This window comes from Pseudomonas sp. B20(2017) (assembly GCF_002113125.1).
Taxonomy (GTDB): domain Bacteria; phylum Pseudomonadota; class Gammaproteobacteria; order Pseudomonadales; family Pseudomonadaceae; genus Aquipseudomonas.
Genome location: NZ_NEJP01000010.1, coordinates 1 through 57,671, shown reverse-complemented (window position 1 = coordinate 57,671; position 57,671 = coordinate 1). Strand labels below are relative to the sequence as shown.

The following is a 57,671-nucleotide window of genomic DNA, read 5'->3' as shown; positions in this document are numbered from 1 at the left end:
TGCTGTCGTACAACGCAGGATCGCCCCACACCAGAAAACCGCCGCACTGCCCGTCAGCCAATTCGTCATTGATCAGGCGTTCGAAGGTTTGCTGCTTGGCGCGGTTCAGATCATCGACGCTGGCGCTGTAGTCCACATCGCCGCGCTCGCGTTCCGGGCTGTGGGCTTCGGCGAAACGGTACGCACGATCGATGATGTAGCGCTCGCAGATTTCGCGACGCAGGTCGATCAGCTTGTCCTTGCTCTGGCCCTTGTCCATCAGGAAAAACACGTCCACCCGGTTCAGCGCCTTCACCGCCTGCATCGTGATGTAGTCCGGGTTGCCGGCACCGATGCCGATCACCAGCAATCGCTTCATTGCTCCGCTCCTTCGAGGTTGATGCCTGACAAGCGTAGCCGCCAGCGCCCGGTAAACCGCAGGTCGATCATCGCCAGCGGCTCGACATCGAGGCTGTGAAACGCTTCGCCCTGCACGACCTGCATCAATGCAGCACGAATCACGAACGGATGGGTGACTGCCACCACGTGTCCCGGTGTGGCTTGCAGTGAAACCAGCCACGCCGCCACGCGCTCGCGCAACTGCGCCACCGACTCGCCGCCATGGGGTGCGGCGTGCGGTTCTTCGAGCCAGGCTTGCAATGCCTCGGGTTCGTTTCGTTGCAAGTCCTTGATCGAGTGTCCTTGCCAGCGCCCCCAGTCGCAATCACGCAGGGCCTCGTCGATGCGAGCCTCAGGGCCAAACCACGCCGCCGTCTGGCGGGTACGCAGCTCCGGGCCGCAAATCAACCGTGAAGCAGAGTCGAAACGCGAAGCCAGCGAGCAGTACGCCAGCGCCGTTTCTTCAACAGGTTCGTTCGTAGGAAAACACGCCAATTTCTGTGCGACGGTTCTGGCATGGCAGATCAATGTCAAACGGGTGGTCTGCACAGGGAAGTCACTCGGTTGGAATATGTGAGGGTCATCGGTGAAAGCGCTGATGTAGCGGCAATTGTGCCGTAAACCGGGAGGCTACGGACAAGTGGATTGAGCGATCCGAGCATGCGAAAGCGGCAATATCTGACACCACTATGGGCAATGGACTACAAGACCGATCGACATCCGTGTAACCCTTGCGTTACGGGCATCCCGCCCCATTTTGGAGCCTGATTTAAACGCCGAAAAATTCGCTAGACATGTAGCGTCAGTTACATAAATACTGTTTTAACGGATTGTGAAGCGAATTCAACACCCCCATCCAGCAGGAGCCCGGATGCCCCCTTTAAGAGACCTGATCACCGACCCCGGCCTTGACCTGACGCCGTCGGAGCGCAAAGTCGTTCGCGCCTTGCTCGATCAGTATCCACGCAACGGGCTTGGCCCGATGGCGCGCCTGGCCGAACATGCCGGCGTCAGCGATCCGACCATCGTGCGGCTGGTAAAAAAGCTCGGCTTCGGCGGTTATGCCGAATTCCAGGACGCCCTGCTCAGCGACATGGACCATCGCCTGCGCTCGCCGCGTACTCTGTTGCAGCCGCGCTCGCATCAGAACAAGGATGATGCCTGGAGCCACTATCTGGCTCACAGCCATAACCTGCTGGCGGAAACCCAGGCCCTGACTCAACCGGAGGACGTGCGAATTCTGGCCGACTGGCTGCTCGACACCCGGCATCAGGTCTACTGCTTCGGCGGGCGCTTCAGCAGCCTGATGGCGACTTACCTGCTCAATCATTTGCGTCTGCTGCGCCCCGGATGCTTTGCGCTGGAGGACAACGCGCAACTGCCGGATCGCCTGTTCGACCTGCAACGCCAGGACGTGGTGCTGGTGTTCGACTATCGCCGTTACCAGACCCAGGCCCTGCGCGTGGCGAGCGCGGCAAAGAACAGCAACGCTCGCGTCGTGCTGTTCACCGACATCTATGCTTCGCCGCTGCGCGAGCTGGCCGACATGATCATCAGCGCCCCGGTGGAGTCGGCCTCGCCGTTCGACACCATGGTCCCGGCGCTGGCTCAGGTCGAGGCATTGATTGCCTGCCTGACCCTGCGTTGCCCGGGTCTGGCCGATCGCCTGGAAGGCATCGATGCCCTGCGCAATGACTTCGACACCCATTTGCTGGAGGATAAATAAGGATGTTCAGCCTTCCCCATCGCTCGCCACGGGACCTGCCGTTTGTCACCGACCACACCGCCCTGTTGCTGGTGGACATGCAGCGCGCCTGGCTCGAACCACAATTCGACCCGCACCTCGAAGGCCCGGACGCCGCGTACTTCCTCAACCGCACGCGCTCGCAAGTGGTGCCCAATCAAGTCCGACTGCTCAACGCCTTCCGCGCCGCACGGCAGAACGTGCTGCATACCCTGATCGAAAGCCTGACCGCCGACGGCCGTGACCGCTCGCTGGATCACAAACTCTCGGACATGCACCTGCCCAAGGGCAGCCCGCAGGCACAGGTCATCGCCGAGCTGACCCCGGCGGAAAACGAAATCGTGCTGCCGAAGACGTCCTCCGGAGTCTTCAACTCGACCAACATCGACTACGTGCTGCGCAATCTGGAAACCCGCCACCTGATCATCGCCGGCATCGTCACCGACCAGTGCGTGGACATGGCCGTGCGCGATGCCGCCGACCGTGGCTACCTCGTCACTCTGGTGGCGGACGCCTGCGCGACCTACACCGAAGCACGCCACGACGCCTGCCTGAACGCGATCAAGGGCTACTGCTGGATCACCGACACCGACACCGTGCTCTGCCGGTTGCAGGAGATGCAGCCATGAGCGGACGCCTGTCGCCGTTGCCGATGACCACCATCGTCACCACCGACCTGATCGGCGTCACTCGTGGCCGTTCGTTTCCCACCGATGAGCTGGAGCACTATCAGGCCGCCGGTTGCGGCTGGGTGCCAGCCAACAGCGCGCTGACGCCGCAGGACATCATCGCCTCGACCAGTCCGTGGGGCGCTTATGGCGATCTGCGGCTGATTCCCGATCTGGCCAGCCGCGTCACCGTCGGCAACGGCCCGGACGCCGCAGCGCCAGCGCTGGATTTCATTCACGGCGATATCCGCGAGACCGATGGCCGGCCATGGGCCGCCTGCCCGCGCACGCTGTTGCGCAACGAGGTCGAGCGCTATCGCGATGAGCTCGGCTTGCAGGTCAACGCCGCGTTCGAACACGAATTCAATCTGCACGCAGGGTTTGCCGAACATCTGGCGTTCTCGCTGGAGGCCCAGCGCCAGGGCGCCGAATTCGGCGGCTGGCTGCTCAGCGCATTGCGTGCCGGGGGTGTCGAGCCGGAAATGTTCCTGCCCGAATACGGCAAGCACCAATACGAAATCACCTGTCGCCCGACCCTTGGCGTGGCGGCGGCGGATCGCGCAGTAAACGTGCGCGAGATCACCCGCGAAATCGCCCGGCAGATGGGCCTCGATCTTAGCTTCGCGCCGAAGACCGCCGCCGACGCGGTGTGCAACGGCGTTCACCTGCACGTCAGCCTGCTCGACCTTGCCGGTCAGCCAATGCTTTACGACGCCGGCACCAGCAATGGTCTGTCGACCCTCGGCCAGCACTGGGCGGCGGGCGTGCTGCATTACTTGCCGGCACTGTGTGCGTTCACCGCACCGACGCCGGTGTCGTATGAGCGTTTGCAGCCGCACCACTGGAGCGCGTCCTACGCCTGCCTCGGCCAACAAAACCGGGAAGCAGCGCTGCGTATCTGCCCGACCGTAAGCCTGGGCAACAAACCCGTGGCGAAGCAATACAACCTGGAATTCCGCGCCATGGACGCCACCGCCTCACCGCATCTGGCAATGGCCGCGCTGCTGATCGCCGGACGCCTGGGCATCGAGCAGCGTCTGGCGCTGAACGCGATCACCGATGAAATCCCCGATTCACTCAACGACGAACAACGCAAGGCCCGGGGCATCGTTGCCCTGCCCGCCTCCCTGGCCCAGGCACTGGATTGCCTGCATCGCAGTGAAGCGCTGGTCGAAGCGCTGCCAAGCGCGTTGCTCGAAACCTTTTTCGCCCTTAAAACCGAGGAACTGGCGCTGACGGAACAGCTCTCGCCCGCTGACCTTTGTGAGCACTATGCACGCCTGTACTGAATCCGCCGAGCTTGGGTTGTACACCCGACCGGTCTACAACCTGAGCCGTGAAGATTCGACGCACCCGCTGATTCTGGTGTGCGAACACGCCAGCCGCTACATCCCCGAGGCCCTGAACAATCTGGGCCTGGATGAAACGGCGGCGCGCGAACACATCGCCTGGGACATCGGTGCCCTGGCGCTGGCCGAGCAACTGTCGGAGCAACTGGGTGCGACGCTGTTGAGCGCCAACTATTCGCGCCTGCTGATCGACCTCAACCGCCCCCGGCATGCGCCCGACAGCATCCCGGCGCAGAGCGAGATCTATCAGGTGCCGGGCAATCGCGAGCTCGACGAGGCCACCCGCGAATACCGTCGCCAGTGCCTGTTCAAGCCGTTTCACACGCGGCTGCAACAACTGATCGACGCACGTCTGGCCGAAGGTCGGCCGGCGCGGGTGGTAGGGATTCACAGTTTCACCCCGGTGTACTACGGCCAGCCGCGCGAGCTGGAAGTCGGCGTGCTGTTTGGTCAGGCCAGGGCCTATGCCCAACGGATGCTCGACGGTCTTGAACGACATCCGCTGAAAGTTGCCGGTAACCAGCCGTACAGGATCGACCCGCTGGGTGACATGACCGTACCGGTACACGGCGATGCGCGGGGCCTTGATTCGGTGTTGATCGAAGTGCGCAACGACCTGCTGCGCAGCCCGGAAGCGGTGACCCGCTGGGCGAATTATCTGGCTCCATTGCTGTAAGGATTGTTGTAACCACTGCTGACGCTGTAAACGACGGACCGATATAACAACTAAAACGACCGACTGGCTGACAAGGAGTTGCGCTTCATGGAAATAGAAGAGTTCGGCTACAAACAGGAGTTGAAACGTAGCCTGACACTGACCGACCTGGTGGTGTACGGGATGATCTTCATGATCCCCATCGCCCCGTTCGGCGTGTATGGCTACGTCAACGCGGAGGCTCCGGGGATGGTGCCTCTGGCGTACATCATCGGCATGGTGGCGATGGTCTTCACCGCGCTGAGTTACGGCAGCATGGCCCGGGCCTTTCCGATTGCCGGCTCGGTATATTCCTACGCGCAACGGGGCCTGAATCAACACGTCGGTTTCATCGCCGGCTGGCTGATGCTGCTCGACTACCTGCTGATTCCACCGCTGCTTTACGTTTATGCAGCGATGGCGCTCAACCATTTGTATCCGGACATCCCGAAAGTCGGATTCATTCTGGCGTTCCTGGTCAGCGCGACCTTCGTCAACCTGCGCGGCATCACCTTCACCGCGCGCATGAACATCCTGTTCCTGCTGGCGCAACTCGTGGTGCTGGGGATTTTCCTGTTCTATGCCTGGAATGCCCTGCACAACGGTGGCGGCAACGGCCAGTTGACCCTCGCGCCGCTGTATCACCCGGAAACCTTCAACTTCGCCCTGCTGATGCAAGCGGTGTCGATTGCAGTGCTGTCGTTCCTCGGCTTCGATGCGATCTCGACCCTCGCCGAAGAGATCAAGGGCGATCCGGGCCGCAGCGTCGGCAAAGCGGCACTGATTACTCTGGTAGTGATGGGTGTGATTTTCGTCGCGCAAACCTGGATCGCCACTGATCTGGCAGCCGGCATGGGCTTCAAGTCCGCCGACACCGCGTTCTATGAAATCGCCGAAATCGCTGCCGGCAGCTGGCTGGCGACCCTGACCGGTGTCGCTACCGCTTTGGCCTGGGGCGTGGCGGTAGCGATCACTTCGCAAGCGGCGGTCTCACGCCTGCTGTTCGGCATGGCCCGCGACGGCAAGCTGCCGAAAGTGCTGGCCAAGGTCCACCCGAAACACAACACACCGTACCTGAGCATTTATCTGGTGGCCGTGCTGTCGCTGGTGATCTGCTACCTGTTCATCAATTCGGTGGACACCCTGACTTCGCTGGTCAACTTCGGCGCCCTGAGCGGCTTCATGCTGCTGCACCTGACCGTGATCAACTACTACTGGCGCCGGCAGAAATCCGGACAAGTGATCCGTCACCTGATCTGCCCGGTGATCGGCTTCATCATCGTCGCGGCCATCATGTACAACATGGGCGTCGATGCACAGAAACTCGGCCTGATCTGGATCGCACTGGGTCTGGTGTATCTGTTCTTCCTGAACAAGCTCGGCGCCAGTACCGCGCTGCCCGACCCGAGCAACGGCTGACAAGAAAAAGAGCGGCGTCTGACAACAAATCAGGCGACCGCCGATTTAACGCGTGGAAACCGACAGTGATAGTCAGGTTCGGCGAATGGGCCGAACCTTTTGATACAGGAGTGCATCCATGCTGGTCTTACGCCCAGTCGAGCCAAACGACCTGCCGCAATTGCAACAGCTGGCGCGCGACAGCCTGGTGGGCGTCACATCCCTGCCGGACGACAGCGAACGCTTGGGCGAAAAAATCGCCGCGTCCTGCGCCTCGTTCGACAGCGATGCGGCGGCTCAAGGCCCGGAGAATTACTTCTTCGTGCTGGAAGATCTGGACAACCGCCGACTGGTCGGCTGCTCGGAAATTCTCGCCACCGCCGGACACGACGAGCCGTTCTACAGTCTGCGTAACCGCCATTTCACCAGTGCCTCGCGGGAGCTGAACATCGAACATGGCGTGCCGGCATTGTCGCTGTGTCACGATCTGAGCGGGCATACGCTGCTGCGCGGTTTTCACATCGACTCGGCGCTGGTGCGCACGCCGTTTTCCGAATTGCTGTCGCGGGCACGCCTGTTGTTCATCGCCGCCCATGCGCCACGCTTTGCCGAAGCGGTGATCACCGAAATCGTCGGGTACAGCGACGAACAAGGGAACTCACCGTTCTGGGATGCGCTGGGCAAACACTTCTTCGACCTGCCCTACATCGAGGCCGAACGCCTGTGCGGCTTGCAGAGCCGTACGTTTCTCGCCGAACTGATGCCGCAATATCCGATCTACGTGCCGATGCTGCCGCAAGCGGCGCAGGACTGCATCGGGCGCATCCACCCGGACGGTCAGGAAGCCTTCGACATCCTCGAGCGCGAGGGTTTTGAAACCAACAGCTACATCGATCTGTTCGACGCCGGCCCGACCTTGTATGCACGCATCGCCAACATCCGCTCGATCACTCAGAGCCAGACAGCCACGGTTCAGGAGGAACCCCTGATCGATGCTCGTGGTCGCTATCTGGTGAGCAATGATGCTCTGCATGGCTTTCGGGCGGTGGTCGCCGAGCTGGATTACCAGCCCGGTCAGCCCCTGGCGCTTGACCCGGCCCTGTGCGCGGCGCTCAACGTCCGCGCCGGCGGCACGATCCGGGTGATCGCCCTGTGAACCGCGCCCCTACCCAACGACAGTGCCCGAGCAAGCGCGCAAAAGGAGTTGCAGCATGATTGTCCGTCCGGTCCAAGTCAGCGACCTGCCAGCGTTGATGACGCTGGTGCAACAGGCCGGTCCCGGGTTCACCACCCTGCCCGCCAACGAAGATCGACTGTCCCACCGGGTACGCTGGGCCCAACGGGCGTTCGCCGAGCAGGTCGAGCGGGCCGATGCAGATTATCTGTTTGTGCTTGAGGACGACGAGCAGCGAGTGGTCGGCGTCAGCGCCCTGGCCGGGGCCGTCGGCCTGCGTGAGCCCTGGTACAACTATCGCGTCGGGCTGACCGTCAGTTCGGCGCCGGACCTGGGTATTCAGCGGCAGATTCCGACGCTGTTCCTCAACAACGAACTGACCGGCCAATCGGAACTGTGCTCGCTGTTCCTGCGCCACGACCAGCGCCACGGCAGCAATGGACGCTTGCTGTCATTAGGGCGTCTGCTGTTTGTCGCCGAGTTTCCGCACCTGTTCGGCGAGAAAATGATCGCCGAACTGCGCGGCAGTGCCGACGAACAAGGCTGTTCGCCCTTCTGGGACAGCCTCGGCCGGCACTTCTTCCAGATGGATTTCAGCCACGCCGACCACCTGTCCGGGCTGGGCAACAAAGCGTTTATCGCCGAACTGATGCCGCGTCAGCCGCTGTACACCTGCCTGCTCACCGAACAGGCTCAGGCCGTTATCGGTCAGGCCCACCCCAATACCGAACCGGCACTGAAAATCCTCCAGTCCGAAGGTTTCGCTCACAAAGGCTACATCGACATTTTTGACGGCGGCCCGGTGATCGAAGCACCGATCCGCAGCATCCGCACCGTGCGCGACAGCCTGGAACTGACCCTGAGCATCGGCACGCCGGACGATCAGGCGCCGCTGTGGTTGATCCACAACCGCCGCCTGGAAAACTGCCGCATCACCGTCGCACCGGGACGTCGGGTCGGCAGCAGTCTGGTGATCGATCGCCTCACTGCCAAACGCCTGCAATTGCAGCCGGGCAACTCGGTACGGGCGGTGCCGCTGCCCAATCAACAGCAGCAGGCGGTGGCGGCCTGAGCGCCTCTGCCTGCTGCAAGAAAGCCTGAACAGGATTTTCCTGGTTAACTTCCTCGTTAATTCGTCATGATCCTTGACCCATTGGCGTGATAGCCTTTTCACCTTCGGCGTTGACACCTTTGCTCAAGCCTTTCCATTCCTTTGTATTGGTGGAACTCGTATGACCAGGCTTTCTCATCAAGATTTGCGCCGTAACTTCCGTCAGCTGCTGGCTTCCGACACCTGCTATCACACCGCCTCGGTGTTCGATCCGATGTCCGCCCGCATCGCCGCTGACCTGGGTTTTGAAGTAGGGATTCTCGGCGGCTCGGTCGCCTCGTTGCAGGTCCTGGGGGCTCCGGACTTTGCCCTGATCACCCTCAGCGAATTCGCTGAACAGGCCACCCGCATTGGCCGCGTCGCCCAACTGCCGGTGATCGCCGACGCCGACCACGGCTACGGCAACGCGCTCAACGTGATGCGCACCATCGTCGAACTGGAACGCGCCGGCGTCGCCGCGCTGACCATCGAAGACACCCTGCTGCCAGCCCAGTTCGGCCGCAAATCCACCGACCTGATCACCGTCGCCGAAGGCGTGGGCAAGATCCGGGCGGCACTGGAAGCCCGGGTCGATTCGGAAATGGCAATCATCGCCCGGACCAACGCCGGCATTCTGCCAAACCAGGAAATCATCAGCCGCACCAAGCAGTATCAAGCTGCTGGCGCTGACGGTATCTGCATGGTAGGTATCCAGGATTTCGATCAGCTCGAGCAAATCGCCGAACACCTGACCGTCCCGCTGATGCTGGTGACCTACGGCAACCCGGCACTGCGCGACGACAAACGCTTGGCCGAACTGGGCGTGCGCGTCACCATCGACGGCCACGGTGCTTACTTCGCGGCGATCAAGGCGACTTACGACAGCCTGCGCGAACAGCGCCAGATTTTCACCCAGGCCTCGGACCTGAGCGCCACCGAACTGACCCACACCTACACCCAGCCTGAGGAATACATCCTCTGGGCCAAGGAATACATGAGCGTCAAAGAGTAACTCCGCACCACGCGACAAAGAGGCAGAGCGGCCCGACGCCATCACGAGTCCACTCGCATGGCGCCCGCCGCGAAACCGCTGGCTGCCGTTACCGTTTCGCCAACTCCATAATCATCCGCGACAACAGATAAATCCGCGGCGCCACGCTCTCCACCTCCGCGTATTCCTCCGGCGTATGAATGTTGCCGCCGACAATCCCGAACCCGTCCAGCGTCGGCGTCCCCACCCCGGCCGACAGGCTCGCATCCGCCGCCCCGCCGCTACCTTCTTCGGTCAACTTACGGCCGATTTCACCGTAAATCCCCTGGGCCATCGCCATCAAACGATCCGACTCCGCCGTCTGCGGCATCGGTGGCAAGCCGCGTTGCAGCGAGGTCTTCACTTCGGTATCGGGGATCAACTTGTCCTGCGACACCCGCGCCAGATCCTTTTCGATCCGGTCGAACTCTTCCGGCACCGCCGCCCGCACGTCAGCCTTGGCCGTGGCCTGATCCGGGATCACGTTGGTGCGGTCGCCAGCCTTGAGCACGGTGAAGTTGATGGTGGTTTTCTTGGCCTCGTCGCCGAGCTTGCCCAGTTGCAGGATCTGGTGCGCCGCTTCCATCGCCGCGTTGCGCCCCAGTTCCGGCGCGACGCCGGCGTGGGCGGCCTTGCCCTTGACTTCGACCAGAGCGGTTGCGCTGCCCTTGCGCCACACCACCAGACCATCCGCCGGACGGCCCGGCTCGAGATTGAGGGTGACGTCGTGGAGCTTGGCAGTTTTCTTGATCAGGTCGGTGGCGACGTCCGAGCCGGTCTCCTCGCTGGCATCGAGCAGGAAGGTGATTTGCGCGTAGTCTTTGAAGTCGAGGTTCTTCAGAATTTTCAGCGCGTAGATGCCGGCGACGATCCCGCCCTTGTCGTCCATCACCCCCGGCCCATAAGCGCGGCCGTCCTTGATCGTGAACGGTCGCTCGGCGGCGGAGCCTTCCTTGAACACCGTGTCCATGTGCGCCATCAGCAGGATTTTCGCCTTGCCGGTGCCTTTGAGCGTGGCGAGTACGTGGTTGGTTTTTTCCGGGGTGTTGGGCACCAGTTCGATGGTGGCGCCGAGCTTTTTCAGCTCATCGATGGCGATTTCGCTGACTTGTTTCAGGCCTTTTTCATCGCCGGAACCGGAGTCGATATTGACCAGCCGTTCCAGCAGCTTCAGGGCTTCGGGTTTGTATTGCTCGGCGTCGGCCAGCACCTGTTTGTGCGGTTCGGCGAAGGCGCCAGCGGTGGCGAAAGAGAGAGTCAGGCCGAGACCGGCGGCCAGCAGGGAACGAGGGAATTTGAACGTCATGAATCAATCCTTGTTTCGTGTCGGGTACTGAACCGTACCTGACATCGCGCCAAGGCTCTATCCCGGATGCGACACCCGATCTGTTCAAACCGAATCGAATACCTCGCGCCGTGGCTTGTCGTCGCTGCAGCAAATCACCCGGTTACGCCCGCCGGCCTTGGCTTCGTACAGCGCCCGATCGGCGTCATCGAGCCAGCGTGTCGCGTCGCCGTGGGCCGGGTCGAGCGCTGCCAGACCAATGCTCAGGCTGACTTTCAGCGCCGGGTTCTGTTCGTACACCAGAAAGGAAAAACGCTCACGCAATCCTTCCATCGCCTGCGCCGCGTTGAACAGCGGCAAGTCCGGCAGGATCACGCAAAACTCGTCGCCGCCGTAGCGCCCGGCCACATCGGCCATGCGCAGGTTCTGCTTGAGCATCTTGCTCAACTGACGCAGGACGATATCGCCGGCCACATGCCCGTAGGTGTCGTTGATCGCCTTGAAGTGGTCGATGTCGATCAGCGCAATCGCCGCACCGGCCTGCTGACGTTTGCAGCGTTCGAATTCGATTTCCAGCTGATCCTTCCAGGCGCCGTGATTGAGCAGACCGGTGAGGCTGTCGGTGCAGCTCAGAGCGAGCAATTCGCGTTTATGCAGGCCGAGGGTGTAGGCCTGGCGAAAGCAGATCCAGCCCAGCGCCAGCGGATACAGCATCAACAGCGGGAGACAGGCATAGAGTTGCGCAGGCGTGGTCATCGGGACGAACGCGGGGGCAAACACCACCAGTCCAACGCCGACGCCGAGCAACTGCGCCGCCGCCCCGGCCAACAGAAAACGCAGGCCACCGATGGCGACGTTGTTCATTGCCATCATCGAAATGGTCGTGGCACTGGGCAAGGGATTGAAATGCATGGCGGCGACCCATAAGCCACCGAGAAAGGCGTCGATCAACAGGTTGCGGTGTTCGGCGTGGTACGGAACCTTCGCCCGGCGGGCCCATTGATACGCGAGGTGCGGCCAGACCAGGCCGTTGAACAGCATCAGCGCCCAGACCCAGGCCGGCGGATCGAGTGGATACATCGCGACGCTCACGCACAAAAGCCCCAGAACCAGTCCGAGGATTCGCGATGCATAGAGCCTCCTGGCCAGTGAAAGTCCCTTTCCTCCCGTTCTTCCCATAGGGGCCTCGACCACTCGACGGCACTGCGCAGACCGCAGACCCGATGTATTGGGAGTCTATCAGGGCAACGTCAAATAGCCATCACCGGCCAGCGGGCCGAATACCCCGTCATCAGCACCACACGGCGGGCAAATGATTGGCTATACATGAAAGTAGGAAAATGGAAAAAAGACTATAAGAAGGAGGCCCATGCAGACCTACCAAGTGTTGATCATCGGCAGCGGATTTGGCGGCCAGTGCGCGGCGGTCAATCTGCTCAAGGCCGGTATCGACGACTTTCGTTTGCTGGAACGCCGGGACTTTTTCGGCGGCACCTGGTGCCAGAACACCTACCCCGGCGCGGCGGTGGACGTGCCGTCACCTCTTTATTCGTTGTCGTTCGCACCGTACCGCTGGACGCAGATGTTCGCCGAACAAGCGGAACTGCACCGTTATACCGACTATGTAGTCGAACGATTCGGCCTGCGCGACCGGGTAGAACTGGAGGCCAACGTCGAGCGCGTCGAATGGGACGACACCGAAAAACGCTGGGCCGTACACACCGGCAGCAAAGGCACTTTTTATGCGCAGTTCCTGATAAATGCCACCGGGCCGCTGAGCCAACCGGTTATCCCACACTTTCCCGGCCGGGATCGCTTTCAGGGCAAGACCTTTCATACAAACAATTGGGATCACAGCTACGACTATCGCGGTAAACGCGTGGCGATCGTTGGCAGCGGTGCCAGTGCCGCTCAAGTGATTCCGGCGATTGCACCCAAGGTCGCCCGATTGCACGTGTTTCAGCGCACCGCGCACTGGGTGCTACCCCGGGCCGACCGTACGTTCGGGCGATTTCAGCGTTGGCTGCTGGGTCTGAAACCAGCCTACAAACTGCTGCGCTGGATAATCTACTGGCAGTTCGAGACCCGGGTCATCGCCTTCAAATACTCGAAACCGGCGATTCACATGGTGCAGGGCCAGGCCCTGAGGTTTCTAAAACGCCAGGTGACTGACCCAGAGTTGCGGAAAAAACTGACACCGGACTTCACCATCGGCTGCAAACGGGTGTTGCTCTCCAGCACCTACTATCCGGCGCTGACCCGGCCCAACGTCAAGTTGCACAGCCGTGAGCAAGGCATCGCCAGCCTCGACGAAACAGGCATCGTCACCACGGACGGCCAGCACATCGACGTCGATCTGATCATCTGGTCGACCGGTTACGACGCCACCGACGGCGTGATTTCCTACCCGGTCAGCGGAAAAAACGCTGTGCAACTGCGCGATGTCTGGGCGCAGTATCCACGCGCTTACCTCGGCACCAGCCTGCCGGGATTTCCCAATCTGTTTATCGTGACCGGGCCGAACACCGGCATCGGCCACACCTCGGCGCTGTTCATCATCGAATCGCAGATGAACTACATCCTCGACTGCATCCGCACCTTGCAGGCCAAAGGGCTGCGCAGCATCGAAGTTCGCCCCGAAGCAGAACGTACCTACACTCAGATGATTCACCGGGAAATGGAGCGCACGGTCTGGAAAACCGGTGGCTGCCACAGTTGGTATCAAAGCAGGAGCGGTCATGTGATCGCGATGTTCCCCGGCTTCAGTTTCAGCTATCACCGGTTGACCCGGGCGCTGAAACCGGCCGACCACATTCTGTCTTGAACAAGGAAGACCCACGATGCTTTTGCTGTTTGTCGCCCTCGCGGTTTTCGTGGCCTGGAGCTGGTTGAGTTACCCGGCGGTCGGCCACTGGCTCTACGATCTGAGCGCGGCCCTCGAGGCCAAGCTGTACCGGCTGCACAAGATTGAAGTGCCGATTGCCGAAATGACCGTGTCGACCTGGCAAGGCGGCCCTTATGAAGCGTCGAGCAGCATTTTGATGCTGCACGGCTACAGCGCCGAAAAGAACCTGTGGCTGCGCTTCGCCCGGCATTTTGTCGGCCAGTACCGGGTGATCATCCCGGACCTGGCCGGCCATGGCGAAACCGGCTTCAAGGCCGGCGGTGGCTACGACATCCCGGTGCAGGCCAAGCGCATGATCCAGTTGCTCGATGTTTGCGGCGTCGAGAAAGTCCACGTGATCGGCAACTCCATGGGCGGCTACATCGCCGCGTGGCTGGCGGCGACCTACCCGGATCGCATCGCTTCGGTGGCGCTGATCGACCCGGCCGGCGTCACTGCACCCGAAGCCAGCGACATGGAGCGCCACCTGGCCCGTGGGCACAATCCGTTCCTGATCAATTCCCGGGAAGAATTCCGACGCTTCTACGCCATGACCATGGCCTCGCCACCATGGGTGCCCGGTCTGGTGCTGGATGCCATTGCCCAGCGCTACGAACAATGCCGCGACGAACTGGAAGAGATTTTCCGGGACTTTCGCGCCAGCCCGCCGATGGAGCCGAAACTGCCGGACATCAAATGCCCGGCGCTGTTGCTCTGGGGCCGCAAGGACCGGTTGATCGACGTCAGCAGCGTGCCGGTGTGGAGCAAAGGCATCAGCAATTTGCGGGTCGATGTCTGGGACGGCGTCGGCCATATGCCGATGGTCGAACAGCCGTCGAACACGGCACGTCTGTATCGGGAATTTTTGGGAGAGAATTCGCGTCAGGACAGGTAAACGGTCAGTCGTTGGCAGAATGAGGTTCGTAGGATTCTTCGTTTGCCCGCATCGGCGAAGGCTGCGATCTTTTCCGACACCCTTTACGTGACCGTGCCAGGAATTTTTTTCATGACCGTGCAGCCTTTCGTCAGCCCCGACCTGATCCGCCAACGCTTCTCCAAAGCGATGTCCGACATGTACCGCGAAGAAGTGCCGCTGTACGGTGCATTGATGGAACTGGTGGAACAGACCAACCGCGACGTGCTGGCACGCGAGCCGCAAGTCGCCAAGCAACTGCAAATCACTGGCGAAATCGAACGGCTGGACATGGAGCGCCACGGCGCAATCCGCGTCGGCACCGCCGCTGAACTGGCCACCCTCGCCCGCCTGTTTGCAGTGATGGGCATGCAACCGGTGGGCTATTACGACCTGACCCCTGCCGGGGTTCCGGTGCATTCCACGGCGTTTCGCGCGGTGCATGAAGATGCGCTGCAGGTCAGCCCGTTCCGGGTGTTCACTTCATTGCTGCGACTGGAATTGATTGAGGCCCCTGAACTGCGAGCCTTTGCTGCATCGGTGCTGGATAAGCGTTCGATCTTTACGCCATCGGCGCTAAGACTGATCGAACAGGCCGAATCCGCTGGCGGGCTGAATGAATTCGAAGCCGGGGAATTTGTCCTGCAAGCGCTGGAGACATTTCGCTGGCACCACAGCGCCACCGTCACCGCCGCGCAATACCAGACCCTCAGCGCCCAGCATCGTCTGATCGCCGATGTCGTGGCCTTCAAGGGTCCGCACATCAACCACCTGACCCCGCGCACGCTGGACATCGACATCGTCCAGGCGCAGATGCCGCTGCATGGCATCACGCCCAAAGCGGTGATCGAAGGTCCGCCGCGCCGGCAGCATCCGATCCTGTTGCGTCAGACCAGTTTCAAGGCGCTGGACGAGCCGATCGCCTTTACCGACCAGACGCAAACCCGCGGCAGCCACAGCGCTCGTTTCGGCGAAATCGAACAACGTGGCGCGGCGCTGACTCCCAAGGGCCGTGCGCTGTACGACCGACTGCTGAATGCGGCGCGCGATGAGCTGGGCGATTTCCCCAATGAAGCCAACGCCTCGCGCTACAACGCATTGATGGCCCAGCACTTCAGCGAATTCCCTGACAGCCTCGAGGGCATGCGCGAGCAGGAACTGGCGTACTTTCGTTATTTCCTGACAGACAAAGGGCTGGCGGCGGATCATCCTGCTGATGTTTCGCTGCAAGGATTGTTGCGCGACGGCTATGTGAAAGCCGAGCCGCTGGTGTACGAAGATTTCCTGCCGGTCAGTGCGGCAGGGATTTTTCAGTCGAACCTGGGGGATGCGGCGCAGACACACTATGGCGAGCATTCCAACCGTCAGGCATTCGAACAGGCCTTGGGGCGTTCGACCATCGATGAGCTGGGGTTGTATGCCGAAACGCAACAGCGTTCGATTGAGGAATGCCTCACTGCAATTGCCCGCTCCGCGTGAAAAGCGGCGATTGGCCATACTGCGCAAGAAGTTGCGCACTTGTTTCGTAAAAATGCTCACCAATTCCGCTGGAGGCCATGTGTTTCAAGGCCTCCAGCCAAGTGCGCAAGAAGTTGCGCAGTACTGCGCAACTTCTTGCGCACTTCGAGCTACCTGGCTGATCAAAAAACGCTCAAACCCGCGAGCCAGAGCGGTGAAGCCCCCGGTTCCCGGGGACGTGGCAAAAGCTGGCACGCTCCTTGATAACAGTCAGGCACCCACCGGGCGATTTCGCCTCCCGGGCACCCTAAATTTATCCGCAAGGAGCACCTCCCATGGCAACACCAGCGTACATGTCGGTTACCGGCGAAAAACAAGGCCTGATCACTGCCGGCGCCTTCACCGCCGACTCCGTTGGCAACACCTACCAGGAAGGCCACGAAGACCAGGTCATGGTTCAGGCTTTCAGCCACGACGTGATCATCCCGCGTGACCCGCAATCCGGTCAGCCAACCGGTCAGCGCGTTCACAAGCCAGTGATCATCACCAAGGTCTACGACAAGGCTTCGCCACTGCTGCAAGCTGCTCTGACCTCCGGCGAGCGCATGAGCGAAATCGTTATCCAGTGGTACCGCACTTCGGCTCAAGGTACCCAAGAGCACTACTACACCACCAAACTGGAAGACGCGATCATCGTCGCCATCAACAACAAGATGCACAACTGCCAGGATCCATCGAACGCCCACTTCACCCACCTGGAAGAAGTGCAGTTCACCTACCGCAAAATCACCTGGACCCACGAAGTATCCGGTACTTCGGGTTCCGATGACTGGCGTGCTCCAGTCGTTTAATTACGGCTGATCGTTACAAGCATCGGCCAGCTCTGCTGGTCGATGTTGTTTACGCCCCTCCAGAATTTCGCGTGCGTCGATCGATAACGGCCGACGAACGCCGCTGTACAGCACGAGGAACAAGGGATGTTCGCGCCGGCCAATGAAACCCACTTTGCCCTGACCATCGAAGGTCTTTCCGCCGACTTTCAGGTGTTTACCCTGAGCGGCCGGGAAGCCATCAGCCAGCCTTTTGTGTTCGAGGTGGAGCTGGTCAGTGAGCAGCCGTCGCTGGACCTCGAAACCCTGCTGCACAAACCGGCCTTCCTGCAGCTGTCGCCCGACGGCAGCGGCATCCACGGACTGATCTACCGCGCCGCGCAAGGCGATTCCGGCAAGCGCCTGACGCGCTATTCCGTGACCCTGCGCCCGCAACTGGCGTACCTCGCACACCGAATCAACCAGCGGATCTTCCAGAACCTCAGCGTGCCGAAAATCATCGGCAAGGTCCTCGAAGAACACGGTATCCAGGGCAATGCCTACGCCTTCCAGACCGGCTCGATCTACCCCGATCGCATTTACTGCGTGCAATACGACGAATCGGACCTGCATTTCATCCAGCGCCTGTGCGAAGAAGAAGGCATTCACTACCACTTCCAGCACAGCGCCACGGGCCACAAACTGGTGTTCGGCGATGACCAGACGGTGTTCAAGAAACTGGCGCCGGTGGCCTATCAGCAGGACTCCGGCATGGTCGCCAACAACCCGGTGATCAAACGCTTCGACCTGCGCCTGGAAACCCGCACCAGCCGCACCACCCGCCGCGACTACGACTTCGAAAAACCGCGCCTGATGCTGGAAAGCGAAAACCGTGGCGACGCCCTGCCCGACCTAGAGGACTACGATTACCCGGGCCGTTTCGTCGACCGTGAGCGCGGCAAGCACCTGGCCAAACGCGCCCTCGAACGCCACCGCAGCGACTTCCAGCTCGCCGAAGGCAAGAGCGACCAGCCGCTGCTGGTCAGCGGTCATTTCCTCGCGCTGAAGGAACACCCGAAGGCCAAGTGGAATGACCTGTGGCTGCTCACCGAAGTCCTGCACGAGGGCAAGCAGCCGCAGGTGCTGGAAGAGTCGGTCACCAGCGACACCACCGCGCTGAAGGACGATTTCCACCAGGGCTACCGCAACCGCTTCCAGGCCACCCCGTGGGACGTGCCGAACCGCCCGCCCCTGCGCCACCCGAAACCGCGCATCCTCGGCAGCCAGAGCGCCGTGGTCACCGGCCCAAAAGGCGAAGAAATCCACTGCGACGAATACGGCCGCGTGAAAGTCCAGTTCCACTGGGATCGCGACGGCCAGGCCGACGACAAGACCAGCTGCTGGCTGCGCGTCTCCAGCGCCTGGGCCGGCGCCCAATACGGCGGCATCGCCATCCCGCGCATCGGCATGGAAGTGCTGGTTACCTTCCTCGAAGGCGACCCCGACCAGCCGCTGATCAGCGGCTGCCTGTACCACAAGGAAAATACCGTCCCGTACGCCCTGCCAGCGAACAAGACGCGCACCACCTTCAAGACCCTGAGCTCGATGGGCGGCGGTGGCTTCAACGAACTGCGCATCGAAGACAAGAAAGGCCAGGAACAGATCTTCCTGCACGCCCAGCGTGACTGGGACGAGAACATCGAACACGACCAGAAAATCCGCGTCGGCAACGAACGCCACGACGTCGTGGAAAAGAACAGCTACACGGAATTCAAGGCCGAGGAACACCACACCGTCTACGAAGACCGCAAAGTCGAAGCCCGCGCCAACGACCACCTGACCGTGGGCGTGAACCAGCACATCAAGATCGGCACCGGACAGTTCATCGACGCCGGCCAGGAAATCCACCTGAGCAGCGGCATGAAAGTCGTGCTGGAGGCCGGGGCGGAACTGACGCTGGTCGGCGGTGGCAGCTTCATCAAGATCGATGGCGGCGGCGTGACCATGAGCGGGCCGGCGATCAACATCAACTCCGGTGGTGGACCCGGGAGCGGCACGGGGGCTGCGCCGTTGATGCCGGGCGTGTTGAAGCAGGCGGATGCCGACAAGGCGGGCGCCGTACTGACGCCGGCGCAAATCAACACCCTCAAACGTAATGCGCCGTTCTGCGAAGAGTGCGAAAAATGCAAGGCAGGTGCCTGTGCCATCTAATCGAATGACACCCAAGGATTGGCTGGCGCAACAGCCGTTGCAGAATGACGAACGTCTGTATCTGGTCATCAGTGCCGCGAGCGATGCAGAGCCACTCAAGCCCTTTTATCAGCATGATACGGCTCCGCAACTTCTACCTATCTGGAGCGGAACACCGTACGCCGATTGGAAACCGGTGATGCCGTACCTCGCAGAAATCACCCCGGACGCTGAATTCTTGTCGTGGATTGCTGAAACTGACGCATTGGATTGGGGATGGCTCGCCGTGTCTACCTGCGATCCAGACCTGGTAATGGAACATTTACGTAGCCTGACCCAAGTGCGTATGCCGGATGCCACGGAAGTATTTTTTCGATTTTGGGATGGTCGGCATATCTACCCGATCATTGAGGCGCTTGGTCCCGCCACCGGAGAAGTTTTACCGGTATTCGAGCGATATCTGATCAATGGCAAAAGCGTTGAAGTGGGCCGAAGAGTAGTGCAGCCTGCAAAAGAGTGGCCTTGGTGGGAAGTGCCTCAAACGCTCTTGGATCTCCTCGCAAAAAAGGATCACACCACCGTCGTTGAGAACCTGATGCAGTGGCTATCAGAGGATTGTCCAGAGCTTTACTTCGAACTCCCTGAAGCCAACCTGCGCAAAAAGGTCGAACGCTTCGTACGCCAAAACCCCAATACAGAAGAAATGGCAGAGCGTCTTGCTGCTGAGCTGACAAAGGAAGTCACGTCATGAATACCCCGATTGGTACATTGGTCCTGCGTGTGCTGGACGCCAAAACACCTGACGTGAGCCTGATTCTCAAAGACTTCAAAAACTGCCTGAGCGATTACAAGGATTGGGCTGACGGTTTCTGGACGGGCTGGGCGCTGGATGTCGACCAGACCTTCAAGGTCGGCAACGAAGTCAGTGTCACTAAACGCAAGACCAAAACCGGCGCCGTGGAAACCTATGCGACCTGCCCACTGGTGGGTGATTTCACGCTGATCCATATGTTTGAGTCAGCGCGATTCGTCCCTATTGGCAATACTCCGGTAAAACTTGAGCCAGTGACCAAAGGCACCTTCTACGACGACGTTACCGGACCGGTCATCGAAACCATGATCGGCCCAAGCGGTATCAAGGTGGTTGAAGGCTGCAAGAAGGGGCAGACCTATCGCATCACGTTCTTTCCCAATGTCTCGCAGACCGACGTCAAAGCGCTCTATGACTCCTATCAAGGCGTTATCGGCAAGCTTGATGGGTGGCTGCAAAGCGAATGGTCGAGCAAGTTTCAGCCGCAATGGGCGAGCTACTCGGCGGCAGATCGCGCCGGGCGCTCGGTCATTTTGCTCAAGCGGGCACTGGATGGTTTTGAGAAAGCTCTGCTTCGTTTGTGGGACGACATCAAAAGCCTGTTCGAGCTGCTCGCTAATCCGCAAAAAAACTACGCAAAACTCAAAAAGTATCTGTCGGACATCGAAATCGACAAGCTCTATGCCGCGTCAAAAGAGTCCATCGCTTCAGGGTTGCTGATCCTCAGCGACGAGCCGCTGATGTTCATCTATGTCTCGGCGATTGTGGCATGGGTCGGCATGCTTCCGCCGCAGGTCATCGTCGACGTTATGACGGCGATTGCTTCGGAGTTTCTGATCAACGTACTGGTGGGTATCTGCCTGACGGGTGGTGCCGGACTGGCTGTAAGAGCAGGGACAAAAGTCCTGTCCACGGTCAAATCGGGTGAAGCGATCAAGTACCTGGATGATCTTGCTTCTACTCTGATGACACTCAGCAACAAACACGCCCTGCCGGCTCACGCGGAGGTGTCGAAACCAATCATCGCCAGCGCCAAGAATGTGCCGATGAAGCCTGCCAAAACGGCAGCATTGAAGATCGACGAAGCCGCCACTGAAGCGCCCAAGCCCAAACCCCAACCAAGCAAAGCCGCACCGAAAAGCCAGGTAGCGGAGCAACCAGCCAAAGCCCCGCTGCCGAAAACTTCAGACACACCGAAACAAGAGGTCAAGGACGCCTCCTCGTTTCCACGGGACAAAAAGCAGAAACAAACCTCGCTTGAGCCAAAGGAAAAGATCGACGACGCTCCTGATCAATCGAAGACACCTGACGACAAAAGCGCCACCTGCGCCAAGAAAACCTGCACCAATGGCTGCCCGGTTTCGATGGTGACGGGTGAAGAACTGTTGACTATTACCGACGGCGAACTCGGCGGTTTACTGCCCTTCACCTGGACGCGTCTCTATCGCACCAGTGCGGCGGAAATGGATTGCGGCCTTGGCTTTGGCTGGAGCCATGCCCTCGCCCAAAGGGTTGACATCAATGGCGATGAAGTCGTCTGGACCGACCACGAAAACCGTGTCACGACTTTTCCTATGCCGAGCGAGCGGCGTCCGGCAATCACCAACAGCCTTTCGGAAGCCGCGATCTTCATCGGCAACGACCCTTCCGAACTTATCCTCACACAGGCTGGTGAACGCAAGCAGTTCTATCACTTTCGCTTCAACAACAAAGGCGCGACGCTGATCGCCATCAGCGACAACTACGACAATCGCCTGCACATCACTCGTGACATCCACGGTCGAATCAAGCGCGTGGATAACGGGGCCGGTCGAGCACTTCTGGTTCGGTACGACCGCAAACACATTGTCGCCATCGACTATCAGCAATTCGTTCCGGCAGACAATCTGGAAGATGCATGGAGCACCGTCCAGACGCTGGTCACCTACACGTACGATGCTCAACAACGCCTGATCAAAGCCACGAACGCTGCCGGCGAGTCGGAGCGTTACGCCTACAACGAACAGAACGTCATTCTCGAGCGGCAACTCGCCGGTGGCGCCAGCTTCTACTGGGAATGGGAAAAGGAAGGCAAGTCAGCGCGCTGCATCCATCACTGGGCCAGCTTCTCGCAGATGGACGCGCACTATGCGTGGGATGACAAAGGTAGCGTCACGGTTACCAACGCCGATGGCAGCGAAGAGGTCTACACCCACGATGACAAGGCTCGACTCGTCGCCAAGGTCGATCCCGATGGTGCGGAACACCTCAAGGCTTACGACGATCAAGGCCGGTTGATCGCCGAAAAGGATCCACTGGGTGCGGTCACTGAATACCAATACAACGAGGCCGGTCGACTGGTCGCGGTCATCCCGCCGGACGACATGCCGACCTCCTACGAGTACTACCACGGATACGTCCGTGTGGTTAACCGTGGCCCGGCCAAATGGATTTACTGGCGCAACGACCAGGGCGATATCACCGAACAAATTGATCCAGATGGCAACTCGACGCACTACAGCTACGATCGCCAGGGACGCTTGCTGGAAATCAGACACCCTGATGGCAGCCGTCATCAACTGGGCTGGAATAACCTCGGCCAGTTGCTGGAGGAGCGCCTGCCCGACGGCGGTCAACGCAAGTATCGCTACGACGCGCTCGGTCGGCAGATCACACGTCAGGCTGAAACCGGTGCAATCACCCACTACCAGTGGGATGCTGCAAACCGTCTGGCACAGATCACCCTGCCCGGTGGTGCCGCGCGCGCGTTTACCTACAACCCGTACGGTCGCGTCACGGCTGAACGCGATGAACTGGGCCGCGTAACCCGTTACGAGTATGCCGATAACCTGCACCTGGTCAGCCGTCGTATCAACCCCGATGGCAGTCAACTGCGTTATCGCTATGACAACGCACGCCTGCTTCTCACCGACATCGAAAACGAACGCGGCGAACACTATCAGCTGGATTACTACTCGAACGGGCTGATCCAGCAGGAAACCGGTTTCGACGGACGCCGCACTGCCTACGAGTACGACCTCAACGGCAAGCTGCTGAAGAAAACCGAATTCGGCGACGACGGCAGCGAACTTGTCACCGAGTACCAGCGCGACGCCGCTGGCCGACTGCTGGTGAAGACCCTGCCCGATGGCGAGGAAATTCACTACAACTACGATGCACTTGGCCGTCTGGTCCACGTGGACGATGGTCATTGGCCGCTAGCTTATGAATATGATGTGCAAGATCGGCTGATCACCGAGCATCAGGGCTGGGGCACCACGCGTTACGAATACGACAGCGTCGGACAGCTCAATCACTGCCGCCTGCCGGATGGCAGCACACTCGATTATCGCCACCAACCTGGCGGGCATCTGAGCAGTATCGACCTCAACGGCACACGCCTGACTTCCCACCAGTTCAGCGCCGGTCGTGAACAGCAACGTCAGCAAGGTCTGCTGCTCAGCCAATATCAATACGATGAACAAGGTCGCCTGCAAGCGCACAGCGTCAGTCAACGCGACAAAAACCTGTTCCAGCGTCGCTACAACTACGACGCCAACGGTAACCTCGCCGGCATCGACGACAGCCGTAAAGGCAATCGCAGCTACCACTACGATCCGCTGGATCGACTGATTAACGTACGTGGCGCAACACCCGAAAGCTTCGCCCATGACCCGGCGGGTAACCTGCTCGGTCAGACCGACATGCCCGTTGCCAACCTGGCCAACGTCAAAGGCAACCGCCTGCTGATGCAGGGCGACCGCCACTACGACTACGACGCCTACGGCAACCTGATCCGCGAGCGGCGCGGCGCTAACCAGAAACTCGTCACTGAATACCGGTATGACTGCCAACATCGTCTGATCGGCGTAAGCCTGCCGGGAGGCAGTACGGCGTCGTACAAATACGATGCCTTCGGCCGCCGCATCGAAAAGACCGTCGACAGCCATACCACCGAATTCCTGTGGCAAGGCGAACGCCTGATCGCCGAAAGCGGTGAAAACCGCTATCGCACCTACATCTACGAACCCGGCAGCTTCCGCCCACTGGCGATGCTCGACGGCGAGGGGCCACGAAAGGCCACGCCGTTCTACTATCAACTCGACCACCTCGGCACACCACAGGAACTCACCGACTACAGCGGCGAGATCATGTGGTCAGCGAAATACCGTGCCTATGGCAACCTTGTCGCATTGGATGTCAGCGAAATCGATAACCCGCTGCGCTTTCAGGGTCAGTACTTCGACGCCGAGACGGGGTTACATTACAACCGGCACCGCTACTACAATCCGAACACGGCACGCTTCCTGACACCGGATCCGATCAAGCTTGCGGGTGGGTTGAACAACTACCAATACGTACCGAACCCTACGGGCTGGGTCGATCCACTGGGACTGAGTACGACCTGTCCTGGACCTGATTGCAAACTACCGACGAACTCAGCCAACGCCACCAAGCCTGACCATTTGCCGATGAGTCAGGAAAAATTCGATGAAATAATTGATATGAATAAGGCTGATCGGCCACCTAATCCTGGTGACTATCTTCCTGAGAACTACATTAATGCTCATCGAGAGCTCTTCGCAAAAGAGGGAGGATCCTTCGTGGTAATCGAAAGTTGGATCACCGGTTCCAGCTACCCAACCTTTCCTCAACGGAAGTTTGTGGGTCTATCTTCTGAGATGGAAGAAGTCGTTGCCAAATATCGAGCTGCAGGTAACGACTGGCGAGTTCTGAATAAAGAGCTGAACCTTGGTGCAAAGACTCTCGAAGGTGAAGGCATCTATATTGTTAAAATAAAGCCGGATGACCCTCGTTTTAAATATGAGATGCCTAATGGAAAGGAAAATGGCGCCTACCCTAACGAATGGGTTCCTGGTGGTGCAACGAAAAGCGGTACAAAAGAAGCCGCTCTGATCGGCTCTGAGAATGTCACCCACAACAGCGACATTGGAACGCTGTTGAAAAATTTCGACGATTGGGAAAAGCTTCAATGAAAACTACATTTGAAACTGCCTTAGACCAGCATGAAATTTCTGAATTCTTCAAAGGAGAAGGAATTTATTTTGCTAGAGGCTCCGATTGGGGTGACCACCTGTATGTCAGCAACTGGCAGGAAATGTGCAGCGTATTGAAAACTCAAAAAGCCGCGCAGAGTCTTTTGACAAAAATATTTGAAGATTATGCTAAATACTTGAAAGAAAACTACGAAGATGCGGCGGGCTTGCTTTCGAACATTACCGCATACTACGTTCTGAAGAATAAATTACACATTCTATCAATGGATGATTACGACCTTATTGCTAGCCTTGACGACAAGACAAAAAACAATATTGGCAAACTCTTCCGATACTTGAGAAAAGTGTATGACAAAAAAAACGAAAACTCATCCAAGTATTCTTTTGAGCAAGAAATTCAAAGACTGAAAAACAATGGCTGCAACACAGACATTGAGAATCTTTAGTCGATTCCCGGATCTAGATTTAGTAGCGAAAAAAATCCAAAGGGGACAAAAATCCAAAGGGGACAATCCAAAGGGGACAGATTTATTTTCTTCAGCGAAAAATAAATCTGTCCCCTATTCAATTCTGGGACGACACGCCTGTCTCCAATATTGAAACGCGAAAAGTTTATATGGCGAACCACAGCCCAACAGACCCACATGCTGCTATGCCTCATTTGCAGCTACATCCAAAAGATGGAAAAGTCATCCGAATTTATTGGCCGAATCCGTTCGAGGGGCAAAAATGACAGCGCAAAAATATATCCCACAAAGTGTATGGTATGGGCTTGACGGGACAGGCTACGACAACATTGCGCAAGAGCTAGAATCCGATGAACCATCATTAAGAAAATGGATTTCAGTTTATGCCATTTATAAGTACTCCTTCACCAACGACCCAAACCAATATTACGACTTCATCCACCATTCAAAAAGCTTCCGGTACGCGATTGTAATATTTACAATTCCTACCGAAACACTTGAAACAAGCGACGGCATAGATGACCGCGATATTACTATCGAAAAAATAGAAACCATGAACTCCGAGGATGAGATCAACGCTCTACTTGAAAAACTCGATATCAATCCAGAGCTTTTCACTACACCATGGCGCTGTGAATATCCGCTATAACCACCAAATCGAAAAAAGAAAAAGCAAAAAAATCCAAAGTGAAATCCAAAGGGGGCAGATTTATTATTTGAAGAAAATAAATCTGCCCCCTTTCCAACCTACTACCAGCTCGATCATCTGGGCACACCGCAGGAACTCACTGACTACAGTGGCGAAATCATGTGGTCCGCGAAGTACCGCGCCTACGGCAACCTTGCCGCGTTGGACGTCAGCGAAATCGACAATCCGTTGCGATTCCAGGGTCAGTATTTTGATGCCGAGACAGGGTTACATTACAACCGGCACCGCTACTACAATCCGGGTACTGGGCGTTTTTTGACACCGGATCCAATCAAGCTTGCGGGCGGGTTGAATAACCACCAAACTAAAGGGGACAGATTTATTTTTCGCTAAAGAAAATAAATCTGTCCCCTTTTCACCACAGATCGGATGGAAGTCTCCGTACGGATTAAAAACAGAGAAATAGAAATGTTAATAAAGGACATCAGTTGGATATCCAGAGATTCGGCCGAGGCGGAAGTTGAGATTAGCGACGGAAACTTTACCTGCGTTGCATTTTCTCAACCATGCAGCGCGAACATTGGAGAAACAATAAATGATCCATTGCATGTTTTTTCGTTGAAAGAAGCAATGATCTGCGAAAGCGAGTCGACAGTAGGGATCTGGAACACAGAAAAACCTGGACTATCTCGAAAAGTAATTGCCAGAGTAATAAATGCATCAGAGCATCTGGTGGCCGTGGGTGGAATCAAATTATTAATCGATGATTACTTACCTGGCGGCATAAATACTGGCGACCTAATCGAGTTCAAATGCGGCCGAATTGATCTCTGGTAAACAATCCAAAAGGGACCAATCCAAAAGTGGACCAAAAAGGGGACAGATTTATTTTTCGCTGAGAAAAATAAATCTATCCCCTTTTTCCAAATATTTATTCAGCACGGAGCCTTAATTGAAAATAATATCAGTCCCCCTTAACGCACTTGCAATGCAACGCCTAGATATGGACGAAGCTCAACCAGGTGATATAGCTGAACTAATATTGACGAATGATCAATACGCCGACCTCTCCAATTCTGGAGTGGTTGAAAAAATCAATAAAACTTTGGGAACGCTAATTGACGAATACGAAGATGAATCCATCAAGGGGCAGAAAAATCTAGGAATCACGCTTGCATTCTTTAGCGAGGCGTTTAACAGTAGCCATCTTGAAGTATTTAATGACATAGTAAAGCTAAACAAAATAGCAATTGAAAAAGAGACTGGAATATTTTTTTATTTTTAACCAACGTACCTAATAAAAATCAAGCGATGAAGATTTATTTTCAGCTTAATAACCCCCCCTTCTAGAACATTAAAACTAGAGGGCACAGATTTATTTTTTCGTTAAAGAAAATAAATCTTTCCCCTTTTCACTCTAAACCCTGGAAACAGAGGAAGAAATCAACTCTTTTCTTTATAAAAACAACATAAATCCAGAGCTATTTACGCCACCATGGACTTGCGAGTACCCGCTAGACTGAATTCAACAAAAGAAACCACAGAGGACGCACCAACATGAGATCCAAGCTTAAATACGAACTCCATCCCCTTCGAGTCCCAAGCGGATGGACTATTACAATCAACAACCTTTTCGAGGTTGATTTCACACCAGAGACTGTCGAGTGGTTTAGTAACTCAGTTTTACTGGGTGGTGTCCGACGAACTACTGGTCATTGCTTTGACTCAAGACTTGAGCCAGAGGGAGATCCTGACGGGGACTTTGTCATTGAATTCCTGACAATCAAGTACGACAACAAAGGAAAACCGATCAAAAACTCTGAGCTACCATTAGGGCAATACAGAACAAAAAGCAAACAAGACTTTATCAAACAGATTGAACGCTTCATGCTCGACGCTTGAAAATGCTTCCCTCCCAACCAAATGGAGCTGATCTATTTTTATTTTTTCTGTAAAACAAAAGGAAATTTCGATGAGTTACTTGGAAAAAGAAATCACATCAGCACTCGAAACAAATCATCTAAAAAACCAGAAACTCAAAAAGATGAATTAGAAAAAATAATTTCCGACGTAAAAACCCGCTTCTTTTACTCCAACACAAACACCCTTGACCCCCTCAATCTAAAATCCGTAACAAAACAACACGACCCAGACTTTTGGAAAAAAGTCGATCTTCTATACCCTTCTGAAAAACCAACATTAATCGTCCTCGACAACCAAATCCATGCTTGGACGCTTCAGTCATCATCTGATTTGAAAATATTGCTTTCAGAAACGACTGGCTTTCCATTCTGGATAACCAATACAGCCCTTAGCTTCTTAACTTATGTAGACGACCACGATTGCGTACATATAGCATCCCCTTCTTTCCCTCCCGCGATTAAAAAACCATGATCTTCAAATCAGAAAACAAAATTATTGACCCAACCTCTGTAACCTACCGCAGCCTTGGCTTCGGTGAACCTCTCTCCAACCATGCCAAAAAATATACTTTATCAATAAAAAATCACGAACTGCCCGAGCAATTCTACGAGCTAACAAATGCATTCATCACCGAATGCATACAAGACGATAACAAACAAGGCTACGCCGACATCCCCGAATTAAGAGATTGCAATTACCCGCCACTTTCAATCCTTATAAAAAGCCATCCAGGCGTAGCAGTAACCCTCATCAAGGACTATTTATTCTTTGAGCTGTTCTATTTGCTATTCCCATCAAAGGGAAAGCTAGAACTGGTAATAAACTCGATTTCCGGAGTTTATTATCTGGACGATACGTTTCACCTATACGGCGAAACGTATCCCTACCTAAACCCGTAATTGCGTTATTTCCGTCACAGACTCAAAACCCTAAGGCAAAAACACAACCTACTGCTGACTTTCAATGACTTGTTCCCCGACCTCATACTTGACCACCACCCGATTCCCATACAACCGCTCCCTCTCCACCAACGCCCCCACCTGCCCCTTCTCCCTCACCTCCCGCCAAATCTCATTCTCCCGGTACACCCGCTCCCCCTCCCGCACAAACCGATGCCCCACTTCAAACACGTGATACCGATAAGCCCGCTCCCGATCACACAACAATTCCCCCTCCAACTGCGTCTCCCCCACCTTCAACTTCAGCTGAAAGCTGCGATCCGTCGGGTTGTGTAGTACCAGGTCGATGTAGTTGTAGAAGATCGCCGCGCCGGAGCCGAATGGCAGGACGCGGCCGTCGTACGGGAAGGGGTCGAAGCTGTGGTTGGCGCGTTCGATGACGACCAGGGGTGAGTGAATGGCCATCCAGTGGATGAGGTTGCTTAGTTGGCAGATGCCGCCGCCGATGCCGGTGCGGGCTTCGCCGAATGAGAGTTCTATGCCTTCGACGTAGCCGCGTCGGCGGGTCGGGCGGCCGACGAGGCGGCAGAAGGAGAAATATTCGCCGGGGGCGATAGTGACGCCGTCGATGGCAACGACGGCGAGTTTGAGGTTGATGACTTTGTTGTGTTGCAGCGCGAGGTCGGAGTCGCCGAGTTTGCGGATCAGTTTTGAGGTGTGTTTGAGGTAGCGGTAAGGCAAGCGCTCGGACGTCGTGGCAGGCCGCGCGTAGCGTTTGCTCGAGCACTGCCAGGCGATGTGGCGGAACAGTCTTTTTTGCCGCACGCGCAGCCAGTAAAGGGCCGGGTGGTAGAGGGAAAGTGGTTTCGTCCTTGGCGAACGGCGCGGGCCGTTGTCTTCCTTGAACTTGAAAGGGCGGCGCATCTTACCGTGGAACCGCGCTGGGTCGCCAAGCGCCTCGCCAGTGTCGCAAGCCGTAACAAGTCACCCGGACCGAGCGCTCGAAAATTAAGTTTCAACTAAGGTTACGTCCCTACCATCCGGGCCACAAAGCAGCGGTTCTGTGGGCTGATTGCCGTCAGCAGAACCCTTCAACTTGAAGTGAGCCCGGACCATGAGTGCGATCGATTCCACCTCTAAACAACTGCCCGCCTTCAGTCTTGTATTGGTCAATTACAAGACGCCGGAAATAACCCGGATGTGCCTGGAGTTTCTCCAGCAATACGTCAAGGAGCATCAAATTCCGGTGTGGGTGGTGGACAACGATTCCGCCGATGAAAGCCTGATTTACTTGCGGTCTCTGGACTGGATCAACTTGATCGAGCGCCCTTCTCCCGGCAAGGAAGCGGGGCATATTGCTCATGGCAAGGCACTTGATCTGGCACTTGCGAAAGTTGAAACCAATTACCTGTTTTTGCTGCACACCGACACTTTCGTTTTTGACAGTACTGTCTTTTCGATGATGATGAATGAGTGCATGCAATCTTTGGATACAGCGGCGGTCGGTTGCGTCGAACAATTGGATCGCGGCGTCTTTAGAGACACCTGGCGTTTGTCTTCGCGTTATTTCAAACACCATTTCCGCCGGGCAAAACAGCATTTCGGGTTGCCCTCCAGAGATCCAAAACCCTACCGGGAAACTCACCTGAAAAGCTTCTGCACCTTGTGGAACGCTCGGTTGATCAAGACTCACGGGCTGCATTTTTCGATGGACGACCGGGTTCCGGGATACACGCTGCAGGATCGTTTAAGCAGCCTTGGCTACGGCATCAAATGCCTCTCGCCACGGAAGATCTTCCGCTACCTGGATCACATCCAGGCCGGCACCGTGGCCGCTATCGGTGGATACGGCACACAACACCGCCGCACCACCATGTATCAGGAAACGCTCAAGCGCCTTCAGTTGCAACAAGGCATGCGGCCTGCCAAATCGTAAGACAAATAAAAAGGGCGACTTCAAAGTCGCCCTTTTTGCATCTGAATTCTTTGGTATCCACTCCGAGGAGGTGTTCGCCCAGTGTTATGGCCTGGCAATCCATGCACCGGTAAAGAGCCCTGACACTGGGCGAACGGGAGGGATTTTAATGGAAGTTGGCGGATATGTCGTGCTAATTGAAGATGAAATTTATGTACTGAAAAGTTAAAGAAAATATTCGTCGATATTTCCCGACAAACTTTCTGACATCACCACCTCGAATACTTCATATGACTGTTCTCATACAATTACTTGTACAAGAACAGCCATTCTGTAGAGTCAATACTCAACTTTCATGCTGACTGGTCACTTTTAATACATCGGTGTAAGTGACAACGACGCTTTGCCCGACTTTCAAATCTTTCAGTTTGGCCTGAATCTCAGGCTTTTCGACGTTGAGGGTTTTCGACTGGCCCGAAGGGTTTTCCAGGGTGACCTGGTTTGTCGCCAAATCAATTTTGGTGATTTTCAGTTGCACCTGAACCTGGCGGAAAGCCTCGCCACCGGGGTTGCTGCTGCCCACGGCGTTGCGCAGCTCGCCAGTACGCTCGGTGGAGCCAGGCAGACCTTTATCCACGTCGGTGTCCAGATAAGCGGCCACAGAGCGGGTCACTTCGATCTGTACCAGATCGCCCACTTTCAAATTACCGAGGTTTTTCGCCTTGTCGCTGAGCTGAATGTGCACTTGGCGACCTTCCGCGCCTTCAAGGACCACCTGATGATTGACCGGGTCAACCGCCAGCACTTTGGTGGTGACACGGTCGGCCTCGACAGCGGCCGACAGCGGGATATCGGCGGCCGTCGCCGAAAGGCTGGCAGCAGAAAGGACGGTGGCAAGTGCTATGGCGTGCGTCAGTGCTTGGAGCTTCATAAGCGGTACATTCCCTGTGATGGATGGCAGCACCCATCGCCGACGTGGTCAGCGACGGACGTGCCAGTGAGCATAGACGCCCTTCAGGGTTTGTTCCGCGATCGTTGCGCAGTGTCCTGCGCGGTGGACTCGCCACTGGCGGTGCCTTTCCCGGAGTTCTGCCGCTGTTTGGGATCGGTGGGACGCAGTGCGTCGTTGTCGCGCTCGGTTTCACCCGGCGGACGAGGTTCGTCGGGGTGCTCGTTATCAGGGACAGTGTTCATTCCAGGTCTCCTCAGGCTTCGGGGTCGTCGAGTTCCCGCGCAACATTCACGGCGGGTGAGTCCTTGTGCAAGTCATCGGCCTTGGCTCTGAGAATCTGCCACTGCTCAAGATCGATGGCACCTTGGCCGAGCAAATCGTCAGCGATGCGCTGCAGATCGAAGTAATGGGCATCCGGGGATTGTTGCCAGTACGTCTGATCGTCAAACATCTGCTGCCAGGTCGTCAGGTCTGGAGATTTCAGTTCCTCGCTCATGGATCGGATCCTCGGCCATGTTCCTCGGTAGAGGGGGCATCCTGGAGAGAGTTCCAATCGATTCCTTCGCGGCACGGTGCGCGGAATCAGTACCCGGTCATTTCCAGATAGCCCTGCCCGTCCCGATTGCCGCTCAGGCGCACCGGCCCCTCCCAATACGGAATGCGCAGGTTCATCCAGGCGTCGGGGTTGATTGCATCGAGGGTGATCTGCAGGTTTTTTTGCGGAATGCCGATCGACCAGCGCACCGGCATTGAACGGCCGGCGACCTTCGCAGTGCCTTGCGGGGTCAGCTTGATCTGCTCGGCGTGCAGGGTTTCGGTCTGGCCATCGGCGGCAATCCACGTGCCGGTGAGGTACGGCGCCCCTTCCTTCTGACGCATGCGGTAGAGCATGACGTGCTCGCCACCGTCCAGATGCAGGGAAAACCAGTCCCATCCCGTCTGATTGGCGGTCAGCGGCTGGCTGCTCCACTCACGATCGAGCCACGCCGGACCGTTGACGGTGTAGGTCTGGCCGTCGATCTGCAGGGTGCCACTGGCCTGAAAAAACGGCTGACTGTAGTAATACGACGCCTGGCCCTGTTCGGATTTCTGGCTGAAACCCTTGTCACCCTGCAGCACCAGCGGGCGGCTGGAGGTCAGGCGCAACAGGTAGCTGAAGTTCTTGTCCCGGGCGCTGAGTTGCAGGTCGGCCAGCGGATCGCTCGCCTGACTGACGAAACGCCAGTCATCGATCCAAGCCTCGAACGGCGCCGCACGCACCCCGGCCTGCCCGACGCCGCCACGGGCATAACGCTCGGCGGCGTGGTGGACGCTGGCCGAGGTCACTGCCGCGTGCCCGAGCCAGATCGTCTGGTTGGCCCAGCCCGGCTGAGGCGGCAAGGCGTTCAGGGCGCTGCGGAATAACGTCCACTGCACGCCGAAATCGTTGCCCTGCGCATCCTTGAGATTGGCCGTCACGTACCACCATTCGATGCGAAAGCCGTCATGGGCGCCGTGATCCGCCGGGAAGCTGAACACCCGCCCCGGCACCACCGGCGTAAACGCCTGCGCCTGACTGCCCATTCCGGCGAAGCCTTTTTGCTCCGGCGCCTTGTCATCGCAGCCAACGAGCATCAACAGCAACACCATCCCGACGAATCTAATCCTCATGGCCAAACGTCCTCAACAGATCCGCCGGTTGCGTGCGGTACAGCGAATACAGCGGCCACGCCGAAGCCAGCAACGTCGCCAGCAGCGCCAGCCCCATCAGTTGCAGCAACTGCAATGGAAACACCCGCAGCGGCAGACGCCAGCCAAAGGCCTGCACGTTGATCACCGCGTCCAGACACCACGCCAGGCCGATGCCCAACGGCAAGGCCAGCACCAGCGTCAGCAGCGCCAGAAGCCACGTCTGCCCGAGGTTGAGCAGCATCAATTGCCGCCGCGTCACGCCCAACGCCCACAACGGTGCGAGCTGGCCGAGACGGCTCTGGCTCTGGGTCAGCAGGCTGATGAACAGCGCCACACCGGCGACCGCCAGGGTCAGACTGTTGAGCGCGGCTGTCGCGGCGAAGGTGCGTTCAAACACCTGAACCGACCAGCCCTTGAGCCGCGCCTGATCGACGATGCGGCTGTCATCAAGCTGAAAGCGGGCCTGCAAGGCCGTGAGCAGCGCAGGGATGTTCGGCGGGTCGATACGCAGGTTGAAGCGGTTCGGCGTCAGCTGCGGCCAGCCGCGCAGCAGGTGATTGCTGTTGACCAGCACATGGCCCTTGGGATTACCGTAGTCCGCGTAGATGCCGACGATGCGCGGCGACCATGGCAGCCCCGGTGTGGGAATCGTCAGGTGATCGCCCGGCCGGACCTTGAGTCGGCGGGCGAGTTGTTCGCTGAGCATCACCGCATCGTCGCTCGCCAGCGCCGCCCACGGATCGTCGCCCCGCGCTTCGAGCAACGGCCAGTGCTGGCGATAATGCGGATGATCGATGATCCCGAACACGTCCGCCGGCCAGCCTTGCAGCGTCACCGAAACCTGCCAGTTAGGCATGATCGCCTTTACGCTGGGTTGCTGTTTGAGCCAGGTGTACAGCTCTCGCGCCTGCGCCGGGTTGCTCGGGTTCAGATAAAGCTCGGCGGTGAGCCGTTGTTCGAGCCAGTCGTTGAAAGTCTGGCGGAAACCGGCGGTCATGCTGCCGGCGCCGATGTTCGCCGCCATCGCCAGCAGCAGCGCCATCAACGCCAGGCTCAGCGCCGGCAATTGCTGGCGGCAATCGGCGAGAAACCACTGCCCGAGCACCGAGCGGCTGCGCCCGAGCAAACCGTTGAGCAGCGCGCTGAGCAACACCGGCAACGCCAGCGCGGCGCCGAGCAACAGCCCCGCCATCAACACGAAACCGCTGGCCAGGCTGTTGCCCCACACCAGCGCAGCCAACGCAATCGCCGCACACACGCCGGCCACCCAACCCTGACGCCGCAACCAGCGCGCATGTTGCTGATGCCAGGCCTGTGGATCCGCCACCGCCAGCAGCGGCAGACGCGCCGCCCGCAGCAAACTGTTGGCCCCGGCCAGCAACGCGCCGAGCAGGCTCAAGCCGATGCCGCTGAACCACCACCACGGACTCAGTCGCAACTGCCCCGCCACTTCCGCGCCGTACAGACCGCGCAGGCTGGTGGCGACGTCCGGCAACAGCACGCTCGCCAGCCAGTAACCGCTGACCACGCCGAACAACCCGCCGATCAACGCCAACGCGCCGAGCTCGACGATCAGGCAAGCGATCAACATCCGTGCGCTGACCCCGCAGGCCCTCAAGGTGCGCAGTAATCCCCGGCGCTGCTCCAGCGCCAGACCGATAGCCGCGTGGACAATGAACAAGCCGACAATGAACGAGAGAAACCCGAGCGCATCAAGGTTGAGGTGGAAGCTTTCCGTCAGTCGCGCCAGGTTGTTTTCCTCGCCACTGCTCTTGAGCTGCAACTGGCCCCTGAACGCGGCCGGGACGTCGGCGTGAAAATCCTTCGGCAACAGCAGACGTGACAGTTGATCGGGCTGTTCGAGCACGCGCTGAGCGACGCCAATGTCCACCAGCAGCACGCCGGGGGCCATGTCGGTTTGTGCCCGCAGCGGCGGCAACGTCTGGCCGGTTTCGGTGGCCGGGGTCGCGCCCTCGGCAAGGTTCAGCGCTCGCAAGGTCTCGGGCGAAATCCAGGTGCTGCCCGGCGGGGTGAAGAATTCGACGACGCGCTCAATCGGCATCGCCTGCCCGGCCACCGCGCTGTCACCGGGCAAGGACACCGGTTCGATGCCCATCAACTGCAGGCGCTGGTTTTCGTGATTTTTAAGAATCAACCGACCTTGCAGCACCGGCGACACCGGCCAGCCCAGACGTCGCAGGTCAACGAACCATTGTTGCGGGAACGTCGCGCCGTTCGGCGTGCTGAGGCTGGCCTGGGGCTCGCCGCCGATCATTTGGCTGGCCCGCGCGTAACTGTCCCGCGCCTGACTGTTGAGCGCTTCGACCCCGGTCAACAGACTGGTGGCCAGCCACAGCCCGGTCAGCACGCTGAAAAACTGCACCGGGTGGCGCCGCCAGTGACTGAGCAGCGCGATCAGCGCGTGGCGGAAAACCTTCACGTCAATCGACCGCTGGACAACACCACCCGCTCCGCCAGCCGCGCCGCCACGCGCTGACTGTGGGTGACCATCAGCAGGGTGGTCGGCGTGTCGTCGAGCAATTCCAGCAACAGTCGCAGGACTTCGTCGCTGGTGGCTTCGTCGAGGCTGCCGGTGGGCTCGTCGGCCAGCAGCAATTTCGGTTGCGCCGCCAGCGCCCGAGCGAGCGCAACCCGCTGTTGCTGGCCGCCGGAAAGTTGTTCGGGATAGCGCTTGAGCAATTCGCCCAGCCCCAGACGCTGCACCAGATGATGTTGCCAGCGCGGGTCATGCCGCCCGGCGAGTCGCGCCTGAAACGCCAGGTTGTCTTCGATGCGCAGGCTGCCGATCAGGTTGTACTGCTGGAACACCAGACCGATTTCGGTGCGCCGCCAGTTGGCCAGTTGCGCCTCGTTCATCCGGTCCAGCCGATGTTCGCCGCTGCTGATTGCGCCGCTGTCGACCTTGTCGAGCCCGGCGATCAGGTGCAGCAGCGTGCTCTTGCCGCTGCCCGACTCGCCCATCAGCGCCAGGCTGCTGCCAGGCTTGAGCGTCAAGTCGATGCCTTGCAGCACCGGCAACGGGCCTTGCGGGGTGAGGTAGCTTTTGAAGACGTTTTGAACCTGGAGCATGCCGCCATCCGATCGATCCGTGTCGGCCAAGGATAGCGGATACAAGGAATGGATCTGAACTCTGCTGTGTTTGATCCACCCTCATCGCGAGCAGGCTCGCTCCCACAGGGAACTGCATTCCAAATGCGGGAGCGAGCCTGCTCGCGATGAGGCCAGCCAAGACAACCAATAAATCACTGCCCCACCGCCACACTCGTCGGCGCTTCACCCGGCGTCACGATACTGTTCAGGTCGATGTGTTTCCACTCGGGTTTGGCCCCCAGCCGTGCATTGAAGCGGTAGTTGAAGGTGAACTCATCCGCCGTCGCCACGCTCAGTGGTTTGCCGTAGACCGCTTCGATTCCCGGCAGGTCGTAGCCCATCAACTGCAACAGGGTCGGGAAGATGTTGTAGTGACTGGAGCGATCCTTGTTCGCCGCCAGTTGCGCCGACCAGTCGAGCGTGTGCAACTGTTCGCCCTGAATCACCACCAGCGGCACCAGCCCTTCTTCCTCCACCGGGTCGCCGCCGCAGTGGGTATTGAGTCCCGGATTGCCGCGTTCGTGCAAATCCTGGCCGTGGTCCGAGGTGTAGATCAGCAGCGCGTTGTTCAGATTGGCCTGGGCAAACACTCGCGAGAAAAACTCGCCGACATTCCACAGCACGGTGTTCTTGTAGGCGTTGCGGTACAGCACCCAGTCATCCGGCTGGCCGTTGAAACCGGTGCGTTCGCCAGTGTCGGCAACTTCCGTGAACTGCCCGCGCGGCAAGGTCGGGCGGTAAGCCATGAAAGCGTCCGGGTATTTGTCGTGTACCGGAAAATGCGCGCCGACCTTGTTGATCAGCACCAGCTCCGGCTTGTCGTCGTTGAGCAGTTCGATCAGCTTGGCCGCGGCGGCCATGTCGCGGTCGCGCACGCTGGTCTGGTCGAATTGCACGAATTCGTCGATGTCCTTTTTCTCGGCGTCGTTCATCAGGTTCTGCAGGTTGCCGCCGGTGCGCTGAGCATCGATGTAGACCGTGCGCATGCCGGCCTTTTTGGCGTATTGCCAGATCGACGGCAGCGTGCTGTTGATCCGCATGTAGTCGGCGCGCGTGCCGCCGTAGCGCAGGGTGATGTTGGTGTCGGCGCTGCAATTGGCGATGGACGCCGCGTAACCGTAATTGAAGATCTCGACGCCCGGACGGGCCTGTTTGAGGTTGCTGTGCACGCCGAACGGCGCGTTGATGTCCAGGTAATTGCCCGAAATGCTCTCGTCGATGATCAGCACGATGTCATGGCCGACCGCCGGACCATTTCGCGCCAGGGTCACCGCCTCACGGGGGCCGACGGTGTTGTGCAGCGCCTCATAGCCAAACAGGTTCAGATAGGCCAGCGGCGTGTACATGATCGGCAAACCCCGCGCGCCCTCCCCGGCCCGCACGAACAAAACGGCACTGAGCAGCAGCACGCCGCAAAACGGCGCCGCCACGCGCAAGGCATTGGGCACCGGAATCGAATGACGGGGTTTGAGACCGATGCCGATCAGCAGCAACAACCCGTTGAGCAGCCCGTGGATGATCGCTCCCCGGTACTGATACGCCGCCTCCTGGATGAAGCCGCCGGAGTACACCAGCGAGACGAAACTGCTGTAAGTCAGGTAATCGGCGGTCACCCTCGTATAAACATCGAAAAACACCGCTGAAACAAACATTACTAATGCGAACAAGTGTCGAATGAAAGTCTGACGTATATAGGCCGTTAGTAATAATGCGAAAGTCAGCGCCAAAAACATCGCGCCAAAAAGCAGTACAGAAAAACCGAACCCGATAGCATTTAACCGCTCAAGGTAATAATCGGAATAAAACAGCAGATAAATAATTAAAAGCAGTTCTTTCAAATATCTAAACATGGCGATTCCGGAACGCTTGAGCAGCGCGAGTCAAGAGTTTGTCGGTCAAAACCTGACACTAGCACCGGGCCATCAAAGCGCAAGAAATGCCGGGTTTTTCATAAAAGCGTCAAAAAAACATTGACTCAAAACTGACACACCTTGATCGCTGGAAGTCTTTGATTTCGAGGGCTACCACCGTTTGTCGCTTTCTTTTAAATGTGAAAAACATGTCAAGAACGGGACAAATCCAGCTACAGCAAGCACTTGATGGCCATTCGCCCCCAAAAACGGGGGTGTTATACACGTGCAACATGTCATTTTGCTGACATGCTTTTCCAACTCTGCGCTATACCCCTTTTGACAGTTCAAATTTGATCTTCCCACCACCGTCTTACGAGGCACGCCAATATGGACGTGAGCGTATTTGGTACGGGCTATGTTGGCCTGATACAAGCTGCTGCACTTGCCGATGTCGGACATCGGGTTATGTGCGTAGATATTGATCCGAACAAGATCAAGCAATTACAACAGGCAGTTCCTCCTATTAGTGAACCGGGCCTTTCGGCAACTTTGGAAGAGAACATCAAAGCGGGTCGTTTGTTGTTCAGCACCCAAGCTAGCGACGCGGTGGAACATGCCGCATTGATCTTCATTGCCGTGGGCACGCCGGCCGACGAAGACGGCTCGGCTGACCTCAGTCATGTGCTGAATGTCGCTCGACAGATCGCCAGTTTCATGGAGGACGATCGCACGCTGATCATCAAATCCACGGTGCCGGTCGGCACGGCGGATCAGGTGTCGCACACCGCTGAAGAAGAACTGCAACGGCGCGGCAAAAGCGCCCTGGCGGTGCGGGTGGTGTCCAACCCCGAATTTCTCAAGGAAGGCAGCGCCCTCGCCGACTGCATGCGACCTGACCGGATCATCATCGGCACCCGCGACGATATTGCACGGGAGCAGATGAGCGAGCTGTACGCGCCGTTCTGCCGCAACCACGAAAAACTGATGTTCATGGACAACCGCAGCGCCGAGCTGACCAAGTACGCGGCCAACGCGATGCTCGCCACCCGCATCAGTTTCATGAACGAGCTGGCCAACCTCACCGAACTGCTCGGCGCCGACATCGAAGCGGTACGCAAGGGTATCGGCTCCGATCCGCGCATCGGCTATCACTTTATCTACCCCGGCTGCGGTTTTGGCGGCTCGTGCTTTCCCAAAGACTTACGCGCCCTGCTGCACACCGCCGAACACAACGGCATGCCGCTGAAACTGCTGCGCAGCGTCACCGACGTCAACGACAGCCAGCGGCACATCCTGTTCAGCAAACTCAAGGCGCAATTCCCTCAAGGCCTGGCCGGCAAATCGATCGCGATCTGGGGCCTGGCGTTCAAGCCCAACACTGATGACATGCGTGAAGCCCCAAGCCGCTATCTGATGGATGCGCTGTGGGCCGAAGGCGCCAGCGTGCAGGCCTACGATCCGGAAGCGATGTCCGAATGCCGGCGCATTTACGGTTACCGCAATGACCTGCACCTGTGCGCCACCCGCGACGACACCCTGGAGGATGCCGACGCACTGGTGATCTGCACCGAGTGGAAGAATTTCCGCGTGGTGGATTTCGAGCTGCTGGCCAGCAAGCTGCGCTCCAAAGTCATTATCGACGGCCGCAACCTCTACAACCCGGAACAAGTCGCAGCCGCCGGTCTGCACTACAGCGGCATCGGTCTGCGCCACATCGCACCTGACGGGTTGCGGCCATGAAAATCCTCGTTACCGGTGCGGCCGGGTTCATTGGTGCTCATTGCGTACTGCGGCTGGTGCGCGACGGGCATCAGGTGATTGGCCTCGACAACTTCAACGGCTACTACGATCCGCAGCTAAAGCACGATCGGGTGGATTGGGTGCGCGAACAGACGGGGGATTTCCAGCTCGCCACGATTGACCTGGCGGACGCGTCGGCTCTGCAAGCGCTGTTCGTGCGCGAACGGCCACAAGTGGTCGTGCACCTCGCGGCGCAGGCAGGCGTGCGCTATTCGCTGGAGAATCCACGGGCGTATCTGGACAGTAATCTCGACGGTTTTCTGAACATCCTGGAGTGCTGCCGCCGGCACCCGGTCGAGCACCTGATTTACGCCTCGTCCAGTTCGGTGTACGGCGCCAACCAGCGCACGCCCTACTCGGTGCAGGACGGCGTCAATCACCCGCTGTCACTGTACGCCGCCACCAAGAAAGCCAACGAACTGATGGCTCACAGCTACAGCCACCTGTTCGGTATTGCATGCACCGGGCTGCGGTTTTTCACGGTGTACGGACCCTGGGGCCGGCCGGACATGTCGCCGATCCAGTTCGCCAAGGCGATCAGCGAAGGTTCGCCGCTGAAGCTGTTCAACTACGGCGAGCATCAGCGCGACTTCACCTACATCGACGACATCATCGAAAGCATCGCGCGCCTGATCGAACAACCGCCACGGGCTAATCCCGAGTGGAACCGCGAACAACCCGACCCGGCCAGCAGCATGGCCCCGTGGCGGCTGTTCAACATCGGCGGCCAGCACCCGGTGGAACTGAAAACCTACCTCGCCCTGCTGGAGAAACACCTCGGCCGCAAAGCCGTGGTGGAACTGCTGCCACTGCAACCGGGCGACGTGCTCAACACTTGCGCCGAGGCCAGCGACCTGGCCCAGGCCACCGGGTTCCAGCCCCGGATCGAGCTGGATGAGGGCCTGGGGCGATTCATCGCCTGGTTCCGCGACTACTACCCCACTGCCTGTCACCCACGCGCCGCTCGCGGCTGAACCTCAGCGGAGGACTCCATGACTGGACATGAGAAAGGTGTACCGATCCAACAGTTGGTGCGTGACAAACGCATGGATCCGGAACAGCGAATGCGCCTCGACGCGGCGATCCATCGTCAGGGTCGCGGCTGGTTCAGCGGCCGTGACGGCGGTCGCCCATGGCAACTGTCGCGCACCAATCGGGTGGTGGCCTGCCTTGGCGCGCTGATGATTCTGTTGGTGTTTTCACCATTGCTGATCGGTCTGGCGCTGGCCATCAAGTTCACCAGCAAAGGCCCGGTGATGTTCGTGCAGAAACGCACCGGTTATCGCGGGCGCAAATTCGGCATGTACAAGTTCCGGACCATGGTCGCCAACGCCGAAGAGCTCAAGGAGTCGTTGCGCCACCTGAACAAGCACGGTGCCGACGCCATCGACTTCAAGATCGACCAGGACCCGCGCATCACCGGGATCGGCGGCTTCCTGCGGCGCACCAGCCTCGACGAATTGCCCAACCTGATCAACGTAGTGACTGGCGACATGCGCCTGGTCGGCCCTCGCCCGACCTCGTTCAATGCCTATCGCTACAAGGACAGTCACCTCGCCCGCCTGGCGATCTACCCCGGCATGACCGGCCTGTGGCAGATCTCCGGACGCAGCAATATCGACTTCGACCAGCGCGTTGAGTTGGACCTCAGCTATATCGCCGAGCAGAGCCTTTTGCTTGATTTGAAGATCCTGTTGAAAACCCCTTTCAAAGTATTCAGCGGCCACGGAGCAAGCTAATGGACGGTTCAACCAACAAAAGTCTGAGCATCGCCAGCCCCAGCGAGTCGAACCTGACCTCGACCGTGCTGGACCTGGATCTGCGGATCCTGTTCCTGACCGCCGCCAACCCCGGCGCCGGCACCACCACCAGCGCCCTGGCCATGGCCAGCCAACTGGCACAGATGAGCAGCGGCCAGGTGCTGTACGTCGACGCCAGCCAGTCGGCGACCAACCTCACGCAGCAACTGAACCTGAACAAGGAGCGCGGCCTGCGCGACCTGCTGTTCAACCCCGACAACCCGCCGTTGTTGCAGGACTGTGTGGTGCAGGTGTCGAGCCTGCCGTTCCACGTGCTGCCCAACGGTCGGCCGATCCGCACCATGGAACACCTGACCGCCGAGCGCCTGAGCCCGTTGCTCGACCAGTTGGGCAGTCAGTACCGCTTCGTGGTGATCGACGGCGACGCGGTGTATTCGGCTGCCGACACCCTGGTGATCAGCACTCAGGTCGACGGTGTGGTGTTTGTGGTACGGGCCGAAGACACCCGCTGGGAAGTCGCGCAAGCGGCCGTGCAGCGGTTGACCCAGGCCGGGGCGAAGGTGGTCGGTAGCGTGTTCAACCGGCGCAAGTACTACATGCCCAAATGGCTGTACAAAAACCTGTAAGCAACCGCGAGGGATGACGCCATGAACGCCAAGATACTGGTTCTGCTGATGCTGCCGCTCGCAGGTTGCTCAAGCACTTCCGACACCCAGAACATGCCGGTGAATATCCTCACCGCCACCCCGGCCAATGCTCAGGCCACCGACATGCCCAAGGTCGAACAGACCCTGCGCCCGCAAGACGTGCTGGATGTAATCTTCCACATCAGCACCAGCGGCTCGGACGCCTACCGTGTGCAGTCGGGTGACCAGATCGGTCTCAACTTCACCGCTGCCAGCCAGCTCAACGGCAACCAGTTGGTGCTGCCGGACGGCACCATCGAGCTGCCGGGCGCCAACACCTCAGTGAAGATCGCCGGGTTGACCAGCGATGAAGCGCGCCAGGAAATCCAGCGCGCCTATCAACGAAAACAGCTGTTCCAGCCCAACCGCAATCAGTTGACGGTGCAGATCATCAGCCCGCTGACCAACGAGCAGAACCTGAAAAACGCCCTCAACCACCCGGCCACCGGCATGAGCCGCGAGATCACTGTCGGCACCGACGGCTACGCGAGCTTCCCGGAAATCGGCGCCGTGCCGCTGCAAGGCATGACCGTCAACCAGCTCGAAACCTTCCTCAACAAGAAGTACGCGCAACTGCCGGGGCGGATGACCGTGGACGTGCTGCTCAAGTCCACTGCCGGCAATGAAATCTACGTGCTGGGCGAAGTCGGTCAGCCGGGTTCCTACCCGATCCGCCGGCCAGTGTCGGTGCTTGAAGCGCTGACCCTGGCGCGCGGCACCAACGTCAAGGCGCGGCTGGATTCGGTGGTGATCATGCGCCGCAACGGCAATCAGGTGCAGGCCGTGCGTTACGACGTCGAGAAAGCGTTGTCGGGCGAGGCGCCGCAAATCGCCTACCTGCAACCGGACGACATGCTCTACGTGCCGAAAACCAAACTGGCCAGCGCCGGCGAACTCGCCCGGCAACTGGCCGACGTGGTGCTGTTCCAGGGTGTGGGTTTCAGCTTCGGCTACCGCGTCGACAACAAAGACAGCAACAACAACTGACTCTCAGGTGACCGATCATGAATCCAAAGGAAAACTACCTGCATGAGTTCTTCAGGATCTTCTTCGCCAACAAGCAACTGGTGAAGCGTGTCTTCCTGATCTTTGCAGTGATCGCGCTGGTGCTGCCGCTGTTGCTCAAACAGAGCTTCGATATCACCGCTCAGGTGATCGTGCAGTCGAAAAAACTTTCACAGGGCGACGCCACCACGTCGCTGACCGTGGATAACGCCACCTTCATTCCGCCGTCGCTGGCGGACATGGAAACCGAGAGCAATATCCTGCGCTCGCCGGCGCTGATCCGTCAGACCATCAGCGAGCTGCGCGACAAGGGCGAATACACTCCGTCGCCCGGCATGTTCAGCAAACTGGTGAGCGAGCCGTTCAAGCGCTACATCAGCTCGCCGCTGCGTCAGTACGTGATCAACCCCGTGCGCAACACGCTGGGGCTCGAGACCGATCCGGTGCGCGACACTGCACTCGATGCACTGACCCAGCAAGCCATGGACAGCCTGAAAATCGAGACCCTGCCTGGCTCCAACGTGATCTCGATCGTCTACAGCTTCCCCGATCCGCATCAAGGCACGACCTTCGTTTCCGCCTTGCTGCAAAACTACCTGGTGAGCCGTCAGGCACTGCAATCGATCGACCTGCCGCAATCGTTCTACGAAACCAAGAAGCATCTGTATCAGGTGCGTCTCGATGGACTGGAAGGCAATCGTCAGGCGCTGCTGGAAAGTGTCGGTGCGTCCGATCCGAAAGAAGAAATCACCTTCCGCCTCAACGCGATCAACACCGAAGAACAGGCGCTGAACCTGTATCGCGATCGCCTGCTGCAAAGCCAACGCTGGCTGGAATACCTGAAAACCAGCCTGGCCGCCGCCAGCAACAACAAGCTCAACGACTACACCTTCCCCTACACCTTCACCACCACCGTGGACAACGTGGCGTTTGAAGACCGGGAAATCAAACAGCTGGGCGAGCAACTGACCACTCAGGTCAGCCGCTACATGAACGATCTGGCCGTGTTCCAGCCCGGCAGCGAACCGATGCTGCTGACCCGCGAACAAATCGCCCGTACCCGCCAGCAGTTCCTCAAAGTGGTGAGCAACCGCATCCAGGAACGCACCAACGACCTGGCCGTGGTACAGCAAGTGATCGATCAGAAAACCGCGCGCATCGCCGAGTTCAAGGCGCGCATCCATGAGTTGCAGCAGACCCAAAGCAAGCTGCGGCAGATGGACACCGAGATCGACGCGCTGCACGCCGCGTTCTCGACCTACGCCCAGCGTTTTGCCGAAAGCAGCACCACTCGCTCGCTGAACGACGACTTGTCCAACGCCCGGGTCTTGAGCCCACCGTTCGAGCCGACCGAAGCGGCGTTCCCGAAACCGATGCTGATCATTCCGTTCGGGCTGTTCACCGGTCTGTTACTCGCGATTGCACTGGTCTACGTGCGTGAGTTCTTCGATCACCGCTTCAAACACCCGGCGCAAATCAGCCACGAACTGGGCCTGCCGGTGCTGCTGGTGATCAACGATCAAAATGCACTGCCGAGCAATCCGCACAAGAACTGGACCGTACCAAGCTTCGTGCACTGGGTGCGCAATTGAACACGCCGTCCTCCCCGAACGCCGCCCTGCCGATCATGCATTTGCTCAGCAGCGGCGGGTTCTACGGGGCCGAGCGGATGTTGCTCGATCATTGCCAGGCGACGCCGGGGCAGCACCAGGTGCTGTTCCTCGATGCGCCGCCGGAACTGATCGCGCGTTTTCGCGAGGCCGGCGTCGATGCACAAGGCTGCGCAGGGCTCGCTGCCCTGCTGCGGCACTTGCGTCAGCGGCGCGGTGAACGTCCGTTGATCAACACCCACAATTTCAAAGGCCTGTTGTTCGGCTGGGTCGGCGCCTCGCTGTTGCGTCTGCCGCTGGTGATCACTCAACACGGTTTTACTCCGCGCAGCCGCAAGCAGAAGTTCTACACCTGGCTGAGTCTGCAACTGTGCCGCACGGCGTCGGTGGATCGGGTGGTCTGCGTCGCTGAAAGCATCGCGGTGTTGCACCGTCAGGCCAGCGTGCGCGCCGAGAAGTTGCAGGTGATCCCCAACGGATTGCCGGCAGCCGCTGCCCTGCTTTCCGATGCACCCCGGCAACGCTGGCTCGCCGGTTACGTCGGGCGTCTGAGCAGTGAAAAAGGCCCGGATCTGTTTCTCGACGCGCTGATCCCGCTGTGTCATCAGCACCGGCAACTCGATGCAGTGATGCTCGGCGATGGCCCGGAACGCGAAGACTTGCAGGCACGGATCGACGCCGCCGGTTTGCAGCAGCGCATCCGCTTGCCGGGTTACCAGACCGACATGCGTCACTGGTGGCAGCAACTCGATGCGCTGGTGATCAGCTCGCGCACCGAAGGCACGCCGATGATTCTTTTGGAAGCGATGCAGGCCGGGGTGCCGGTGGTGGCATTCGGCGTCGGCGGAATTCCCGACGTGCTGGAGCACCGCCACAACGGTTTGCTCGCCGCCCCGACCGACAGCGCCGCCCTCGCCCGCCAGCTCGACACGTTGCTGTCCGAGCCAGGCCTGGCGCGGCAACTGCGCGACAACGCAAAACGCACGCAACAGGATCGCTACGACCTCAAGGCCCTGGCCGAACGCTGGTCGCAGCTGTACATCCGCACGGCACGGGAGGCACGCGCATGATTTTCCCGCTCTCGATCGTCAGTCTGCTGGGCCTGGTCTGCATCGCTCTGCTGGCCAGCCCCTGGCCCTACCTTGCGCCGGGCGCAGTGCTCGGTCTGGTGGGGTTCGCGGTGTTGTACCGCAAACCGACCTGGGGCCTGCTCGGCATTGCCGCCCTGGTGCCGTTCGAGGGTTTCTTCAAGGACAGCTCTCTGTCGGGCAGCAAACTGATCGGCGCTTCGCTGGCGGTGATCCTGATGCTGCAACTGGCGATGCACCAGATTCCCTCGGATCGCCTGCGCAGCAATATCTGGCGCTTTCTGATCGCCTTTATGACTCTGTACTTTCTGAGCCTGCTCAACACCGATGACATGGGTATGTCGCTCGGTCACCTGCGGGAAATCAGTGTCGGCCTGATTCTGTTTGTCATCACCCTGTTGATCGGCCGCGAATTGAACCTCGACCTGTTCGCCCGACTGGTGACCCTGGCTGTCAGTACGACCTGCGCCATGGCCATGTTCTCCACCAAATTCCAGGATCAGGGGCGCGCCGCCGGCCTGCTCGAAGACCCCAACGCCTTCGCTCTGCTGATCGCGTTTGCCATTCCGCTGGGGCTGCTGCTGGTGATCCGCAGCCCGAACCTGTTGCACCGGCTGTTCTGGGGCGGATGCTGTCTGCTGTTGCTTGGCGGCATGACCAAGACCGAATCGCGCTCCGGGCTGGTGGTGCTGGCCTTGAGTCTGGTGATCGGTTGCTGGCACTACCGTACGCAACTGGCGCGGATCCGTCCGCGTCACCTCGGCTTTGCCATGCTCGGTGCAGCGATCGTGATTCCGTTGGCGATCTATGCAATGCCCGCCGGTTACATCGCGCGCATTCAATCGCTGAGCGTCTTGAGCGCGGGTGCCAAAGGCCACAACGATGAATCCCTCGGCCGCCGTGCCTCGTACATCGTGGTCGGCGGCCAGATGATCCGCGAGAACCCGCTGCTCGGTTCCGGCCCCGGCACCTTCCCGCTGCACTACGCCACCACCGGTTACGCCAAAGCGTTTTCCGCCAACCGCAAGATCGGCGACCTGTACCGCCGGGCGCACAACACCTACCTGGAAATATTCAGTGAACTGGGGGTTCCCGCCGGCCTGATGTTCGTCGGCATGCTCGCGCTGGGCCTGTACAACCTGATGCGTGCGCGCAAGGAATGGATGCTGCGGCGCAACTGGCAACAGGCGGATCTGATGACCCACCTCGGGGTGAGTTTCCTGTCGCTGACGCTGTTCCTGATGTTCCTCAGCGCGCCGAACCAGAAATACCTGTGGATCATGCTCGCGCTGACCAGCGTCCTGCGCCTGAAAGCCGAGCAGGCGCCGATGACGGAGGCCACAGCATGAGCCGGATCAGTATTGTCATCCCGATGTTCAACGAGGCGCGGCACATTGGTCGCACCCTGCTGGCCGCGCAAAAAGCCGCCCACGCGGCGAATGTCGAATGCGAGCTGATCGTGGTCGACAACGGCTCCAGCGACGACGGACCACAGATCGCCCGGCAGTTCGGGGCGCATGTGTTGGTGATGCCAGGCCTGTTGATCGGCGCGTTGCGCAATCGCGGCACGGCCATCGCCACCGGAGAATGGCTGGCGTTCATCGACGCTGATATCGAGATGCCTGAAGACTGGCTCACCCAACTGTTCGCGCTCGAAGCCGAAGGCCAGGCCGATGTCTTCGGGCTCGACCTGCACACCCCCGCCGCCGCGCCGTGGTACGCCACCGCGTGGCAACGCCGAACCCTGCGCCCGACGAATCACGCCGCCCATGTCGTCGACTGGCTGCCCAGTGCCAACCTGCTGCTGCGCCGGCGCTGGTTCGACAAGGTCGGCGGTTTCAATGAAAACCTGCGCACCGGCGAAGACAAGGAATTCACCCTGCGCCTGCACGAACACGGCGCGCGGTTGCTCGCGGTCAACGAAAGCGTGGCCCTGCACTGGGGCTACGAAATGAACTGGCGCGAATGGATGGGCAAGGAAATGTGGCGTCAGGGCAGTCATCTGCAACTGCTGCGCACCCACGGATTCAGCCTGCGCTTGTTGCGCTTCCCGTCGCTGTCGCTGGTGGCGTGGGTCCTGGATCTGCTGGCGATTTCCGCGCTGCTCAACGGTTTCCCCCACCACGCGGCAATCATGGTGACCATGACGCTGATCCCGGCGCTGGTGCTCAGTGTGCGCCAGAGCCATCGTCAACATGACCTCGGCTTCACCCTGCAATTGTGGGGCCTGCACTGGGTGCGTCTGCACCTGGCCGGTGCCGCGTTCATTCTCAGTCTGTGTCATTGGAACGCCAGGAGGCCTGCCCGTGGCTGAATTCATTTTCTGGATGTGCCTGCTGCTGCCGGTCTACGCCTATGTCGGCTACCCGCTGCTGCTGACGCTGCTTGCGCCGCTGTTCCCGGCGTGGCGCCACAGCCCGGCACCGCCGCTGAACATCAGCATCGTCATCGCCGCCCACAACGAAGCGCGGCACATCGAACACAAGCTGCGCTCGCTGCTGTCCCAGGATTATCAACCGGCGACCCTGCAAATCATCCTGGCCAGCGACGGTTCCACCGACGCCACCGTGGCCTGCGCGCACAAGGTCGTCGACCCGCGAATCACCGTGCTCGACCTGCCCCGCCAGGGCAAGGCCGCCACGCTGAACGCAGGTACGGCGCTGGCCACGGGCGACATTCTGGTGTTCACCGACGCCGACAACCAATGGTCGCGGGAAACCCTCGGCTACCTGCTCGCGCCCCTGAGCGATCCGCAGGTCGGCGCCTGCGCCGGGCACATGGTAATCCCGGTCACCGGCGGCGGTTTGAGCATCGGCGACAGCCTTTATCGGCACTACGAAGGCTGGTTGCGTCGGGTCGAGAACCGCACCGGTTGCATGGTCTCCGCCGACGGCGCCCTGCTCGCCCTGCGCCGCGAACTGTTCGAGAACGTGCCGGCAGAGGTCAACGACGATTTCTTCATCAGTACCTGTGCGCCGGTGAAATTCAAACGCATCGTCTACGTGCCCGAAGCGCAAGTGATCGACCACGGCGTGGATGAAGCCGACAAGCAATTCCGCCGTCGCCAGCGGGTCACCGTCGGCGGGCTGCAAAGCCTGGCGCAACGCAGTGAACTGCTCAATCCGTTCAAGCACGGGCTGTATTCGATTGCGTTGATCAGCCACAAGCTGATCCGCCGCCTGGCGCCGATCCTTTTGCTGCCGCTGCTGCTGAGCAATTTCTGGCTGTGGGAAGAGCACGGTTTCTATCGCCTGAGCCTGATCGCGCAACTGATCGGCTACGCCATCGCGATTGCCGGCCTGCTGGATTCGCAACACCGCTTGCCCAAACCGTTCCGCCTTGCGGCATTCCTGCTGGTAACACTGGCGGGCATGAGCATCGGCCTGTGGCAGTTCCTGCGCGGCCAGCGTTACGCCCAGTGGAACCCTGACCAAAACCGTTGAGAGGGACAGAGCCATGGCGATCAAACAACTGATTAAACGCACCAGCGGCTGGCTCTATCTCAACTCGTCCGTGGGGCGAAACCAGTTACACGGCGCCGGCGTCATCCTGATGTTGCACCGGGTGCTGTCCAACGACCGCGCCGCCGACCTGCCGCACCGCAACGAACTGTGCGTCGGGCCCAAGGCCTTCGAGCACTTGCTGGTGTGGCTGCGCAAGCATTTCGATTGTGTGCCGCTGATGGAAATCCTCCAGCCCAACGCCTTGCGCACCGAGCGTCCGCAAGTGGCGCTGACCTTCGACGACGGCTGGCGCGACAACGCCGCCAACGCCTTCCCGCTGCTGCAGAAACATCAGGTGCCGGCGAGCATTTTTCTGTCCACCGATTTCATCGGCAGCCGTCAGCGTTTCTGGTGGGAAAGCATCGGCGAAACCCTGTGGGGCAGCCATGGCGAAAAAGCCCGCACGCACCTGATCGAATGCCTGCGATCGATCGGCCAGCCGTTGCCAGTACTGCTGGATGACATCGATGTGGATCGGCGCAGCCTGACCCTGTTGCATTACCTGCAAGGGCTTAAAGCGCTTGACCCGATGATGCTCGAACGCCTGACCGACGAGTGCCCGCAAGAGTCGCAACCCCAGGCACTGGACTGGCATCAGGTGCGGGCGATGGAGTCTTCCGGTCTGGTGCGTTTCGGCCCCCACGGCGCCAGTCACGCTATCCTCACCGGCCTTGACGATGTGCGCCTGGGCGAAGAAATCAGCCGCAGCCGCGATGCCATGTTCAATGGCTGCAACCGGCCGCTGCCGGTGTATTGCTACCCCAACGGCGACAACGACGAGCGGGTGCGCGAACAGATCGCCCATCACGATTACCCCTTCGCGCTCGGCACTGGCAGCGGCATCTATCGCGGCGCAGGTGATCCGCTGAACCTGCCGCGTTTCGGTGTCAGCCAGCGCACCGCGCGCAATCCGGAACTGCTGTCGTGGCGGATCTATCGCGGGGCGCGGCCATGAGTCGAAGCAGTTACCTCAAGCATCTGGCGCTGAGCATGGGCACCAAACTGGCGATGATCGCCCTGCGCCTGCTGAGGAATGTGCTGCTGGCGCGAATTCTCGGCCCCAGCGAACGGGGCCTGTTCGCTCTGCTCAGCACTTTGCCGGATCTGATCAGCGCGGCCACCAGCGGCGGTTTGAATTCGGCGGTCGGTTATCAGGCGGCCAAGCAACGGCCGATGGGGTTGTTGCTGGCTCAGGTGCTGGTGTTCGGCTGCTTGCTCGCCGGTTTGTTGACCTTGCTGGTGGTGGCGCTGGTGCGCGAGTTCGGCAGTGAACTGGACGTGACCGTGCAACTCGGTCTGCTGGCCTGGCTGTTGCTGCTGGCGGTGCCGTTGACCGTTCTCAAAAGCGGTCTGCTGACCCTTCACAATGCGTCCGGCGGGGTGGTCGCGTTCAATGCCTTGCGCCTGGTGGAATCGTTGGCGCCGCTGCTGCTGTTTCTCGCGCTGTTCTGGATGTGGAAAGAAGCGGCGCTTGAAGCGGCGCTGATCAGTTGGCTGGCCGGCATCAGTCTGGTGGTACTGGTCGGCTGGCTGTGGCTCAAACGCGCGCAGCCGTTGCAGCTGCAATGGGACCGCGCCAGCCAGAACGAACTGCTGCGCTTCAGTGCGCGCAGCCATCCCGATCTGCTGTTCCAGCAAGTGATCCTGCGTTCCGATTACCTGTTCATCGGCGCCCTGCTCGGCAGCACCGCCCTCGGACATTACGCGATGGCCAGCGCCGCCGCCGAGTTGCTGCTGATCGTCCCGGAAGCGGTGACCACACCGCTGATGAAGCGCCTGCTGCAACAGGACGAAGGCATGGACAAGGTCACCCCGCTGGCCCTGCGCCTGACCGCCACGGTGATGCTCGGCGCCTGCCTGACCATGGCCGTGATCGGCGAATGGCTGATCGTCACCCTGTTCGGCGTCGCCTACCAACCGGCGTATCCGGCGCTGCTGGCGTTGCTGCCGGGGCTGCTGGGCCTGTGCTACGCGAGCATCCTGCGCCTGGACCTGATCGGCAAAAATCGCCCCGGCACGGTGTCGTTGATGATGGGGATCGGCGCGCTGTTCAACCTTGCGCTGAATCTTTTGCTGATTCCGGCCTACGGCATCGTCGGCGCGGCGGCGGCTTCGTCGATTGCCTATCTGGCGGTGACCGTGGCGATGCTGGTGTTGTACTGCCGGTTGAGCGGCGTGGCGTTCTGGCAAACCCTGATCATCGTGCCCAGCGACCTCACACCGATGTGGCTGATGTTGCAGCGCCGCTTTTTACAACGGAAATCCGCATGAAAGGCCTGGCCCTGCTGCTCGGTCTCGGTCTGTCGCTGGATGCCTTTGCGGCGTCGATGCGCTGGGGCGACATTCGTGACGGCAGCCTGTACCTGCAAGCGGATCGCCCCGACACGGTGACCGTGCGCTGGGCGCCGGCGTGGCAGGCGGAGGCCAACGAAGAGCACATTTACCTGCTCGACGGCCGGGGACAATTGCAGGACGAGCGCTTGATCAAGGCCAGTGAAACCCGTGGCAGTCAGAGCTGGCCGTTGGCGCCGGGCGCCGCGAGTTATCAGCTGGAGATCCCCGGCTACAGCTTCCGCAGTTATCGGGTCGAACACGACGAAAACACCGTCGCCCTGTTCGCCCCGGCCAAGGTGCATTTCAGTGCGGAAACCCGTAACGGCGATGAACTGTATTTCAAAGTCGCCGCAGGTGAGCACGCGATATTGGCGGGCAAGTTCCACGGCGGGGTCAGCGCCCTGCAAGCGCAGCGGGTCGAAGATGGACAACAGCTGTCCTTGGCGCTGAAACCCTATCGCGCCTATTGGCAGTTCGATCAGGTGGCGTTGCCGGTCAGCGAGCACGAACAGGTCTGGCGCCTGCGTCTGCAAGGCAGCGGCAAAGCGGCGTTCTGGCTCGATGGCACGGCCAATCTGTTTGCGCAGACCCCGCAACAGCTCAAACCGCTGCGCGAAGACGACGGCCAGACGCGCCTGACTCTGCACGACAAAGTCCTCGGCCGCACCCCGGATCTGGGCATCGCCCTGCCCTACGTGATGCCGCCGCCGGCTAGTCATCCGCTGCTCGATGCGCTAAAACCGACGGCCGCCAGTTTCTACAGTTTTGTCGACGTAACGGCGAGCAAACCCCACTTCGAAGATGCGTTTCGCCAGGTCTATCAGGATCGTTTCGGCATTCGTCAGGACATCACGTTGCTCGCCGGCAGTCAGCGTCAGGCCGATCTGCGCGCCGACGTGCAAAGCAACAGCGGCCTCGACGCCTGGCTCGCCGGCACCCGTGCGCTGGGCGGCAAAGGCACGCACTACATCGGGTTCGCCGACGAGCCCAACCTGAATTATTCGAGCTACGAGCAATACCGTTCGATCTTCACCAGCATGGCCCGCCAAGTACGCAGCGACCCCGCCAATGCAAAAGCAGGCGTGCGCATCGCGATGCCGGCCAGTTCGCGATTGGTCAACGGCCCGTTCGCCGACAACGCGGCCAACAAGCGTGGCATCGATTGGGCCCGGCGCCTGCTGAATGAGTCCGCCGATCAGGTCGATGCGCTGGCCTGGCACGAATGGATGATTCGCGACCTGCTCGCCACCCGGGTCTACCGCGACAGCGTGCGCCGGGCGGCGGATCTGGTCGGCCTCGACGCCAAGGGTCAGCCGCGCAAGGCCTTGCTGCTGGACCAGACCAACCTGTCCAGCGGCTCGAGCCTGAGCCCCTACGATCAGGAAACCCATTTAACTTCGCTGTGGTGGGCCTCGGTGGTGATCAACGCCTCCCAGGACGGTTTGCTGACGATGCTCAACTGGTTCCAGGCCGCCGATGAGCCGCAATATCCCAAAGGCATGTTGCGGGTGCTGGGCGATGACCGTTTCGAATTGAAACCCGTGGGCCTGGCCCAGCAGTTCATCCAGCAGCACTGGCTGCAGAACGTGCTGTGGCTGGAGAACGACGCGTTCGAAGTCGATGTGCTGGCGATGGCCGGCGACGATCAACGCGGGCTGCTCGGTGTAAACAAAGGCACGCGCTTACAGCGTGTCGATCTGGCGGGCGCCAAATGCCCGTTGAACAACGGCGCCCTGCGCTACTTCGGCGCGGACAATCGCAGCCGCGACGCACCTTTTCACTGCCAGGACGGTCGAGTGCGTTTCGAACTCCCGGGACAGACCCTGTTTGCCCTGAGCTGGAGCGCTTCATGACCGCCCTTTTGATGTTTGGCCGCGCGGGCCTCGCGCCGCGCGATACATCGTCATCAGGAGTGAACAGCATGAATGTCCTGCAAAAACTCAGCGCCCACATCAAGCAGAAAGGCCTGCGGGCCACGCTGGCCAAGGTGTGGAAACACTACATTTTTTCCCATCAGGAACTGCTGTGGATGGAGCGCGATCTGGTCAGTCCGGTGCCGCCCCACAGTCTCAAACCCTACCCGCCGCTGCGGGTGGTGAAGATCACCCCGGACAACGCCAGTGCCTTCGCCCGCTATTTCGGCGACCGCGTCGGCACCATGGCGGAACTGGCCCGGGAAGATCACACCGGGCACATGCATCTGGACGATCAGGGCGACGCAGTGGCCTTCATCTGGGGCTGTCCGCACAACTATTTCGACCGGCATTACTACGGTTGCGAGTTTCCGGTGAAACCCGGCGAGTTCTTCGAGTTCGGCGGTGAACTGACCCGCGCCTACTGGGGCACCGAACTGTCGGTGGACCTGCAACTGGAACTGTGGAAAGCCATGGCCGCCCAGGGCTGCGACAAAGTCGTGGACGTCTGCGAGTTCCACAACATCCCGGCACTCAAGCTGCACCTGCGCATGGGCTATGCCGAACAGGGCCGGATCATGAATGTGTATGAGTTGTTCGGCCGCTGGCGCTTCTACCGCGAAACCCGTTACAGCGGCTCGCGCCTGGATGCGCTGCGCAAACCTTCCCGTCCACCTGTCACAGCAACGGCGACCTGAGCCTATGGCGCAATTCGAATGGCGCACCTCGTTGTGCGCACCTGACTTCCCGGCGGCGGCCTATGAAGCGCTGCGCCTGCGGGTGACGGATCACACGCCGTTCAACAGCCTCGACTGGTTGTGTGCGGCAGAGCAGGCGCTCGACGCGCACGAGCGCCTGCATGTATTGCTGGGTTGGGAAGCAGACGAATTGCGCCTGTGCCTGCCACTGGTGGCGAGTCTTGAACGGTTTTTCGAATTGCCGTTTCGGGTGGTGCATCACCTGGGTTATCCGCTGGCCGATCGCCTGGCATTGTTATCACTGCTGAACGCCCAAGACATGCGCCAGGCCCTGCGGCTGATTCGCCAGCGAGTGCCTCACGCCCTGCTGCAACTCAACGAAATTGCCGAGCCGGTCGGCGACGAAAGCGGGCTCACCGAATGGATGACCCGCAGCTCCACCGGCGAACGTCGCTTGAGCTGCCGGGTGCCGGTGCACCTGATCAACGACGCCGACCGCCAGGAAGTCTCGGGCGACCCGCGCTACAAACTGCGCCGGGCACGCAAACGGATTGCCGCGTGCGGCGCCGAAGTCCGGCGGATCACTCCTGACGCGACCAGCATGGGTCCGTTGCTGCAGGCCATCAGCGAAGTCGAAGCAGTGAGTTGGAAAGGCGACGAAGGCGTCGGGATCTTTGCCAACGAACGCAGCCGCCGTTGCATGGAAAACGCCTTCACCGCCCTCGCCACTTCGGGCCGGGTGCGCGTGGTGATGCTGGAGCTGGACGGACGTTGCATCAGCTATCGGCTCGGCCTGTTCGAGCAGGGCCGGCTCTACGATTACAACCTCGCTTTCCTGCCGCAATACGCCGACCTCGGCAGCGGCCGGGTGTTGCTGGAGGAATGGATTCGCTGGGGGCTGGATGACAACTGGCACTGGATCGATGCCTCGCGGGTCAGCCTGGAAAACTCCAGCCATCAGCTGCATGAACGCATGACCGGGCAACTGGAGCACTGGCGCTGGAGCTTCTACTCGTGGCGCCCCAGCGGTCTGTTGCTGGGGCTCGGGCTGCGCGTCTGGCACCGGCTCAAGCCTGCGTTGCAACAATGGCGGGCGAAGCGTGCGGCGGCCAAAGCGGCGGTCGTCGCTACACCTGTGATCAACCCCACCAAGGAGGGCGAACATGCCTCGCCAAGTCATAGTCAACGCTGACGATTTCGGCCTGAGCCCGAACGAAAACGCGGTGATCCTCGGTGCGTTCCAGGCCGGGGTCATCAGTTCCGCCACCGCCATGGCCAACATGCCGGCGTTCGAAGCCGCCTGCGCCATGGCCCGGCTGCCGCTGCTGGAAGGGCGGATCGGCCTGCACTTCAACCTGACCTACGGCCGCCCCTTGAGCCGGGCCATTCTCGAGCGTCGCACTTTCTGCGACAGCCACGGCGTGTTCGACCTCAACCTGGCGCGCCACAGCCTGTGGCTGGGCCGTGAAGATCGCGAGGCGGTACAGGAAGAATTGCAGGCGCAGTGGCAGCGCTGCGTCGATCACGGCGTGCGTCCCAGCCACCTCGATTCACATCAGCACGTGCACAACATCTGGCCGATCGGCGAGATCGTCGCGCGCTTCGCCGCCCATCAAGGGGTGCCGGTGCGCCTGGCGCGCAACCTGGGGCAAAACCTCAGCCTGCCCAAACGCGTGTTCAAGGGTTTGCTCAACCGTCGGTTGCAAGGTCTGGCCGGGGTTACGGCGGATTACGTCTGCACGCCGGTGGACCTGCGCAACGCGCCCGCGCCGACCGACGGTGTGCTGGAAATAGTCGCCCATCCAAACCAGCTCGGGGCGGACTTCGGTGATGCCTATCTGCAACCCGGAGAGTCCCTGAGCCGCGTGCTAGAGCAGCGGCTGACGGGCGTTCCACGGGTTTCCTATGCCGACTTGAACAGGGATTTTCTACGCGGTGCTGCGGCACTCTGAACCGTTACACAACTTGCAATACTTTCAAAGCTGGCGCTTTGACATGAACTTGCAGGCGTGATCTATACCCACAAAAGCGACATCCACAACACCCGGGCTTCGGCCACGGAGGGCATCATGAGCGTCATTCAAAAGCTGCGTGAACGTATCAAGCAAAAAGGCCTGGGCCGCACCTTCGGCACGTTGTGGAAACGCTACGTGTTCTTCCATTGGGAACTGTTGTGGATGGAGCGCGACCTGGTCAGCCCGGTACCGCCGCACAAGCTGCGCCCCTACGACGGCCTGCGCAAAGTCGACATCACCGCCGAGAATGCCGGCGCGTTCGCCAAACACTTCGGTGACCGCGTGCAGACCATGGCCGAACTGGCCAACGAGGGCCACACCGGGCACATGTACCTGGACGCCGACGGCCATGCGGTGGCGTTCATCTGGGGCAGCATTCGCGACTACCACGACCGCCACTATTACGGCTGCACTTTCCCGGTCAAACCGGGCGAGTTCTTCGAGTTCGGCGGCGAAATGACCCGCGCCTACTTCGGCAGCAGCCTGTCGGTGGACGTCCAGATCGCCCTCTGGGAAGCCATGGCCGCTCAGGGCTGCCACAAAGTGGTGGATGTCTGCGAAACCCACAACATCCCGGCGCTGAAACTGCACATCCGCATGGGCTACCACGAACAGGGCCGCGTCACTCACGTCTATTGCCTGTTCGGCAAATGGCGGTTCTTCCGCGAAACCCGCTACGCCGGCTCACGCCTGGACCCGCTGCGCAAACCGGGACGGCCGGTGGTGACGGCGGCTGCGCAGGCTTGATCCAGTTTTGAGATTTGCGGCGTTCTCTCTACCGCTTTCGCGAGCAAGCTCGCTCCCACAGTAATTCTCGGTGAACTACATATTTGTGTACGCCGCAAACACTGTGGGAGATTCTATGGTTGAGGGGCAACCCTCAACTTGCTTTCGGCTGGTATTCGCTCTGCCCCTTTAGTAGTGCGAATACGACCCGAGCAAGTTTA

The 57,671-nt window shown here is 59.5% G+C and carries 52 protein-coding genes and 1 pseudogene (1 of these 53 running past the window's edge); 41 read left to right on the top strand and 12 right to left on the bottom strand.

The features are described 5' to 3' along the window. Together cobF and CAF63_RS15975 are read right to left on the bottom strand one after the other, a co-directional pair. Positions 1 to 358, bottom strand: partial view of a precorrin-6A synthase (deacetylating) gene (gene cobF, locus CAF63_RS15980; RefSeq protein WP_085686287.1) — the start only. The gene continues 398 nt to the left of window position 1, outside the view; the window shows 358 of its 756 coding nt (coding positions 1–358); its start codon is at positions 356 to 358; the stop codon falls past the left edge of the window. Continuing rightward, positions 355 to 927 (bottom strand): histidine phosphatase family protein, encoded by a 573-nt coding sequence (locus CAF63_RS15975; RefSeq protein WP_085686285.1) that lies wholly within the window; start codon positions 925 to 927, stop codon positions 355 to 357. Before CAF63_RS15975 ends, cobF begins: the two co-directional genes overlap by 4 nt. A 322-nt stretch (positions 928 to 1,249) precedes the next feature. Between CAF63_RS15975 and CAF63_RS15970 the strand changes: the two genes are divergently transcribed. From CAF63_RS15970 to CAF63_RS15935, 8 genes are all read left to right on the top strand, one after another. Then, a complete protein-coding gene (locus CAF63_RS15970) occupies positions 1,250 to 2,104 on the top strand; it encodes a MurR/RpiR family transcriptional regulator (protein ID WP_085686283.1) in 855 nt (284 codons plus the stop codon). A gap of 2 nt (positions 2,105 to 2,106) precedes the next feature. Then, positions 2,107 to 2,751 carry an isochorismatase family cysteine hydrolase gene (locus CAF63_RS15965; protein WP_085686281.1) on the top strand — a complete coding sequence of 215 codons (645 nt, stop codon included), beginning with the start codon at positions 2,107 to 2,109 and terminating at the stop codon, positions 2,749 to 2,751. Continuing rightward, a complete protein-coding gene (locus tag CAF63_RS15960; protein WP_085686279.1) occupies positions 2,748 to 4,079 on the top strand; it encodes a glutamine synthetase in 1,332 nt (443 codons plus the stop codon). The genes CAF63_RS15965 and CAF63_RS15960 overlap by 4 nt, the downstream gene beginning before the upstream one ends. Continuing rightward, positions 4,063 to 4,815, top strand: a complete 753-nt coding sequence (locus CAF63_RS15955; protein ID WP_085686277.1) for an N-formylglutamate amidohydrolase — start codon at positions 4,063 to 4,065, stop codon at positions 4,813 to 4,815. The genes CAF63_RS15960 and CAF63_RS15955 overlap by 17 nt, the downstream gene beginning before the upstream one ends. An 87-nt stretch (positions 4,816 to 4,902) precedes the next feature. Beyond that, positions 4,903 to 6,252, top strand: coding sequence for an APC family permease (locus tag CAF63_RS15950; protein WP_085686274.1), 1,350 nt, complete (start codon positions 4,903 to 4,905; stop codon positions 6,250 to 6,252). 118 nt (positions 6,253 to 6,370) lie between these two features. Continuing rightward, positions 6,371 to 7,387, top strand: coding sequence for an arginine N-succinyltransferase (locus CAF63_RS15945; RefSeq protein WP_085686272.1), 1,017 nt, complete (start codon positions 6,371 to 6,373; stop codon positions 7,385 to 7,387). Between the two features lie 55 nt (positions 7,388 to 7,442). Continuing rightward, positions 7,443 to 8,477 carry an arginine N-succinyltransferase gene (gene astA / locus CAF63_RS15940; protein ID WP_085686270.1) on the top strand — a complete coding sequence of 345 codons (1,035 nt, stop codon included), beginning with the start codon at positions 7,443 to 7,445 and terminating at the stop codon, positions 8,475 to 8,477. Between the two features lie 160 nt (positions 8,478 to 8,637). Next, positions 8,638 to 9,507, top strand: coding sequence for an oxaloacetate decarboxylase (locus CAF63_RS15935; RefSeq protein WP_007956238.1), 870 nt, complete (start codon positions 8,638 to 8,640; stop codon positions 9,505 to 9,507). 88 nt (positions 9,508 to 9,595) lie between these two features. Here the strand turns inward: CAF63_RS15935 and CAF63_RS15930 are convergent, their stop codons facing one another. Then, entirely contained in the window at positions 9,596 to 10,831 is a 1,236-nt protein-coding gene (locus tag CAF63_RS15930; protein WP_085686268.1) for a M20/M25/M40 family metallo-hydrolase, read from the bottom strand. Positions 10,832 to 10,915: 84 nt separating this feature from the next. Next, complete coding sequence (locus CAF63_RS15925) at positions 10,916 to 11,989, bottom strand: diguanylate cyclase (protein WP_085686266.1); 1,074 nt, start codon at positions 11,987 to 11,989, stop codon at positions 10,916 to 10,918. A 190-nt stretch (positions 11,990 to 12,179) separates the two neighbouring features. Here CAF63_RS15925 and CAF63_RS15920 point away from each other — a divergent pair, with 190 nt between their 5' ends. The 15 genes and pseudogenes from CAF63_RS15920 (at position 12,180) to CAF63_RS15860 (ending at position 28,810) form a co-directional block, all read left to right on the top strand. Further along, positions 12,180 to 13,634, top strand: coding sequence for an NAD(P)/FAD-dependent oxidoreductase (locus tag CAF63_RS15920; protein ID WP_085686264.1), 1,455 nt, complete (start codon positions 12,180 to 12,182; stop codon positions 13,632 to 13,634). Between the two features lie 16 nt (positions 13,635 to 13,650). Next, positions 13,651 to 14,589 carry an alpha/beta fold hydrolase gene (locus CAF63_RS15915; protein ID WP_085686262.1) on the top strand — a complete coding sequence of 313 codons (939 nt, stop codon included), beginning with the start codon at positions 13,651 to 13,653 and terminating at the stop codon, positions 14,587 to 14,589. A gap of 111 nt (positions 14,590 to 14,700) precedes the next feature. Then, on the top strand, positions 14,701 to 16,086 hold the full coding sequence (locus tag CAF63_RS15910; RefSeq protein WP_085686260.1) for a VOC family protein: 1,386 nt from the start codon (positions 14,701 to 14,703) through the stop codon (positions 16,084 to 16,086). Between the two features lie 314 nt (positions 16,087 to 16,400). Next, on the top strand, positions 16,401 to 16,916 hold the full coding sequence (locus tag CAF63_RS15905; protein WP_039767797.1) for an Hcp family type VI secretion system effector: 516 nt from the start codon (positions 16,401 to 16,403) through the stop codon (positions 16,914 to 16,916). 126 nt (positions 16,917 to 17,042) lie between these two features. Continuing rightward, on the top strand, positions 17,043 to 19,085 hold the full coding sequence (gene tssI, locus CAF63_RS15900) for a type VI secretion system tip protein TssI/VgrG (protein ID WP_085686258.1): 2,043 nt from the start codon (positions 17,043 to 17,045) through the stop codon (positions 19,083 to 19,085). Next, positions 19,075 to 19,815, top strand: a complete 741-nt coding sequence (locus tag CAF63_RS15895; protein WP_085686256.1) for a DUF4123 domain-containing protein — start codon at positions 19,075 to 19,077, stop codon at positions 19,813 to 19,815. Before tssI ends, CAF63_RS15895 begins: the two co-directional genes overlap by 11 nt. Then, on the top strand, positions 19,812 to 24,851 hold the full coding sequence (locus CAF63_RS15890) for an RHS repeat-associated core domain-containing protein (protein ID WP_085686254.1): 5,040 nt from the start codon (positions 19,812 to 19,814) through the stop codon (positions 24,849 to 24,851). The genes CAF63_RS15895 and CAF63_RS15890 overlap by 4 nt, the downstream gene beginning before the upstream one ends. Beyond that, a complete protein-coding gene (locus tag CAF63_RS15885) occupies positions 24,848 to 25,318 on the top strand; it encodes a hypothetical protein (RefSeq protein ID WP_085686252.1) in 471 nt (156 codons plus the stop codon). Before CAF63_RS15890 ends, CAF63_RS15885 begins: the two co-directional genes overlap by 4 nt. Positions 25,319 to 25,601: 283 nt before the next feature. Then, positions 25,602 to 25,988 carry a hypothetical protein gene (locus CAF63_RS15880; protein WP_085686250.1) on the top strand — a complete coding sequence of 129 codons (387 nt, stop codon included), beginning with the start codon at positions 25,602 to 25,604 and terminating at the stop codon, positions 25,986 to 25,988. Positions 25,989 to 26,066: 78 nt separating this feature from the next. Further along, positions 26,067 to 26,351 (top strand): annotated as a pseudogene (locus CAF63_RS15875) (RHS repeat-associated core domain-containing protein); the annotation flags it as partial. Positions 26,352 to 26,417: 66 nt separating this feature from the next. Next, positions 26,418 to 26,825, top strand: coding sequence for a hypothetical protein (locus CAF63_RS28450; protein ID WP_143492460.1), 408 nt, complete (start codon positions 26,418 to 26,420; stop codon positions 26,823 to 26,825). 151 nt (positions 26,826 to 26,976) lie between these two features. Further along, complete coding sequence (locus tag CAF63_RS15870) at positions 26,977 to 27,273, top strand: hypothetical protein (protein ID WP_085686248.1); 297 nt, start codon at positions 26,977 to 26,979, stop codon at positions 27,271 to 27,273. A 272-nt stretch (positions 27,274 to 27,545) separates the two neighbouring features. After that, complete coding sequence (locus CAF63_RS15865; RefSeq protein WP_085686246.1) at positions 27,546 to 27,890, top strand: hypothetical protein; 345 nt, start codon at positions 27,546 to 27,548, stop codon at positions 27,888 to 27,890. Positions 27,891 to 27,911: 21 nt separating this feature from the next. Beyond that, a complete protein-coding gene (locus CAF63_RS28445) occupies positions 27,912 to 28,382 on the top strand; it encodes a hypothetical protein (RefSeq protein WP_143492459.1) in 471 nt (156 codons plus the stop codon). Further along, positions 28,379 to 28,810: a hypothetical protein gene (locus CAF63_RS15860; RefSeq protein WP_085686244.1), complete on the top strand. Its 432-nt coding sequence runs from the start codon at positions 28,379 to 28,381 to the stop codon at positions 28,808 to 28,810. The genes CAF63_RS28445 and CAF63_RS15860 overlap by 4 nt, the downstream gene beginning before the upstream one ends. Positions 28,811 to 28,858: 48 nt before the next feature. Here the strand turns inward: CAF63_RS15860 and CAF63_RS15855 are convergent, their stop codons facing one another. After that, positions 28,859 to 29,734, bottom strand: coding sequence for a VanW family protein (locus CAF63_RS15855; RefSeq protein ID WP_085686242.1), 876 nt, complete (start codon positions 29,732 to 29,734; stop codon positions 28,859 to 28,861). Positions 29,735 to 29,924: 190 nt separating this feature from the next. Between CAF63_RS15855 and CAF63_RS15850 the strand changes: the two genes are divergently transcribed. Further along, on the top strand, positions 29,925 to 30,746 hold the full coding sequence (locus CAF63_RS15850) for a glycosyltransferase family 2 protein (RefSeq protein ID WP_085686240.1): 822 nt from the start codon (positions 29,925 to 29,927) through the stop codon (positions 30,744 to 30,746). A 325-nt stretch (positions 30,747 to 31,071) separates the two neighbouring features. Here CAF63_RS15850 and CAF63_RS15845 read toward each other — a convergent pair whose 3' ends face one another. The 7 genes from CAF63_RS15845 to CAF63_RS15815 all read right to left on the bottom strand — a co-directional run bounded on the left by CAF63_RS15845 (position 31,072) and on the right by CAF63_RS15815 (position 38,309). Then, positions 31,072 to 31,656, bottom strand: coding sequence for a hypothetical protein (locus CAF63_RS15845; protein WP_085686238.1), 585 nt, complete (start codon positions 31,654 to 31,656; stop codon positions 31,072 to 31,074). 83 nt (positions 31,657 to 31,739) lie between these two features. After that, positions 31,740 to 31,919: a hypothetical protein gene (locus CAF63_RS15840; RefSeq protein ID WP_085686236.1), complete on the bottom strand. Its 180-nt coding sequence runs from the start codon at positions 31,917 to 31,919 to the stop codon at positions 31,740 to 31,742. Positions 31,920 to 31,930: 11 nt separating this feature from the next. Continuing rightward, complete coding sequence (locus CAF63_RS15835; protein WP_007956199.1) at positions 31,931 to 32,173, bottom strand: hypothetical protein; 243 nt, start codon at positions 32,171 to 32,173, stop codon at positions 31,931 to 31,933. An 86-nt stretch (positions 32,174 to 32,259) separates the two neighbouring features. After that, positions 32,260 to 33,327 carry a lipocalin-like domain-containing protein gene (locus CAF63_RS15830; RefSeq protein WP_085686234.1) on the bottom strand — a complete coding sequence of 356 codons (1,068 nt, stop codon included), beginning with the start codon at positions 33,325 to 33,327 and terminating at the stop codon, positions 32,260 to 32,262. Continuing rightward, positions 33,317 to 35,788, bottom strand: a complete 2,472-nt coding sequence (locus CAF63_RS15825; protein WP_085686232.1) for an FtsX-like permease family protein — start codon at positions 35,786 to 35,788, stop codon at positions 33,317 to 33,319. Before CAF63_RS15825 ends, CAF63_RS15830 begins: the two co-directional genes overlap by 11 nt. Further along, positions 35,785 to 36,438 carry an ABC transporter ATP-binding protein gene (locus CAF63_RS15820; protein ID WP_085686230.1) on the bottom strand — a complete coding sequence of 218 codons (654 nt, stop codon included), beginning with the start codon at positions 36,436 to 36,438 and terminating at the stop codon, positions 35,785 to 35,787. The genes CAF63_RS15825 and CAF63_RS15820 overlap by 4 nt, the downstream gene beginning before the upstream one ends. Before the next feature lie 173 nt (positions 36,439 to 36,611). Next, entirely contained in the window at positions 36,612 to 38,309 is a 1,698-nt protein-coding gene (locus tag CAF63_RS15815; RefSeq protein ID WP_085686227.1) for a sulfatase-like hydrolase/transferase, read from the bottom strand. A 390-nt stretch (positions 38,310 to 38,699) separates the two neighbouring features. Here CAF63_RS15815 and CAF63_RS15810 point away from each other — a divergent pair, with 390 nt between their 5' ends. The 17 genes from CAF63_RS15810 to CAF63_RS15730 all read left to right on the top strand — a co-directional run bounded on the left by CAF63_RS15810 (position 38,700) and on the right by CAF63_RS15730 (position 57,471). Then, a complete protein-coding gene (locus CAF63_RS15810; protein ID WP_085686225.1) occupies positions 38,700 to 40,052 on the top strand; it encodes a UDP-glucose/GDP-mannose dehydrogenase family protein in 1,353 nt (450 codons plus the stop codon). Continuing rightward, positions 40,049 to 41,086: an NAD-dependent epimerase gene (locus tag CAF63_RS15805; protein WP_085686223.1), complete on the top strand. Its 1,038-nt coding sequence runs from the start codon at positions 40,049 to 40,051 to the stop codon at positions 41,084 to 41,086. The genes CAF63_RS15810 and CAF63_RS15805 overlap by 4 nt, the downstream gene beginning before the upstream one ends. Positions 41,087 to 41,104: 18 nt before the next feature. Next, the gene (locus tag CAF63_RS15800) at positions 41,105 to 41,851 is read left to right on the top strand and encodes a sugar transferase (RefSeq protein ID WP_085686221.1); all 747 of its coding nucleotides are present in this window, start codon (positions 41,105 to 41,107) and stop codon (positions 41,849 to 41,851) included. After that, a complete protein-coding gene (locus CAF63_RS15795) occupies positions 41,851 to 42,498 on the top strand; it encodes a CpsD/CapB family tyrosine-protein kinase (protein ID WP_085686219.1) in 648 nt (215 codons plus the stop codon). Before CAF63_RS15800 ends, CAF63_RS15795 begins: the two co-directional genes overlap by 1 nt. Positions 42,499 to 42,519: 21 nt before the next feature. Beyond that, on the top strand, positions 42,520 to 43,545 hold the full coding sequence (locus CAF63_RS15790; RefSeq protein ID WP_085686217.1) for a polysaccharide biosynthesis/export family protein: 1,026 nt from the start codon (positions 42,520 to 42,522) through the stop codon (positions 43,543 to 43,545). Positions 43,546 to 43,562: 17 nt separating this feature from the next. Next, positions 43,563 to 45,155, top strand: coding sequence for a Wzz/FepE/Etk N-terminal domain-containing protein (locus CAF63_RS15785; RefSeq protein ID WP_085686215.1), 1,593 nt, complete (start codon positions 43,563 to 43,565; stop codon positions 45,153 to 45,155). Further along, entirely contained in the window at positions 45,152 to 46,243 is a 1,092-nt protein-coding gene (locus tag CAF63_RS15780) for a glycosyltransferase family 4 protein (RefSeq protein ID WP_085686213.1), read from the top strand. Before CAF63_RS15785 ends, CAF63_RS15780 begins: the two co-directional genes overlap by 4 nt. Next, the gene (locus CAF63_RS15775; RefSeq protein WP_085686211.1) at positions 46,240 to 47,610 is read left to right on the top strand and encodes an O-antigen ligase; all 1,371 of its coding nucleotides are present in this window, start codon (positions 46,240 to 46,242) and stop codon (positions 47,608 to 47,610) included. The genes CAF63_RS15780 and CAF63_RS15775 overlap by 4 nt, the downstream gene beginning before the upstream one ends. After that, the gene (locus CAF63_RS15770) at positions 47,607 to 48,575 is read left to right on the top strand and encodes a glycosyltransferase family 2 protein (protein ID WP_085686209.1); all 969 of its coding nucleotides are present in this window, start codon (positions 47,607 to 47,609) and stop codon (positions 48,573 to 48,575) included. Before CAF63_RS15775 ends, CAF63_RS15770 begins: the two co-directional genes overlap by 4 nt. Further along, on the top strand, positions 48,568 to 49,704 hold the full coding sequence (locus CAF63_RS15765; protein WP_085686207.1) for a glycosyltransferase: 1,137 nt from the start codon (positions 48,568 to 48,570) through the stop codon (positions 49,702 to 49,704). The genes CAF63_RS15770 and CAF63_RS15765 overlap by 8 nt, the downstream gene beginning before the upstream one ends. A gap of 13 nt (positions 49,705 to 49,717) precedes the next feature. Further along, complete coding sequence (locus CAF63_RS15760) at positions 49,718 to 50,719, top strand: polysaccharide deacetylase family protein (RefSeq protein WP_085686205.1); 1,002 nt, start codon at positions 49,718 to 49,720, stop codon at positions 50,717 to 50,719. Further along, on the top strand, positions 50,716 to 52,035 hold the full coding sequence (locus tag CAF63_RS15755) for a lipopolysaccharide biosynthesis protein (protein WP_085686203.1): 1,320 nt from the start codon (positions 50,716 to 50,718) through the stop codon (positions 52,033 to 52,035). Before CAF63_RS15760 ends, CAF63_RS15755 begins: the two co-directional genes overlap by 4 nt. Further along, positions 52,032 to 53,951: a hypothetical protein gene (locus CAF63_RS15750; RefSeq protein WP_085686201.1), complete on the top strand. Its 1,920-nt coding sequence runs from the start codon at positions 52,032 to 52,034 to the stop codon at positions 53,949 to 53,951. The genes CAF63_RS15755 and CAF63_RS15750 overlap by 4 nt, the downstream gene beginning before the upstream one ends. A gap of 68 nt (positions 53,952 to 54,019) precedes the next feature. Next, positions 54,020 to 54,709 carry an N-acetyltransferase gene (locus tag CAF63_RS15745; protein WP_085686199.1) on the top strand — a complete coding sequence of 230 codons (690 nt, stop codon included), beginning with the start codon at positions 54,020 to 54,022 and terminating at the stop codon, positions 54,707 to 54,709. Between the two features lie 4 nt (positions 54,710 to 54,713). Next, a complete protein-coding gene (locus CAF63_RS15740; protein WP_085686197.1) occupies positions 54,714 to 55,901 on the top strand; it encodes a GNAT family N-acetyltransferase in 1,188 nt (395 codons plus the stop codon). After that, positions 55,873 to 56,661 (top strand): ChbG/HpnK family deacetylase, encoded by a 789-nt coding sequence (locus tag CAF63_RS15735; RefSeq protein WP_085686195.1) that lies wholly within the window; start codon positions 55,873 to 55,875, stop codon positions 56,659 to 56,661. Before CAF63_RS15740 ends, CAF63_RS15735 begins: the two co-directional genes overlap by 29 nt. A 117-nt stretch (positions 56,662 to 56,778) precedes the next feature. Next, entirely contained in the window at positions 56,779 to 57,471 is a 693-nt protein-coding gene (locus CAF63_RS15730; RefSeq protein WP_085686545.1) for a GNAT family N-acetyltransferase, read from the top strand. Positions 57,472 to 57,671: the final 200 nt, after the last annotated feature.

Excerpts from the sequence above, each read along its gene's own strand:
- CAF63_RS15805 (WP_085686223.1), top strand. The coding sequence starts at position 40,049 with ATGAAAATCCTCGTTACCGGTGCGGCCGGGTTCATTGGTGCTCATTGC.
- CAF63_RS28445 (WP_143492459.1), top strand. The coding sequence starts at position 27,912 with ATGGAGCTGATCTATTTTTATTTTTTCTGTAAAACAAAAGGAAATTTC.
- CAF63_RS15800 (WP_085686221.1), top strand. The coding sequence starts at position 41,105 with ATGACTGGACATGAGAAAGGTGTACCGATCCAACAGTTGGTGCGTGAC.
- CAF63_RS15950 (WP_085686274.1), top strand. The coding sequence starts at position 4,903 with ATGGAAATAGAAGAGTTCGGCTACAAACAGGAGTTGAAACGTAGCCTG.
- CAF63_RS15755 (WP_085686203.1), top strand. The coding sequence starts at position 50,716 with ATGAGTCGAAGCAGTTACCTCAAGCATCTGGCGCTGAGCATGGGCACC.
- CAF63_RS15835 (WP_007956199.1), bottom strand. The coding sequence starts at position 32,173 with ATGAGCGAGGAACTGAAATCTCCAGACCTGACGACCTGGCAGCAGATG.
- CAF63_RS15885 (WP_085686252.1), top strand. The coding sequence starts at position 24,848 with ATGAAAACTACATTTGAAACTGCCTTAGACCAGCATGAAATTTCTGAA.
- CAF63_RS15860 (WP_085686244.1), top strand. The coding sequence starts at position 28,379 with ATGATCTTCAAATCAGAAAACAAAATTATTGACCCAACCTCTGTAACC.
- CAF63_RS15910 (WP_085686260.1), top strand. The coding sequence starts at position 14,701 with ATGACCGTGCAGCCTTTCGTCAGCCCCGACCTGATCCGCCAACGCTTC.
- CAF63_RS15955 (WP_085686277.1), top strand. The coding sequence starts at position 4,063 with ATGCACGCCTGTACTGAATCCGCCGAGCTTGGGTTGTACACCCGACCG.
- CAF63_RS15920 (WP_085686264.1), top strand. The coding sequence starts at position 12,180 with ATGCAGACCTACCAAGTGTTGATCATCGGCAGCGGATTTGGCGGCCAG.
- CAF63_RS15845 (WP_085686238.1), bottom strand. The coding sequence starts at position 31,656 with ATGAAGCTCCAAGCACTGACGCACGCCATAGCACTTGCCACCGTCCTT.
- CAF63_RS15775 (WP_085686211.1), top strand. The coding sequence starts at position 46,240 with ATGATTTTCCCGCTCTCGATCGTCAGTCTGCTGGGCCTGGTCTGCATC.
- CAF63_RS15965 (WP_085686281.1), top strand. The coding sequence starts at position 2,107 with ATGTTCAGCCTTCCCCATCGCTCGCCACGGGACCTGCCGTTTGTCACC.
- CAF63_RS15740 (WP_085686197.1), top strand. The coding sequence starts at position 54,714 with ATGGCGCAATTCGAATGGCGCACCTCGTTGTGCGCACCTGACTTCCCG.
- CAF63_RS15890 (WP_085686254.1), top strand. The coding sequence starts at position 19,812 with ATGAATACCCCGATTGGTACATTGGTCCTGCGTGTGCTGGACGCCAAA.
- CAF63_RS15865 (WP_085686246.1), top strand. The coding sequence starts at position 27,546 with ATGAGATCCAAGCTTAAATACGAACTCCATCCCCTTCGAGTCCCAAGC.
- CAF63_RS15760 (WP_085686205.1), top strand. The coding sequence starts at position 49,718 with ATGGCGATCAAACAACTGATTAAACGCACCAGCGGCTGGCTCTATCTC.
- CAF63_RS15820 (WP_085686230.1), bottom strand. The coding sequence starts at position 36,438 with ATGCTCCAGGTTCAAAACGTCTTCAAAAGCTACCTCACCCCGCAAGGC.
- CAF63_RS15870 (WP_085686248.1), top strand. The coding sequence starts at position 26,977 with ATGCAACGCCTAGATATGGACGAAGCTCAACCAGGTGATATAGCTGAA.
- CAF63_RS15850 (WP_085686240.1), top strand. The coding sequence starts at position 29,925 with ATGAGTGCGATCGATTCCACCTCTAAACAACTGCCCGCCTTCAGTCTT.
- CAF63_RS15750 (WP_085686201.1), top strand. The coding sequence starts at position 52,032 with ATGAAAGGCCTGGCCCTGCTGCTCGGTCTCGGTCTGTCGCTGGATGCC.
- CAF63_RS15770 (WP_085686209.1), top strand. The coding sequence starts at position 47,607 with ATGAGCCGGATCAGTATTGTCATCCCGATGTTCAACGAGGCGCGGCAC.
- CAF63_RS15960 (WP_085686279.1), top strand. The coding sequence starts at position 2,748 with ATGAGCGGACGCCTGTCGCCGTTGCCGATGACCACCATCGTCACCACC.
- tssI (WP_085686258.1), top strand. The coding sequence starts at position 17,043 with ATGTTCGCGCCGGCCAATGAAACCCACTTTGCCCTGACCATCGAAGGT.
- CAF63_RS15855 (WP_085686242.1), bottom strand. The coding sequence starts at position 29,734 with ATGCGCCGCCCTTTCAAGTTCAAGGAAGACAACGGCCCGCGCCGTTCG.
- CAF63_RS15790 (WP_085686217.1), top strand. The coding sequence starts at position 42,520 with ATGAACGCCAAGATACTGGTTCTGCTGATGCTGCCGCTCGCAGGTTGC.
- CAF63_RS15810 (WP_085686225.1), top strand. The coding sequence starts at position 38,700 with ATGGACGTGAGCGTATTTGGTACGGGCTATGTTGGCCTGATACAAGCT.
- CAF63_RS15930 (WP_085686268.1), bottom strand. The coding sequence starts at position 10,831 with ATGACGTTCAAATTCCCTCGTTCCCTGCTGGCCGCCGGTCTCGGCCTG.
- CAF63_RS15970 (WP_085686283.1), top strand. The coding sequence starts at position 1,250 with ATGCCCCCTTTAAGAGACCTGATCACCGACCCCGGCCTTGACCTGACG.
- CAF63_RS15745 (WP_085686199.1), top strand. The coding sequence starts at position 54,020 with ATGAATGTCCTGCAAAAACTCAGCGCCCACATCAAGCAGAAAGGCCTG.
- CAF63_RS15840 (WP_085686236.1), bottom strand. The coding sequence starts at position 31,919 with ATGAACACTGTCCCTGATAACGAGCACCCCGACGAACCTCGTCCGCCG.
- CAF63_RS15830 (WP_085686234.1), bottom strand. The coding sequence starts at position 33,327 with ATGAGGATTAGATTCGTCGGGATGGTGTTGCTGTTGATGCTCGTTGGC.
- CAF63_RS15915 (WP_085686262.1), top strand. The coding sequence starts at position 13,651 with ATGCTTTTGCTGTTTGTCGCCCTCGCGGTTTTCGTGGCCTGGAGCTGG.
- CAF63_RS15735 (WP_085686195.1), top strand. The coding sequence starts at position 55,873 with ATGCCTCGCCAAGTCATAGTCAACGCTGACGATTTCGGCCTGAGCCCG.
- CAF63_RS15795 (WP_085686219.1), top strand. The coding sequence starts at position 41,851 with ATGGACGGTTCAACCAACAAAAGTCTGAGCATCGCCAGCCCCAGCGAG.
- CAF63_RS15785 (WP_085686215.1), top strand. The coding sequence starts at position 43,563 with ATGAATCCAAAGGAAAACTACCTGCATGAGTTCTTCAGGATCTTCTTC.
- CAF63_RS15815 (WP_085686227.1), bottom strand. The coding sequence starts at position 38,309 with ATGTTTAGATATTTGAAAGAACTGCTTTTAATTATTTATCTGCTGTTT.
- CAF63_RS15730 (WP_085686545.1), top strand. The coding sequence starts at position 56,779 with ATGAGCGTCATTCAAAAGCTGCGTGAACGTATCAAGCAAAAAGGCCTG.
- astA (WP_085686270.1), top strand. The coding sequence starts at position 7,443 with ATGATTGTCCGTCCGGTCCAAGTCAGCGACCTGCCAGCGTTGATGACG.
- CAF63_RS15905 (WP_039767797.1), top strand. The coding sequence starts at position 16,401 with ATGGCAACACCAGCGTACATGTCGGTTACCGGCGAAAAACAAGGCCTG.
- CAF63_RS28450 (WP_143492460.1), top strand. The coding sequence starts at position 26,418 with ATGGAAGTCTCCGTACGGATTAAAAACAGAGAAATAGAAATGTTAATA.
- CAF63_RS15880 (WP_085686250.1), top strand. The coding sequence starts at position 25,602 with ATGACAGCGCAAAAATATATCCCACAAAGTGTATGGTATGGGCTTGAC.
- CAF63_RS15945 (WP_085686272.1), top strand. The coding sequence starts at position 6,371 with ATGCTGGTCTTACGCCCAGTCGAGCCAAACGACCTGCCGCAATTGCAA.
- CAF63_RS15935 (WP_007956238.1), top strand. The coding sequence starts at position 8,638 with ATGACCAGGCTTTCTCATCAAGATTTGCGCCGTAACTTCCGTCAGCTG.
- CAF63_RS15925 (WP_085686266.1), bottom strand. The coding sequence starts at position 11,989 with ATGGGAAGAACGGGAGGAAAGGGACTTTCACTGGCCAGGAGGCTCTAT.